The sequence below is a fragment of the Bacillus sp. FJAT-42376 genome (assembly GCF_003816055.1).
Lineage (GTDB): Bacteria > Bacillota > Bacilli > Bacillales > Bacillaceae > Metabacillus_B.
Genome location: NZ_CP033906.1, coordinates 2,864,832 through 2,922,502 on the forward strand (window position 1 = coordinate 2,864,832; position 57,671 = coordinate 2,922,502).

The following is a 57,671-nucleotide window of genomic DNA, read 5'->3' on the forward strand; positions in this document are numbered from 1 at the left end:
TCCCTTTCCGGCCGATCTCACCTCGAATCCGCCCGTTCCGAACCCTTTTCCAGCCAACCCTCTTTTTCCTGCCGATTCCACGTCTTTTCCGGCCGTTCCTCATCTCTTTCCGGCCAATCTTACCTGAATTCCGGCCGTCCCAAGCCTCTTTCCAGCCAACCTTCCTCTTCCGCCCTCTTTTCAACTCGCTTTCGAATCATCCATGTACGGCCCGCCACAGCAGACAATTGTTTCACGCGCTCCGCTGCAATATCGCCGCCTAAGAGTGAAAAAACAAAAAACCCGTACCAACAGGTACAGGTTCCCCATCTTTTCATTCAGCCTGCAGGGCGATCCATTCTCTCCGCAGAATTCCCATAACGATCCGGTCAAATGCTTTTCCATCCCTGAGGACGGTTTCTCTCAGACGGCCTTCTTCTTTGAAGCCCGCTTTGCGGTAAGCACGAATGGCCGGCTCATTGTAGGAAATGACATCAAGTCCAACACGGTTCAGATTCAATTCATAAAACGCGTACTGAAGAAGCAGCTGAAGGGCTTCTGCTCCATAGCCTTTTCCGCGGTGTGCTTCCTCTCCGATTCCAATGGCAAGAAGGGCGCATTGATTATTCCACTCAATGCTGTGAAGGGCGGCAAACCCAAGCAGCTGATCCCCTTCATTCGTTCTGATCCTGAATTCAAGTGCTTTTGCAGGAGAATCCGGAGCCTTTGGGAAGGCAAAATCCGTATCCACCATCCTAAGATAATGGCTGTTTTGCCAGCTGTTCATGTCCTCTATGTCTGCGATTCTCGGTGCGGCAAGACGGATTGTTCTTCCAGTAAATAAATCGATCAATTGTTTCGTGCCCCCTTAATTTTAGGGGCTCAGACGGTGCCGGCCCCGCTATTTTTAATATTGGTTTTCTGCACGGCAATCATTGGCGCATCTCCTCTTACTAAGATATGTGAATTATATGATAATTCGGCGTGTAAATCAATTGTTTATGGAATATAATGGTATAAAAGAGTGATGGAGGTGCCACCATGAGAGCTTTGGCCAGACAGGCTGCCGTTTATGTCATATTCCTGCTTCTAGCTGTATGGCTGTTGTATAGCGGGGCGCACTTTGGAATTCAGCTTCAAAAAGAAGGAGAAGAAATTTATGATATGAGAACATTCCGGGCTTTCCAGGCTCTTTTTCCTATTGCCGCCGGGATGCTGTTTGCGGTTCCAGAGCTGATATTGGGCTTCTGGAGAGAAGGACGCTGGAGCATCAATTGGCTTAAGCTGCTGATTTTTGGTCTGCCTCTCGCATACATAACAGGAGGAAGCCTGCAATTTCTCACCGGAGCCAATCTCCTGCCGTTTTATGATTTTTTCACAGGAGGATCCGGGACCTTACAAGGGATTATGATCAGTTCCATTTGCGCAGCTGCTTTTGGGTATGTTCTCCTTTCATGTGTAAGAAAGCAGCCTTGTTAAGGGCTGCTTTCTTCGCATTTATTTACCTGCCCAGACATCCTTTGAAAAGCGTCCCTGCTGCTGAAGATCAGCAAGCCAGCTGGCTGCTTCTCCTGCTGATACAGCTTTCTCGGTCTGATAGATTTCGGTTAACACGTTCTCTACAGCGGGTGCCATTTTGCTTCCGTCCCCGCAAATGTAAAGATGGCCTTTTTTCTCCAGCAGGGACAGGAGATGGGAGGCGTTTTCTTTTATAAGATGCTGGACGTATGTTTTTTCTTTCCCTTCTTCACGGGAAAAAGCAGTGTGAAGGGTTACAAGACCATCCTGTTCTGCCTCGATAAGCTCTTGTTCATAAAGATAATCGTGTTTGCGGGCTCTGCAGCCAAAGTAAAGGTGCGCTTCCCCCAGTTTGTATCCCTGCTCCTTTAATGCGCGCCTTCCCTGAAGGAATCCTCTGAATGGGGAAATCCCCGTTCCCGGGCCGACCATAATGAGCGGTGTTTCAGGGTTCGCAGGCCGTTCAAAGCCGCTTTGAGGCTCCTTCACAAAGCAGGTAACCCTGTCTCCCGGAAGCAGCCGGGAAAGGTAGCCGGATGCGACTCCGTTGTATTCACCCGCTCCGCTCCACGCTGCTGTCTTTAGTACACCCACAGTGAGACTGACTCTCCCTGCAGATGTTTCAGGTGAGCTGGAAATGGAATAATAGCGCGGTTTGAGTGCTGGAAGCATACCTACAAACTGCTCAAAGGACAGCTCGCAGGCCATGTATTTTTCCAAAAGCTCAAGCATCGTTACGCGTTTCGCCAAAATTTCTTCCTGATACCGCTCCAGCATGGCTTCCAATTCCATACGGTGCGGAGGACAAACATTGACGGCCGCAAGAATTTTCAGCTGAGATCTCGTTACAGGCTCTTGAAATTCCACGAAGTTTGTAAACAGTTCGCGAACACCAACCGGGCGCCCTTTCGGCAAATGGGAGGTGCCGGCTCCTTCTCCACTTAAAACCAGCTGCTCATGACCGTTTAATTGAAATCGTCTAAGAACCCGGTTCACCAGTTCCGGACTGTTTTTCGGGAAAATCCCGATATGTCCGCCTTCTTTATAGCCGATTCCATCCGGAAGCAAAAATTCAATATGGCGGGTGCTCCTGCCGCTTTCTTCAGACTGCAGCTCTTTTACAGCGGCAACCTCAGCGGTTATCGCTCCATAGCCGCTGGCGATAGGAGGGGCCATTTCCCCGGAGACAAATTCAACTGAAAGAGCTGGGCCATCAGACGTATTCTCTATAGGAAGATCGATTCCAAATCGAGCTGCGATGGAAGCCCAAAGCTGGTTCTCCCATGCTTCATAATCTCCTTCAAAATCCGCATCTGCATCGCCTTCTCCGCGCTCAGCCACCCGAACCGCGCCTTTCGCCTCCATTGCCGCATCAATCAGATGGGGAATGCGCTGATACGTGCTTGCCCAGTTGCGGTCTCCGCATCCAAAAACGGTGTAGTGCACTCCCTCCAGCTCGTCTGGATCTGCCCCTTCAAGCCAGTCCGTAAATTTCACCGCATTGTCAGGCGGATTTCCATTATAGGAAGCAGAAAGAACGACAACCGCACCTTCTTTTGGCAGTTTCCCTGCATATGCATCAAGAGGCGCTGCTTCCGCTTTAAATCCGTACCGGATCCCTTTTTCCGCAAGCTCCTTTGCCAAACCTTCCGAAGTCCCCATGTTGGACCCGTAGAGAACAAGCATCGGAGTTTGATGGGCATCCTCTGCCGGCTGAAGAAAAGCAACCGTTGTTTCTTTTTTCGGCGGCTCTTCCGCCTGTACCCCAAACCCGGTAAACGGTTTGCGGGATTTCACCTTCATCGTGAAATGATCCGGCTTTAACGTAAGGGTTTCTTTCACTTCAAGCTCATAGTTTGTATGATCCGTAAAATCAAAGTGCTTTAAAAGCATGCCCATGACAAGGGCTGCTTCATGAAGAGCGAACTGCTGGCCGATACAGGCCCGCTGTCCATTTCCGAACGGCTTAAAAGCATGCTGCGGAATCCGGCTCATATCGTCAAACCGTTCAGGCTTAAACTGATCCGCATCTCCGCCCCATACGGAAGGATCGCGGTGCAGCTGAGGGAGAAGAATGGTTACTTCTTCTCCTTTTGAAATCGCATATTCTCCGCCTATCACGTCATCTTCTTTGGCATAAAGAGAAAAAGCGGGAGCTGTCGGCCACAGCCGCAGTGTTTCGTTCAAGATCATTTGCACATATTTCAGCTTTTTGACTTCCTTAAAGGCGGGAACAGAGCTGGTGAGGACCCGGTCAGCTTCCTCCTGTGCTTTTTTTAGAGCACCGGGATTTTTCAGCAAATAGTAAAAAGCAAAAGATAGCAAACCGCTTGTCGTTTCATGACCGGCAATCAGAAACGTGATAATTTGAAAGCGGATGTTTTCATCATCAAGGCCTTCCCCTGATTCCGGATCTATGCTCCTCAGCATGTGGGAAAGCAAATCGTCCGGCCATTCTTCCTTCCCGAGCTGTTTGCGCTCTGCAATCAGCTGATCTACGAGACTGAACATTGATTGTATATTTTTCTGAAAAGCTTTTTCCTTTTCTTTTAAATAAGTTTCATCCGTTTCCGTTCTCTGCAGTTTGCTCATCGCTTCGCCCAGAGCTCCCGTCATGCTGTCTATAAACGGATGAAAGTCCTGCCGATAGTAGCTGTTGAACCGGTAATTAAATCCGCAAAGACCGATTGTATCAAGAGTCAGCCTCGTCATATCATCGGCGACGTCAATCGAATCACCCGCATTCAGCCGCTCCCATTTTTGGACAAGCTGAATGGCAATGTCGGCCATCATGCTGTGGTACCCTTTCATTGCTCTTTGACTAAAGCTTGGCAAAAGGATATTGTGGGCTTTTTTCCAATTTGGTTCCTTCGTCCAGCTAGTAAACAAGCCATCCCCTGAGAAAGCCCGGACGTTTTGAAGCGCCTGACTCACACTTTTATCAAACCTTGATTCATCTGATACCTCTGCAGCCAGCGTGTGTCCTGACACATAAACCGCAGATCGGGATAGTTTTTCAAACCGGAATACCGGACCCATTTTTTCAGCAATCTTCATAAGCGATTGTACAGGTTTTGCCGGATTCAGAAGCGGGAGATGCCCATAGGCTCCCTGTAGCTCCGGCATTGGAATTTGACTCCTCATTGTCACGTTGCATTCCTTCTTTCTGCTATTCATTCATGAATTCTGACAGCATCCCAGCAGCTTTCTTCAATCCCTTTTAAAAGTTCGGGAGTTTCTTCAAGGTGGCCGGCCCGTATAAGACGGTGCAGCTCCAAAAACGCTCCGAACAAAATGGCGATTAAGCCGTTTGCCGGCAAATCGCGGATGAGCTTTTTTGACTTTCCTTCTTCAAAAAAATCGTGGAGAAGGGAAAGCGCCTGAATGAATTGACCGGTGCTTTTCTCGTTTAAAAACATCGCATGAGCATGAGTTCGAATAAAACAGAGAGCATGCTCATTCTCATTGGTAAAGGTGACCATTCCGTAAAAAAAATGCTGAAACTGCTTTCTCGGGTCTTCTGATTCCTTTGGATACCCTTTTAAAAGCGTTTCTTCAAATTTGCTCAGGCATTGCTGAAACAGCACATTGCCCAAATTCTCTTTATTCTCGAAATAGCGGTAGATCGTACCCGCTCCCACCCCGGCTTTTTTGGCAATCGCCGGAACGGCCGTGGCGTCGAATCCGCGTTCCGCGAATAAAACAAGTCCTGCGTGCAAGATTTGCGTTTCTTTTCCTGCTGCAGCTGCGGTCATACCCAGTCCCCCCCGATGAGCGGAATGAACGTTCATTCCGTCTTTTTCCAGTGTAACGCCGGCGGTGCAGAATCGTGAATAGAGCGTAAGAATGAAAATAAATTGAGTGAAAGAACCCAGTTTGTTCGTACATTCTGACTTTTCATACAAAATATAGAAAGATATAGAGCAAGTTTTTTAATATGGATGTATTTCTGTGCTGAAAGAGCACAGAGAAGAACATGGCCATGTCTTAGATCATATTGACCAATGAAATAGACCGCATGAAATTCGATTACGATACGTAAACTCTCATGCCTGATTATTGATAAAGAAAAACCAAAGGACTATGTATTAGCTGCTAGCTGCCGGCAAATACGAAAATAATCGTGAATATGAGTTCATCTTATAACCGGAAAATCACTTCAGGTCATTGGAATTATATGTTAACGGAATGGAAGAATGGTAAAATAATTCTTACAAACTTAGAGGGGGAAAAGATTTTGGTTTGGAGAAGATTTATTGTATTTGCCCTGGTGATTGGTTTTTTGGCTGGAATCTTTTCAGTAAAGTCTGATCATATCCCTTATTTGGGTGAAGGGGCAGACATTTCTGCTTTTGAAATCATTATGTCGTATTTAGCGGTAATGATTAACTCATTGCCAATGTGGTTTATCGCTGCCATGACCGCTGGTTATTGGTTTGGAAGGAATGTCCGGGAAGGGATCTTGCTGGGGGCGGTTTATACGGTTATGGCCATTACATTTTATTTTGTAATTGGGAGCTTATATGGCCATTCATTGATACAGCTCTCATTTAAAGAACAAATAGGAGTATATGCCTTATGGTATGGGGCTTCCCTGGCCGGAGGCTGTATTGGCGGTGCTGCAGGCTACTTATTTAAGAAAACACCTTATGTATTATTCATTCTATTATTTGGTTTACTCGTCCAATTGGTTATAAACGGGGCAGGAAGCTGGAATAACATCGTTGGGGCTGCGCAGAATATTACCTTCTGTCTAATGAGTGTTTATATCGTATATTTTTTGCTTGCCGCGTCAAAGAAAAAAGCAGCAGGCTAAAACACATGTTTATCCGTATAATCCGGACCGATACGAAACCCGTTTGCCGAATAGAAGGCGCTATCGAATGTTCGATAGCGCCTAAAAAAGTTCCAGTCCACTATGCATGAGCCGTTCCTGAATTGGCCTGGCTTTAGGAGTCATATATGGTGATTTTTACTTTTTATTAAATGCATTCCCTGCAATCTTCTCAACCAGCCCCGGGACGATTTGATACATTGTGCTTCCCGCGTTCATCCATCTCGGCAGATTAATTTCCCGCTTGTATTTCAATATGGATCCAGTGACCTTTTCCGCCACATAGTCAGGCGTGAGCATCCACCTCTCCACGTTTTTTGTATATTCGCCGCTTTCATCCGCCGTTTCAAAGAAATCGGTTTTAATCGGGCCTGGATTAACCGTGGTTACTTTTATATTCGTACCGGTGCATTCCATACGCAGACTGTTCGAAAACCCAAGCACTGCATGCTTAGTGGCGGCATACAGACTGGATTTCGGCGTGGCAATTTTCCCTGCCTGGGAAGCAATGTTGATAATATGGCCGCTGCCTTGCTCCTTCATAATAGGAAGCACCGCCTTCGTACAGGCAATCAAACCAAACACATTTACTTTAAACATCCCTTCCATCTCTTCCAGGGTGGATTCATCCACTGTTTTAAACACTCCAAAACCGGCGTTATTGACTAATACATCGATTCGTCCTGTCTTTGCCATCAGCTGCCTGAAAACAGATTGAACAGAGGCCGTATCCGAGACATCCAGTTTCGCATACAGAGCTTCTGTTCCGTATGCTTTTTTAAGCTCCTCTGCAAGCGTTTGAAGCCGGTCTTCTCTCCTCGCAAGCAGCACGGGGACTGCTCCGGCAGCCGCGGTTTTTCTGGCCATTGCTTCTCCAATTCCGCCAGAGGCTCCCGTAATAAAAACAACTTTATTTTTCAGTTCCATGTTCCACCATCCTAAGCAAAATACATTCGGTTTTCGTTTGAGCCGTCCGATGCTATCTTACCTAGTTTTTCTAGATAATCCAACTGCGCAACGGTTTCAGACATGGTAAGCATCAGCTCTTTATGAAAAACAGTCGGAAATAATTCTGTACATACCTGAAAAGCAGTCATCTGTTTTTCAGCAAGCATTTTGCGGACTTCCTCAGCCCGGTCCGCCTGCCGTTTTCTTCTGTAATGAATCAATTCATGTGCATTTTCGATTACTTCCCCATGGCCTGAGTATACCTTTGAAATCGGCAGATGGAGCAGCTTTTCAAACGTGTCATTGAATTGCAGCTGCGGTTTTGGCCTCTCCGTTCCTTCCATTGGAGGTTCGAGAAGCGGATTGGCGGAAATTTTCTTCAATAGGACGTCACCTCCAAAAAGGACCCCGTCTGCCTCCCTGTACAGAGCAATATGCGTCTGGGCATGGCCAGGCGTTTCGATGACGCGAAACCCGTCCATTCCAGGGACATGGTCTCCGCCTTTAACGGTCTGATCGAGCGAAACGGTACAGGAAAAAGCGAGAGAGCGTTCCAGATTCTTAATGTATTTGAGGAAAACCGGATCCACTCCAAACTCCATCAGCAGCCCGTGGAAAAATGCTTTTTGAGTTTCTATGAATTCCCTGTCTCTGGAAAGCCACGGCTCATTATAGGGATGTCCGACAAACCGGGCCCCTTTTAATTCATCGAGCAGACCGACGTGGTCCGGGTGATGGTGGGTTACAATCACCTGTTCAATATCCTCAAGCCGGTATCCGGCCTTTTCCACTTGAGTCTTTAAAGAGACCAGCGCTTCCTCCGTCTTCGGCCCTGCATCAATTAGTGTCAGGGATTCTCCTTTATACAGATAGGCATTGATGTCTCCTACCGGAAACGGAGTTGGGATTGGCAGCATGATGATGGATTCCTGATTTCGTTCTGTCTTCATTTTTTATCGCCCCTATTATTATTTTTCTATAGAAAATACCGTGATGAAAGAGAGGACATTCTATATTCAGTCCCCCATGGCCGGGTCATTTAGAGTCTTTTTCACTGCGGCCTGCTATGTATAATCTAAGTTTACCGTGCCAGCGCCGCCTTGTCATTATATTCAAATAATTCGGATAAATAATTTTTCCAAGCCTATTGACATTGGCTTGTCCTCCCTTGCATAATGGAGTACAAATATAAACGAGATATCGGAATAAGCGATGATCAGGACCAGTACATCCAGTAATGGCGAAAGAGAGCGCAGTTCACCGGCTGAAAGACTGCGCAGCCCGCTTGCGGATCGAACCTACCCTGCCAGCTGTTAGGAAAACCTAAACGCGGCCCGCGTTACAGGCACTTGAGCTGGGTGCTGAATTGCGCCAACTAAGGTGGTACCGCGGAACCTTTCCGTCCTTTTTTAAAGGACGGAAAGGTTTTTTTATTTTTAGCTAAAAAAGGAGGATGGATTATGATGAGAATAGGAATACTTGGCGCCGGATCCATGGCAGAAGCAATGATTTCAGGGTTAATAAGCGGGAATGTCGTCCGCCCTGATCAAATATCTGTCATCAACCGGAGCGACCGGAGCAAGCTGTTATATATCCAGGATCAATATGGAGTAAATGTTTCAGAGAATAAAGAAGAGCTGCTGGCCTGTTCAGACGTCATCATCCTGGCCATGAAACCAAAGGATGCGCAAGAGGCCATTCTTTCCATCCGTCCATATGTGAAAAAGCAGCTCTTTCTTTCCGTACTGGCCGGTATTACGATCCAGACCATCCAGAAGCTGCTCGGAAAAAAAGCACCGGTCATCCGTGCGATGCCGAATACATCCGCTGCCATTCAGATGTCCGCAACGGCCATTTCTCCGAGTGAAGAAGTAACCATGCATCAGTTAAAAATAGCGAAACATCTTTTTGAAACGATCGGCATGGTCGCTGTCGTTGAAGAACACAGACTTGATGCGGTTACAGCACTTTCCGGAAGCGGTCCTGCCTATGTCTATTATTTTATTGAAGCTATGGAACATGCGGCCAGCGAAGTCGGCCTTGACAAGGATATTGCCAAAAGCCTGATTCTCCAGACGCTTGCGGGTGCATCTGAAATGCTGATGCAATCCGATAAACAGGCTGCTCAATTGCGGAGGGAGGTAACCAGTCCCGGAGGAACAACAGAGGCGGGAATTGAAAAACTGAAGGACTGCCGGTTTCATGAGGCAATCGTTGCTTGCGTGAAAAAAGCTGCTGAGCGTTCTGTTGAATTGCAGGCACTGGTTTCGAAGGAGGAAAAGAAAATCAGAAAAGCATGAACACCTTTCGGTTCAGACTGCTTGCGCGGGGCAAAAAACTCCTATTGAAGCACCCCGATGCAGGATTTTTACGAAAGTAAAAAGCAGCCCAGAGGACTGCCCGCAAAACCGGTTTCTTTTACCTTACTTCCAATAAAACCTTCCCGGTACTCATCCGGCTTTCAATTAAATCGTGAGCCGCCCCTGCCTGTTCAAGAGGGAATCGGTCGCCGATTTCGATATTCAGCACCCCTTCTTCATAGAGCGAAAATACCTTTTCAGCCGTATTCTGCAATAGATGAGGACGTTTTTTGCGCGTTGTCCCAAAGCTAAAGCCTAAAACGGACCGGCAGCTGGAATGAAGATCGGATGTTTTAAATTGGCCGGCTTCTCCGCCTGCATTTCCAAAATGAACAAGGCGGCCATAAGGAGCGAGACATGTCAGGCTTTTCTCTGAAATCTCGCCTGAAACGGAGTCCAAAATAACATCAGCGCCAGCGCCGTCCGTGTATTCGTTTACAACCGGTGCAAAGTCTTCACTTTCCAGACAAATCACATGATCAGCTCCGGCTTGATAGGCTGCTTTGATTTTCTCTGCCCTGCCCACCGTTCCGATGACTTGGGACGCACCTAACCGTTTAGCCAGTTTGATTGCCGTCGTGCCAATCCCTCCTGCAGCCGCATGAATCAGAACGGTTTCACCCGGCTGAAGCCTGCCGACGTCCGCCAGCAGCTGATAGGAAGTAAAGGAGACAACCGGAAACGCAGCCGCTGTGCTCCAATCCATCGTTTCAGGTATGGCAAAGGTAAGCTGTTCATCTGCCACAGCAAACTCTGCATAGGAGCCGCCGGAAGGGAACGCAATTACACGCTGTCCAGGCTGGAACCTTGTTACACCTTCGCCGGTTCCCACTACTGTTCCCGCTAAATCAAGTCCGGGTATGTAAGGAAGTTTCGCTCCTTTCTTGCCGTATCTTCCTTTAATATCGGCGAAATTGACACTCGTTTTTTCGACTTGTATGAGCACCTGATGAGCTGCCGGTTCCGGAGTTTCCCATTCAGCGTATTTCATGTTCTCTGTGCTTCCGAATTCTTCTACAATGATTGCTTTCAAATGTGCAGCCCCCTTGTTTATGTATCTTCTTTTATTTTATTCCGTTTTCCTTTTTAAGTAAATATTTAGAAACTCATTTGGTGCCTCCGCGATTCAATTTTCAGCAAGTACAGCCGGAATCATTAGAGAATCTGACAGCTGGTCAGCCGGTATGTTTAGTTCTTCCTGCACGTATATCGGGCCCATTCTCCTCTCATTCTCAGCAAGGGGATAAAAAGGAGCTGCAGCCCGGGCGGCTCAGCTCCTTCTCTCATTTCTTCTTCCAATTGAAAAATTCCTCAATACTCTTTTCCAAAATTCCGGGAAGCTGCCCGAATGAATATGGCAAATAGAGGCGTTCTGTCCATTGGTGCGCATCCCGGCCAACCGGACCGATATTAATAACCGGCATGTTCAGTTCCTTGATTTCCCGAACCGGCAGGATGTAATCTTTCCCATAAACCGGGAGACTTCCAGTGAGCTTCGCTAATGAGTCATCGGTTTCATTCAGCTGCAGGAAGCTTAAATCAGATAATCCCGGGAAATACACTTGCCTTTTTAGCGATATTCCATACTGTTTCGCCAAATTGGATGCATAATCAGCCATATGGCGGATCATTCGGTCATCATTGGAGGAAACAGCCGGATAAAAAGGCGGGCCGTAGAAAAGAACAATCATCGGGGAAAGCTCTTTGCACAGTCCTGCCAGCTCGGCCGTAATGCGGATTGAGGCATGGCGTCCATCTGATTCTCCGGCGGATTCTGTTTCAAGGTTTGCCATTCTCCGTTCGACTTCCTGCTTTCCTGCCTTGTCCACCGCGTAAATATAAAGCTCTTCATAGCTCATAACTCTGACCGAAAATGGGTCGGGCTTGTACGGAACTTTTTCGGAATAAGCTTTTGCTCTCTTTATGTAGTGTGCTTCAATCTCTTTGGCCGCAGCTTTTGCGGAATCCAAAAGCATGGAATGAAGCTCTTCAAGCGGCCGTTTCATTGTCAGGACATTAAAAAGAGATACAGCAATATGGGGAATCTGCACAGAATACTCCTCTTTCAAATCCTTTTGAAGAAGGCTTGTCGGCGGAGGCGTCACCTCTCCTTCCACCGTTTCGCAGTATTCATCATTCAATTCGAGCTGCTCGCTGATTTTGGAGGCCATCAAATTGGCGTTTAAACCGGAAAACGGTTCACCGACATGGGTCTCCTTCCCATAGCAAAGGAATCCGGGTAAAACTTTCCCAATCGATCCGGTATATAAATAGTAATCAGGATCATTCGGATATTTTGTAAACATTGGTTCTGAATTGATGCACGCTGCGTACTCAAGGTGATGCTTTTCTTTAAGTTCGTTCAAGGCATGAACGGCAGCAAGCATTCCTTCAGAGTTCACTTCTTCATCCGGTACGGTCAGGAGCAGCAGGTTCCCGTCAAACGGATTGTGCATGGCCTTCTCAAGCACACCCATTTGAACCGCAAGCCCTGCTTTCATATCCATCGTGCCCCTTCCAAAAAGCCAGTCTCCGCTCTCGAGCTCTTTTTGGACTTGTTCAGGCAGCCATTCCTTTTTCTCTTCTAGCATATGAGTCAGCTCGTTCGGGCGGAACGCAAGATGCCGGAGTTCTCCGTAATCAATGACTTCGACCGTATCAAAATGACTTAATAAAACGAGCGTTTTATTTGTTTTTCCTTTTACGAGGGCTGTCAAAAACCGCCTTCCGTCTTTAAGAGGGTGAAGTGTCAGCAAATCCGGATTTTGGCTAAAATAATTTTTCTGGTTCAGCAAATACTGAACATATTCAGGAAAAGAGGCTTCTCCGGGAGTGCCGGTGACACTGTCATATTCAACCAGTTTTGATAAAAGTTCGGTTAGTTGGGCCTTCGACTGCCATAATGATTTCATCTTATTCCCTCCATTCCTCATTTGAATTCATTGTATAGAATAATCGAATAATTTCAACAGCCTGGAGCAGAAAAACTTTCTATACCCTTTCTTCCGGGCAGATAAAGTGACTTGAAGAAATAACGCTGGTATACTTTTTTTGAATTTATTTCATGGAGGCGAAAATCTTGAATCGAAAGTTATTTGAACCATATAAAATAAAAGATGTAGAACTGAAAAACCGGATTGTTATGTCTCCGATGTGCATGTATTCATCCATGAACGAGGACGGAAAGCTCGAAAGCTTCCACCGCACCCATTATGTGAGCCGTGCAGCAGGCCAGACCGGTCTGATTATGCTTGAAGCGACTGCGGTGACACCACAGGGACGAATTTCTCCGAACGATCTTGGCATTTGGAGTGATGAGCATACAGAGGGATTTGCAAGCCTTGTAAAAGAAATCAAAAGCTACGGAGCCAAAACCGCTATCCAGCTTGCTCATGCGGGACGAAAAGCTGTATTAGAAGAAGAAATTGCCGCTCCGACTGCTATCCCTTTTAATGAAAACTCCAAAAGGCCAGTAGCGATGACGAAAGAAGCAATCGGGGAAACCATCCTTGCCTTCCGTGAGGGAGCCCGCCGAGCAAAAGAAGCCGGATTTGATATCATTGAACTTCATGGTGCGCACGGCTATCTAATCAATCAATTTTTATCCCCCTTATCCAATCATCGAGACGATGAATACGGTGGTTCAGCAGAGAACCGCTACCGCTTCCTTAAAGAAGTAATTGACGCAGTTAAAGAAGTATGGACCGGTCCGATCTTCGTCCGTGTATCTGCAACGGATTATCATCCAGAAGGACTGACACCGGATGATCATGTGGTATTTGCGAAATGGATGAAAGAACAGGGCATCGACTTGATCGATGTCAGCTCTGGGGCTCTTGTGCCGGCAGATATTCCAGTTTACCCCGGCTATCAAGTTCCATTTGCAGAAAAAATCCGCCGCGAAGCTCAAATAGCAACGGGAGCAGTCGGTATGATCACACACGGACTTCAAGCAGAGGAAATTTTGCGAAGCGAACGTGCAGACTTGGTTTTCTTGGCACGCGAACTTCTGCGTGACCCTTACTGGCCGAGAACTGCTGCTGAACAGCTTGGGATTTCCATTGAATCTCCTGTTCAATATGAGCGCGGCTGGAAGTAATAAATGATATCAATTTCAAAAGCTTTTCCTCATTCAAGGGGGAAAGCTTTTTTTTATTCCCGCCTCTTTCTATCCTTCCTAGTAAAAGACCAAGCACTTTGGTAATAGCTGCATACAATATGGTGTATTTTTACTATTAAAGGAGAGATACGAAACATCTATTACACCCCTATAAGAAAAGAAGGAGGTATGTAGGATTGGGGATATTATCAACTGGTCCCATTGAAAACAATCCGGTTAATGGAGTAAGGCCGAGTCAGCTCGTAACAGTGAAAGTAGACAATAGAGACTCTGCAAACAGTTCCGTCGTTTTAATTCGTTTTAATAGAAGGATTTATATTGGATGGAACCAGAACTGAATATGTCACGAATCTTTTCTCTTTAGGCCCGAACCAAGTTGTAACCAAGACATTTTTTGCGGATGTCGATGGTTTTGAGTTTGTTTTTACTACTAGCGGTCTTGGGGAACAGCAGACGGAGATATCTGTCTGGGGGAAAAATAGCGCAGGAGAATTAGTTACCGCCCACCGATTGGTATCAGATGAATTACTCGGCAGTGAGTCAGGAGCGACTGGGGCGACTGGAGCAGTCGGTTCCACTGGCGCTACGGGGCTTACTGGGGCTACGGGGCCTACTGGGGCTGGGGCAACAGGGGCGACCGGAGCAGTCGGTTCCACTGGCGCTACGGGGCCTACTGGGGCTGGGGCAACAGGGGCGACCGGAGCAGTCGGTTCCACTGGCGCTACGGGGCCTACTGGGGCTGGGGCAACAGGGGCGACCGGAGCAGTCGGTTCCACTGGCGCTACGGGGCCTACTGGGGCTGGGGCAACAGGGGCGACCGGTGCGACTGGAACCACTGGCGTTACGGGCGCTACAGGACCTACTGGAACTGGTGCTACAGGTGCAACCGGCGTTACCGGCGCGACTGGAGCCACCGGGGTTACAGGCGTTACCGGACCTACTGGCGCTGGAGCCACTGGCGCGACTGGGGAAACCGGCGCTACAGGGGCCACCGGGGTTACGGGCGTTACCGGACCTACTGGCGCTGGAGCCACTGGCGCGACTGGGGAAACCGGGGTTACGGGCGTTACCGGACCTACTGGCGCTGGAATCACTGGCGCGACTGGGGAAACCGGCGCGACTGGGGCCACCGGGGTTACGGGAGTTACAGGACCTACTGGCGCTGGAACGACGGGCGAAACCGGCGCGACGGGGGCAACTGGTCCTACAGGGGTTACAGGGCCTACTGGCGCTGGAGTCACAGGAGCTACAGGAGGAGTCGCAAGCCAATTCGGGTTTATTTACAATACGACGAACCAGCTTGTTCAGCCGGCAGCGTCAGTGTCATTCAATACAAACGGCGCCATTAAAGGTACCATTGGCCATGCAGTCGGTGAATCATCCATTGCCCTTGCAGCGACGGGTGATTATGAAGTAACCTTTTCCGTATCAGGAGCAGAGGCCAACCAATTTGGAATCTTCTTAAATGGTGTTCAAGTTGGCGGCGGAAACTACGGATCAGGAAGTACGAACCAGCAAAATAACGGGCAGGCCATCGTTACCGTTACTGCTCCCTCCACGCTGACGATTAATAACATTACCGCATCACCAATTGCTCTTCAAACCATCCCGGGGACCACGGAGGATAGCATCACTGCATCTGTTTATATCGAATTATTAAACCTGCGTACTTCTGTATCCGTTTCAACCGCTGCTGCTCTTGCTGCCGCATTGAATGACTCAACGATTGATATAATCAGCCTTTCACCGGGACTCTATGATATCTCCGGTTTTCCAGCAGCGGTCCGGACAACTGCCGTCACTCTGCAAAGCAGCGCCCCTGGAGCTCAGATTCAATTTAATACCACACAAAGCTTCGAATTTATTACCCTTGGCGCAAATGTCACGCTTGTGACGAATACCATTTTTAATGACACACAGCAGCAGTTTTATCCTGACATCGCTGCCGCTATTGCGGGAGCAAATCCGGGAGACCTGATTATTGTCTATCCCGGTACCTACAATCAGCCGGCACCTCTTATTATCAATAAATCTCTTACGTTGAAAGGAATCGCGAAAAATACAGCTTTTATCGTTTTTTCGGATGCTTCCGATATACAAAGTGTGACCATTTCCGCAAATTCTGTCACGATCGATGCGTTAAACTTTTCCGCTCCGACACCGTCATCAGGGAGTAATAATACGTTAATCAATATTCCGTTCAACACTCCATTCTTCTCTGACATCACAATTAGCAGCAGTGTCCTGAATGGCGGGAGAAGAAACATGTTTATTAATGCCAATAATCTGTCATTGCTCGATAACACCATTATCCAGCCGGGAAGCACATTGGCAGGGTCACGTGAATCCCTGTTGATTCAGGCAGTGAGCGGCCAGACTCTGATTGCAGGAAATACGTTCCAGGGAGGAACGTTTGCAAGAGGAAACCAGCGCTTTGAAGGTACCCCGACATCAAGCGGAAACATTATTATCAGAAATAACATCTCCACCGGTTTCTCTCAATTTGCATTATTTAATACGAACTTTACAAATGCTTCTATACTGATTGACTCGAATACTGTAGTTAACCCATTAAAAGATCCTGCTATTGCTTCAAGCTCGATCGTTTTTCTTCCAATCGATTTTACTCAAGTAGATTTAATTAAAATTCAGAATAACGACATCACCAATCAATCTCCTAATCATTTTGCTGTTTACCTGGATTACACGTTCGGCGGAACAAATATCCCCCGGTTTGAACAAATTAAGCTGTTTAACAATTTGCTCAGAGTCGTCCTCCCATGGGGGAACGGAACCGACACAGCAGACCCTAACTACCCGGTCGGTTTCAGTACCGGCGCACCTGGCGGGTTAACATTGGATGTTTTTGAATTGCTGTTAAATACAGTCTTTTTATGATGATGGATTCCCGTTTTCACTTGAAGTTCTAAACCTTGTGCATACGATCCTATATGGCAAACCTCCAGATACGCATGGCGTCGGAGGTTTGCCTCTTTTTAATCTTTCATATGCCGGTAAAGAGAGATAAGCCCGAGCACAAAAAAAAACACTAGTATGAGAACCAGTGTTCCTTGGCGGAGCTCTTATTCAGCCGGACGCTCAATTTGCAAATAAAACATTCCACGTTTTAACTCCCACTACTCCATCTGCCGATAGCCCTTTTATCTGCTGGAATGTCCGGACGGTCCTTTCTGTTTTCATTCCGAAAATCCCATCTTCTGCTAATTTGAAATTCAGTTTATTCAGCTGTTTTTGGATGTCGAGAACAGGCATGCCTTTGGATCCCTTTTTTATGAGTTCTCCCGGGTATGGTTTGGTCACACTGGCAGGCGGTGGAGATGACATCGTGTCATACTTGGCCAGTCCGTTTCTTTCGATAATTCCTATGAGCTTACTGGCATAATTCGGATCGCTCGCATATCCCGCCTGCTGAAGGGCCAGGCATGCCTTTTTGTAGTCCATTTCACCAAATAAAGGAGCGTATCTCGTCCCTCTTTTATAAAACTCTACAAGGTCTTTAAAGGATTCATACCAGGATGGATATCGTTTAAATGCAGAGGAAACGACTCTTTCCTCCCCCTGGACATATTCAATCGTTCGCACTGTAATGGATTGTCCTTTATAAGAGCCCTTAATTCCAAACAGATTCAAAGCATTCTTTGCAAGAAAGCTCTCTCCCCATCCGGTTTCCAGTATTGATTGTGCAATAAGCAAGGATGCCGCAATATGCTCTTCCTTTTGAAGCTTAATGACATAAGGTACGACTAAATCTATAAAGTTTTCCACAAATGGCTCTCCCTCCATAAATATTTTAAAAGATACTACATCATAAGCACATTTGCGGAAATGGTATGGATACTTGTACGGGAAAATAAAAAAGAGGCCATGCCCTTATAAAGGCAGGCCTCTTAACGTTTATTTCGTTTCCCGGTGAAGGGTTATACGCTTCAGTCTCGGACAGTATTTTTTTACTTCAATCCGGTCAGGGTTGTTCCGCTTATTTTTTGTTGTGATGTAATTGCGGTCGCCCGTTTCCGTGCATGCTAGTGTGATATTGACACGCATTATGTATTCCTCCTTCTTTAAGTTTTAAATCGTCATTATTACGATTTAAATTTATGTTATGCGATTGTCCCGTTTTAGTCAACCCGCTTTCCTGATTACGTCATTTCCACTCTCAATAAATCCTCAGCAATGGCGGTATTAGCAAAAATTTTTCTTGCCTCGTTTAACAGCATTTGAACCTGCTCGCCCTGATACCTTGCACTGATATGGGTAAGGACGAGCTGCTTCACGGCATAATTTTGAGCAAGAGCAGCGGCTTGAATGGTGGTAGAGTGAAAATATTCATGTGCAAGTTTCTCATCCGCTTCGGCGAATGTAGCTTCATGGACGAGAAGGTCCGCATTTTCCGCAAGCCTTCCAAGCTGTGGACAGCTTCGCGTATCCCCTGCTATGGCAATGATTTTCCCGCGTTTAGGCGGACCGAGATAATCGCGGCCATTCAGGACAGTTCCGTCCTCCATCACCGCGGTTCCGCCTTCTTTTAACTGCTGATAGACGGGACCCGGCTTAATGCCGGCTGCCATCAGTTTGTCTGCCATCAGGGTACCCGGTTTGTCCTTTTCCGTTATCCGGTAGCCATAGCTCGGAATACCGTGCTCCAGGAGGATTGCTTCGACGATGAACTGATCATCTTCAAATACAATGCCTCCTTCCCCTTCGATCACTTCAATCGGATATCTGAGATGTGTCTGGCTATGGGCCAGGGCTGCGCCGACAAATTGCTTAATTCCTTTTGGCCCGTAAATCATTAACGGGTCTTCTGCTCCCTGAAATGATCTGCTCCCGAGCAGGCCGGGAAGTCCGAATATATGATCTCCGTGCATGTGTGTAATAAAAATCTTTTCAATTTTGCGCGGTTTTAAAGATGTGTGGAGAATTTGGTGCTGCGTTCCTTCTCCACAGTCAAAAAGCCAGACCGCTCCCCGTTCTTCAAGCAGTTCAAGTGCCAGAGAAGAAACATTCCGCTGTTTGGAAGGCACACCTGCACCTGTCCCTAAAAATAATACGTTCAATGCTGATCCTCCTAAGAACAATTCTTCTATATAGAATACATGAAAACAGGAATGATGGACAGCTCACATTGCATGTTTTTCCAGTTACTGACTAAGGCAGCCTGTGAGCAATCCTACCTATCAGATTGCCCGTCGGCTGGCAGTCATAATATGAAGGATGGACTTCAAGGAGACGGTGGTGCGGGAATGACGGAACCTCTGATGACCTGCAGTTACGGTGCATTCCCTGATTTACATGGTGTACACCTATGATAAAAAGAAACATGACTCCCGTTTAATCAAAAATCCCCTTATTTTATTTCCTTTTTTTCCTTTTTCCGAAATTTCACCGCCTATTTAATGGGAAGGTAAATGTTTTTTGATTCGTCGTCTATACTAATGAAAGAAACTTAGTTCAAATGTTTGCTTTAACCTGAATGAAGCTTTAAAATTAAGAACCTGTACGGGACCTTTTTTAAAAAGCATTCATTTGCTTATTCGGAATCGTGACGAAGCCAAAGAACTGGCACTTGACTATAAGAAAAGTGAGGTCTTTATAGTGAATACAGAACAAAATCCAAAAGCCGTAATTGTTATTTTCGGTGCTACCGGAGATTTAGCTAAACGCAAACTTTACCCATCCATTTATCGTCTTCTTCAAAATAACCGGATTGGCAAAGACTTTGCAGTGGTGGGAGTTGGACGCAGACCCTGGTCGAATGAAGAGTTCCGCCAGAACGTTAACACTTCCATCGAGAACAGCGTACCGGAACATGAAGAAATGGACGATTTCCTTTCTCATTTCTACTATCATCCTTTTGATGTAACGAATCCAGGATCCTATAAGGAACTCAAAGGATTGATGGAAGAACTTGATCATACATACGATATTCCCGGCAACAGGATGTTTTACATGGCCATGGCGCCGGAATTCTTCGGAACGATTGCCATGAATCTTAAAAATGAAGGGCTTACCTCTTCTGAAGGCTGGAGCCGTTTGGTCATAGAAAAACCATTTGGGACCGATCTTCCAAGCGCTCAAAAGCTGAACGATGAAATTCGCGCCGCGTTCTCAGAAGATCAAATTTACCGGATTGACCATTACCTCGGTAAAGCAATGGTGCAGAATATTGAAGTCATCCGCTTCGCCAATGCCATTTTTGAACCGCTCTGGAATAACCGGTATATCGCGAATATCCAAATCACATCCAGTGAATCTCTTGGAGTGGAAGACCGGGGACGCTATTATGAATCTTCCGGTGCCCTTAAAGATATGGTTCAAAACCATATCCTTCAAGTGGTAGCCCTTCTTGCGATGGAGCCTCCAATCAAACTGACAGATGAAGAAATCCGCAGCGAGAAAGTAAAAGTGCTCCGTGCCCTTCGCCCGCTGAAGGAAAATGAAGTATCTGATTATTTTGTCCGCGGCCAATACGGAAAAGGAAGCATACAAAATAACGATGTTCCAGGCTATCGTGAAGAAAGCAATGTTGATCCAAATTCCAATACGGAAACATTCGTAGCCGGAAAACTGACCATCGACAACTTCCGATGGGCCGGAACTCCTATTTATATTCGTACCGGGAAACGCATGCCTGCCAAGTCAACGAAAATTGTAGTCCAGTTTAAAGATATTCCAATGAACCTTTACTATAACAATGGTGACAGCATGCATCCGAATCTTCTTGTAATTAATATCCAGCCGGATGAGGGAATTACCCTTCATTTAAATGCAAAGAAAACGGGCGACGGTTCTTACGCTAGACCAATTAAGCTTGACTATTGCAATAACTGCATAGATGGCATTAATACACCTGAAGCATATGAAAAGTTAATTGATGATTGCCTGCACGGAGATGCGACTAACTTTACCCACTGGGATGAAGTGGCTCTAACCTGGAGTTACGTTGATACCATTGCGAAGGCCTGGTCAAGCGTCGCTGGTGATTTCCCTAATTATCAGTCCGGCACAATGGGCCCGGATGCATCAGATGAGCTTCTTGCAAAAGACGGCTACCACTGGTGGCCGGTAACGGACACAGAATAAATAAGCCCTAGAGCTGTACGGTTACTTTCAGTGAAATTAAATTTAAACGCCCTGCTTTTGCTGCAGGGCGTTTAGCCAATTCGTAAAAGGAGGACTTCCTATGAAAATGTTTGATGTATCTGCTCCAATCTTTGAAGGCATGCCCGTTTATAAAAACAAAGAAGAAAAACAGCCTGTTCTGAACACAGCAACCAATGGCTACGTAACCGAGACACGTATTGCCATGGACCTGCATACAGGAACACATGTTGACTCCCCTCTTCATATGATCGTCGAAGGCGATACGATGGAATCCATCTCTTTGGATGACCTAGTCGGACAAGCGAAAGTATTTGATTTGACTGGGGTTGAAGACCGGATCCGCAAGGAAGATATCGAACATTTTGATATTCAAAAAGGCGACTTTGTCCTTTTTAAAACCAAAAATTCTCTTGAGGATTCGTTTAACTTTGAATTTATCTTCGTTGCTGAATGCGCTGCGAAGCACTTAAGTGAAATCGGCATCAGAGGAGTCGGGATTGATGCGCTTGGCGTTGAAAGAAGCCAAGAGGGACACCCTACTCACAAAACCCTTTTTGAGCATGGAGTCATCATTATTGAAGGTCTGCGTCTAAAAGAAGTGAGCGAAGGAAGCTACTTTATGGTTGCGGCACCGCTAAAGATTTTAGGCAAGGATGCCGCACCTGCAAGAATTCTTTTATTTGAAGGATTGAAAGCAGAATAAAACGATTCAGGCTGCCGGAATTCTCCGGCAGCCATTCTTATTCTTCCCGCCATTTCCCCGCATTCTGATGCGGTCAAGGAACATTATTTCAAGTCAAACGATCCCATCATAAATCTCAGTCCTGAAAAAACACGCCCTCTGCGGGCGTGTTTTTTGTCAGCCTTTTCCGGCCTGGAAACTTGGATAATTCGTCATTCCTCCATCAATGTAAAGCGTCGTTCCGGTCACATAGCTGGCTTCCTTAGAAGCCAGCCAAACGGCCGCGGCTGCCACTTCCTCAGGCTCTCCGATTTTATTAAACGGGATCATTTTCAGTACTTCTTCTTTCGCGACCGGATCGCTGAATTTTTCTTTGTTTATCGGTGTGTTGATCGCTCCTGGAGCAAGGCAGTTCACTCGAATGCCGTGCGGCGCAAATTCAAGGGCCAGTGTCTCGCTCAGCATCTTGATCCCCCCCTTTGATGCAGCGTAATGAGCGAAATGAGGCCAGGGAATAATTTGATGCACAGAAGACATATTAATTACGCTTCCTTTAATGTCGTGTTTCAGCATATAGGCTATAGCTTCCCGGCTGCCAACGAAAATTCCTGTCAGGTTAGTTGAAATCACTTTATTCCAGTCCTCAAGAGACAATTCCTCTGAAGGAACCTCATTTTGAATTCCGGCATTATTGACCATGACGTCAAGAGTGCCATATGTATCAATAGCAAACTGGATGATTTTTTTCACATCTTCTTCCTTCGATACATCACCTTGAACCTTTACAGCTTCTCCGCCGGCTTCTTTGATTTCACCAATCAGTTCATCTGATTTGCCTTCATTTTTATAATAATTGATGACAACCTTTGCTTTTTCTTCTCCAAAACGCTTGGCGATTGCACGCCCAAGTCCTGAGCTTGCTCCTGTAACAACGACTACTTTTCCTTCCAAATCCTTAAACATACGAACAGCTCCTTTTTCTTATCGTTTTGTATATCCAAGAAGGACGCCGCCTGCGATAATGAGCAAGCATCCTATAACAACCATAATGATTTGCTTTTTTGCCGATTTTTCTTTCAGCAGGAAAAGCCCTCCCAGTGTAGAAATAACAATTCCCGTTTGAGATAAAGAAAAGCTTGTCGCTACGCCAATCAGCGGAAGACTGAGCAGGAGCCCGAGATTTCCCGCTGACCACCAAATCCCCGTTAACACATTCCGCAAAGCGTATTTATTGAACGGTTTACTCTTAAACGTAAGCACGATTGCTCCTGCAGCCATTCCTATTCCTTGGGGAAGAATCGCTGACCATCCATCGATATCAAATTGACGGATGATGACGACATATCCTATATAACCCAGCGAGGAAACGAGCAAAATAAGCAAACCTTTTTTTAAATGCTTTTTATCCTCTTCATTTTCTGCTTTTTGTCCGACAGAGGTTAAAATGACCCCGATGATAATGGAAGCTACTGCAATTGAACCGAGAATAATCGCCGTTTTCGTATCCCATTCTTTAAAGAGCAAGACCCCAAAAAGAGTGGTGCCGATCAGCTGCAAGCCGGTTGAAATCGGAACCGTTTTGGCTACTCCAATATATTTCACGCTGGATAGCTGACCAAATTGTCCAATAGCCCATAATACACCTGAGACAATCCCGATCCCCCAGGCAATTCCGGTAATTTCCGGAAAGGTGAAGAAATATGTAACAACAGCAAACAGGAGCGCTCCTGCCGTGATTCCAAGTGTTTGGCTTTTGGCGTCTCCTCCAAGCTTTACACTGATTAAAACTAAGCTTCCCCATGTTACAGCCGGGATAAGTGCTAACAAAATTCCTATCATGCTGATCGACTCCTAATATGACTAGACTGTATTGACAGTGAATGTTCTCTTATAGTTCCTCAATTTGTGACCCTTCAAACATGTAAGTTGATGAATTTTTTTCTTAACCGTTTTCATCTATACAAAATAGGTAGAGCACGGTTCAAAAAAAGGGTCCAGCTCGATGTTCGAGCTGGACCCTTTTCCATTTCACTATTATTTACTCATCCACTCTGTATGGAAGATTCCTTCTTTGTCTGTACGCTGATACGTATGAGCACCGAAATAATCACGCTGGGCTTGAATCAGATTTGCAGGAAGAACGGCTGTACGGTAGCTGTCAAAATATGCAAGAGCAGCAGAGAAGCCTGGTACAGCGACTCCGTTTTCAATGGCAACCGAGAGCGTTTTCCGCAGTGAAACCTGATATTTTTCCACAATTTCTTTAAAATAAGGATCCAAAAGAAGGTTCGATAGATTCGCATCACGGTCGAAAGCTTCTTTAATTTGCTGGAGGAAGGCAGCACGAATGATGCATCCGCCTCTGAAAATCATGGCAATTTCACCATATTTTAAATTCCAGTTATATTCCTCTGATGCAGCTTTCATCTGAGCGAAGCCTTGCGCGTAGGAACAGATTTTACTCATAAACAGAGCCTGGCGCACTGCTTCAATTAATTCCTTTTTATCCCCTGTATACGAGCCTGCTTCAGGACCGGACAAAACTTTGCTCGCTTTTACACGCTCATCTTTCATAGCGGAGATGAACCGGGAGAAGACAGATTCTGTGATGATCGGAAGAGGGACACCAAGATCCAGTGCATTGCTGCTGGTCCATTTGCCTGTTCCTTTTTGGCCGGCCGTATCCAATATAACATCTACAAGAGGCTTGCCTGTGTCATCATCTGTTTTGGTGAAGATATCCGCTGTGATTTCAATCAGATAGCTGTCAAGCTCTCCCTTATTCCATTCTGCAAACACTTCGTGAAATTCTTCAGCAGAAAGACCGAGAACATTTTTGAGCAGGAAATAGGCTTCTGAAATAAGCTGCATATCTCCGTATTCAATTCCATTGTGCACCATTTTCACATAGTGGCCGGCACCATCCGGTCCGATATACGTTGTGCACGCTTCACCATCCACTTTTGCAGAAATGGCTTCAAGAATCGGCTTAACCAGTTCATGAGCTTCCTTCTGCCCGCCCGGCATGATGGAAGGACCTTTTAACGCACCTTCTTCACCGCCGGAAACACCGGTACCGATAAAGTGAATGCCGCTCTCAGCAAGCTCAGCATTTCTCCGCTGCGTATCTTTAAAGAATGTATTCCCCCCATCAATGAGAATATCCCCTTTATCTAAATACGGAAGCAGGGTTTCAATCGTTGCATCTGTTGCCGGACCGGCTTTAACCATCAGCAAAATTTTTCTCGGAGTTTCAAGGGATTGAACAAACTCCTCGATGCTGTATGTACCTTTAACATTTTTCCCTTCAGATTCTGCAAGAAAATCCTCTGTCTTATCTGTAGAACGGTTGTAAACGGAAACCGAATACCCGCGGCTCTCAATATTTAAAGCTAAGTTCTTGCCCATTACGGCAAGACCGATTACACCAATTTGCTGTTTTGACATGCCAAAACGTCCTTTCCTGTACGTTTGTTTCGCTACATTGTTGAAAATAGCACACTTGATAAGATGGTTTCAAGCAAAGCGACCTAGGCTGCATTAAAAGGTCTCCCCATGCTTTTTTGCATCCTGGAGAAAATCTTTATTAAAACTTGTCCCGCTCGTATTCTCTTCATCAGTACTGCCGGTTATTCCCCTTTTAATGGTATTCTTCCCGAACTTCCCATTGATTTGATCAAGAACATTCCATAGAGGCTCATTTTTTGCATCTTCCTGATAGGAAAACAAATCCAGCTGCTTGACAGCCTCTTCCTTTTCAAGTAAATCAGTACCGGTTATTCCGATTAGGCGAATCGGTTCTCCCGTCCAGTGCTTATAAAAGATCTGCTTCGCTTTTTCTTCAATTTCCGAAGCAGCGGCAGCAGGGTTATCCATCTTTGCTGTTCTAGTAAAGGTCTGCCGGTTACCATATCTGATCATAATGGAAAGCCTTGAAGCCAGAACATTTTTTCGATTCATTCTCCTGCTTACGGATTCAGAGAGCTTCGCAATTAGTTTATCCAGCTCCCTTGGATTTGATGAATCTTTTGGCAGGGTAGAAGAATTTCCGATGCTTTTAAAATCGTAGATCGATTCCGGATCCACAGGCCGGCCGTCTATTCCTGAGGCCCGTTTTTTCAGACGTTCTCCGTTAATTCCAAGCAGTTCTTTCAGCTTTCCGCCATCTGCAAGAACAAGATCCTGAATGGTATGAATGCCAATCCCTTTCAGTTTTTCTCCTGTTTTCTCCCCAACTCCGTGCATTTCCTCTACGGGCAGCGGCCAGAGCAGCTTGTTCAGCTCCCGCTTGCGGAGCACCGTAATCCCCAGGGGCTTTTTCATGTTAGAGGCCATTTTCGCCAAAAATTTGTTAGGTGCAATTCCTATACTGGAAGGAAGCATCAATTCATTCATGAGCCGTTTTTGAAGAGATTCTGCGATATGGATGGGATTTTCTCCGTTTGTATAATCCGTTATATCCATGTACCCTTCATCAATGCTTACCGGCTCAACTAAAGGAGTATACTCTCTCAGCACATCGAACATTGCTTTTGACGATTGGCGATACCGTTCAAAATTTGGTTTCCTCACTATGAGGCCGGGGCAGAGTCTCCTCGCCTGCCAAAGCTGCATCGTAGTTTTTACTCCGAATTTCCTTGCTTCATACGAACAGGTCACTATGATCCCCTTCCGTTCCTCCACATTCCCGGCAATCGCGACAGGTTTGCCTTTTAATTCCGGATCATAGGCCATCTCTACCGAAGCATAAAAGCTGTTCATATCAATGTGAAAAATGATTCTTCCTTTTTTCCCTTCTTCCTGCATTCCGTTCACTTCCCTGTTCAGGTCCTCTATCCATTTTATCATAAACGACCATTTTCTCTTCATTTCAAGTCTTGATAGATGCATAAAAAGGAAAGAGAGTGGTAATAATAAAATAATGGACTAAAGCAGTTAATACGGAGGTATTCCTATATGAAACAGCTCATATCCTTTCTTGCACTCATTATAATTTCCTTAACCGGATGTTCCATGCCTCCGAAGCCGGTCTCATATGGTGAAGAAGCATCAACCTTTGCCCTTGAGCTGTCTTCCTCCGCTGAGGATCTATCCACGCTCTTCTACGACGCTGCAGAGAGTGAAACGGCGAGGTCGGAACTCAAGTCGATGCTGATCAGTATGAAAGATCGAATTACAGCATTTAATAAGATTCAGGCTCCAGAGCAGATGAATGACCTGCATCTCGATTTGCTGAAACAGAATCGGCATGCGCTTCAGAATATTGAAGAATATTTAAGCGCTATTGAAAATAATACCTATACAGAGGATTTAAAAAGCAACACAGGATTAACACGCCAGCTTGAAGCGATTCAAAGCAAGGCTCAGGAAATCAGAATTTATGAGCGAAATTAATCCTCTTCGCTCCTGAACCTTCTCCAGAAAGGCGGTTTAAAATTGCCGCGCGCTTAAAGATTTTATATAATCTGTTCACTTCTTAACCACTCTTCGAATTTCTGCGCTCCAACATCGTAATCCAGGTCCGATTCTTTAACGGAAAAAATTCTGATCCCAACATGCTGTAAGGCAAAATTGCGATTCCCATAAGGAATCTTCAGATTATAAAACTTAAAATCAAAAAACACGTCCCATATATCTTCCAATTCCCTTTTATATGCAACAGCTTCAAAATCCAGACCTTTTTCATAGTAGCCTATATGCAAATGATATCTGCTGTCGTAAAGCATGAATGAACATCACCCTTTCAAATCATATTCGGAAGGCCAAAATATAAATTAAAAAGCATCCTGTCAGATGGATGCTTTTTCTGTGCTTTCTTTTTGAAGGTCTATGATTTCAGCTCTTATTTGTTCGATGCCTTCAAGTGTACGAATGAAAGAGGCAGAGTCAACGACCGTAATAAGCCGGCCTTCTTTCATGGCAATCGATGAGAACCAATCAGCAGAGGCTGCTGCCCCAAGAGGAAGAGGCTTTAAATCACTTTCCTGAAGCTCCAGAATCTCCTTTGCGTCATTTACGAGCAAACCTGCATTCATCTCATTTGAATGAATGGTTATAACCTTTGAATCATCCAGTGCGCTATTTGCCTTATTTGAAAACAGCAAGGCAAGATCAATAATTGGAACGAGATCTTTTCTAATCGGCATGACTCCTTTTACATAGTCAGGCAGGCTGGGAATCGGTTTTAAATCCAATACTTTCTCAATGGATACTACATGTTCTATCGGGATTCCAAAATCCTCTTCCTGGATTTGAAAAATGACGGCTTTCATAATCAATCAGGCTCCTTCCAACTTTCATCCTAATCTATCATACTATGGATCTGTTTTTTGGAAAAGCTTTCCGGAAAAATTCGTCCCTTTCGCCTTTCCCTTTCTCTTTTATAGTAGAATAAGGAAAACTTGATCAGGAGGATGTAAATGGACAAAATAGAACCTTTCACTGCAGCAGCGGCTTTTGTAAAAGCATTTCATCCGGATTGTGATGCGGCAATTCTTGCAGGAAGTGCGGGAAGAGGGGAAGAAAAATCTTCCTCTGACCTCGACATCATCATCTTTACCCAATCAGTTACACAGTCTTACCGGGAATCGTTGTATTTTCACGAGTGGCCGGTGGAACTTTTCGTACATAGTCTTACATCCTACAAGAAGATATACGATTCCGATCGAGCGAGGGCAAACCCCTGCATGCAGCGGATGGTTTGGGAGGGACGTGTAATAAAAGATAGCGGAATAGCTGCGCGATTGAAAAAAGAGGCGGAAGAAGAATGGCGTAAAGGTCCTGAAAGCTGGACAAAATCGGAGATTGAAAGGCACAGGTACTTTATTTCTGATGCCGCTGCGGATTTGGTGGACAGCTTAACAAGGGAAGAGCAGATTTTCACTGTTCAAGCCCTTTCCGATCTGATTTATGAATTTTATATGAGAATAAATGGACAATGGATCGGATCCGGAAAATGGAAGTACCGGTCACTGGCGGCATTTAATGCCCCACTTGCAAATGACTTCCTGAATGCATTAGATGATTTTTACAGAAGGAATCAACTTACAAGCCTGAATCAACTGATTGATCGCGTCCTGCTCCCTTATGGAGGAAGATTGTTTGATGGATTTTCAATTGGAAAATAATAGAAAATAGCCTGGGACATAACTAAAATTGTTGTCCTTAAAGCCGAATATTTCTTTCGAAAAAGCACTGTTAAACTTGGCTGTTGATTTCCGCTTCAGGCGTTCGCTTTCCGCGGGGCGGGCGGTGAGCCTCCTCCTGGCTTCGCCACTGCGGGGTCTCACCTGTCCCGCTGCTCCCGCAGGAGTCTCACGCCTTCCGCTCCAATCAACAGGTGTTAAACATCAACAACATGCTTTAACATAGCCTTTGAAAAAAGCATGAAAAACAGTAAAACCGAACGATTACGAAGCTCTATATCAGAGTTTCAAATAATCGTTCGGTTTTTTTATTAGACGGAAACCTTTTGTCCCCGCCTCTTTTTTATTTCGCTGCTTCTTCAATCACTGCAACAACCATTTCAGCTGTTTTCACCAGTTCTTCAATTGGCATTTTCTCATTTGTTGTATGAATGTCTTCGTATCCTACAGCAAGGTTTACAGTAGGAATCCCGTTTCCTGCAATAACGTTTGCATCGCTTCCGCCTCCGCTTGTAAGCAGACGGCTTTCGCGTCCGATCGCTGCTGCTGCACGCTTCGCGATCTCTACGACATGATCCCCTTCGCCGAATTTGAAGCCGGGATACATAACCTGAATATCGACTTCGGCCTGGCCGCCAAGTTCCTGTGCTGCTTCTTCAAACGCAGCTTTCATTTTTTCAACTTGCGCTTCCATTTTTTCCGGCACAAGAGATCTAGCCTCTGCGAGGATATCCACATGATCACATACGATATTCGTTTGGGTTCCTCCCTCAAATCGGCCGATGTTTGCGGTTGTTTCCTCATCGAGACGGCCAAGCGGCATTTTTGAGATGGCTTTCGCTGCAATGGTAATCGCAGAAACACCCTTCTCAGGAGCTACTCCGGCGTGAGCTGTTTTCCCTTTAATGACTGCTCTGACTTTAGCCTGGGTCGGAGCCGCGACGATGATATCGCCCACTTTTCCATCGCTGTCAAGCGCATACCCGAATTTTGCTGTCATGAGCTTCGGATCCAATGCTTTCGCGCCGACTAGACCTGACTCTTCTCCGGCCGTAATGACAAATTCAATTTTGCCGTGCGGAATGTTTTCTTCTTTTAGTACACGGATCGCTTCAAACATTGCAGCTAGGCCTGCTTTATCATCTGCTCCAAGAATCGTCGTGCCGTCTGTCACAATATATCCGTCTTTAATGGATGGTTTGATTCCTTTTCCCGGAACAACGGTATCCATATGGGATGTGAAGTAAATCGGATCAATTCCCTCTTTCGTCGCTTCGAGCGTGCAGACAAGATTGCCTGCACCGTGTCCAGTTACACCTGTTGTATCGTCTTCGGTCACATGAAGACCAAGGGCAGTGAATTTCTCTTTCAGCACTTTTGCAATTTCGGTTTCGAATTTTGTTTCTGAGTCAATTTTTACAAGTTCTAAAAATTCTTCGACAATTCTGTCTTGGTTTACCATATCTGTCCCTCCAATTTCATTTGTTAAAGCGGGATGTTTCCGTGCTTTTTAAACGGCCGCTGCTCTTTTTTTCCGGATAGCATATCCAGTGCCTGAACCAGCTTGATCCGGGTTTCGCGAGGGTCAATCACATCATCCACCATGCCCTGGCTTGCGGCTACATACGGATTCGCAAATTTTTCACGGTATTCATCGATTTTTTTTGCTCTTTCTGCCTCAGGATCTTCGCTGTTTTGAATGTCCCGCGCAAAAATAATGTTCGCTGCACCTTGGGGACCCATAACCGCGATTTCCGCATTCGGCCATGCATAGACCAAATCTGCTCCGATTGATTTGCTGTTAAGGGCTACGTAGGCACCGCCATAAGCCTTTCGAAGGATGACGGTGATTTTCGGAACAACCGCTTCAGAATAGGCATATAAAATTTTCGCTCCGTGCCGGATAATCCCTCCATGCTCCTGTTTAACCCCCGGGAAAAATCCGGTTACATCCTCAAACGTAATAATCGGGATGTTAAAAGAATCACAAAAACGGATAAAACGAGCGGCTTTATCTGAAGAATCGATGTCCAGCCCTCCAGCCATATATTTAGGCTGATTGCAAACGAGCCCCACTGTCTTCCCCTTTAGCCTTGCAAACCCGACCACCATATTTTTCGCAAACCCCTCATGAACTTCCATAAAGGTTTCAGGATCCATGATGTTTTGAATGACCGTTCTGACATCATAGGGCCGGATGGCATCAAAAGGGATAAGGTCTGTAAGATCAGGACGGTAATCGCTTCCTTCAGGCTCTTGCGTTTTTGGTGGCTTCTCTTCATTATTTTGGGGAAGATAGCTCAAAAGATGCCGGACCTTCTCCAGAACTTCCTGTTCGGAACTGCCTGAAAAATGGGCATTCCCGCTCACTGTATTATGTACATTTGCTCCGCCAAGATCCTCAGAGCTGATTTTCTCACCAGTTACGGTTTCAATCACTTTAGGTCCTGTGATAAACATTTGGCTTGTTTTTTCAACCATAAAGACAAAGTCTGTAATTGCAGGTGAATAAACCGCACCGCCTGCGCATGGTCCGAGTATGACGGAAATTTGGGGGATCACACCTGAATAGATGCTGTTCCTGTAAAAGATGTGTCCGTAGCCATCTAATGATACCACACCCTCTTGAATCCTCGCACCTCCGGAGTCATTCAAGCCGATGAATGGGGTGCCGTTCTGCGCAGCCAGATCCATCACTGCTGCTATTTTTTTTGCATGCATTTCGCCAAGGGCCCCTCCGAATACAGTAAAATCCTGCGAGAATAAATAGATTGGCCGCCCATTTACCTTTGCATATCCGGTTACTACCCCGTCTCCTGGCCCCTTCCTCCCCTGGAGGCCGAAATCGCTGCTCCGGTGTTCAACGAATGCGTTCAGTTCGACAAACGTTCCTTCATCTACAAGCAGATCAATGCGTTCTCTTGCTGTCAGCTTCCCTTTTTCGTGCTGCTTCTCTATTTTATCATCGCCTCCGCCCAGCTCGATTTCACGCCGGCGGTCATATAATTCGTTGATTTTATCGTAAATATCCATACTCATATCCCATCAATCCCCTTTTTTTCGCAAAGCTCTGTCAATGTTCCCCCTGTAGACTTAGGGTGAAGGAATGCAATAGATGCCCCGCCCGCTCCTATTCTTGGCTTGCTGTCAATCATAGCAACCCCCTGTTTCATCAGCTCTTCAATCCGCTCTTCAATGTTTTCCACTTTATAAGCGATATGGTGGATCCCTTCGCCTCTTTTTTCAATGAATCGGGCAACGGGGCTTTCGCTTGAGGTTGGTTCAAGCAGTTCGATTTTCTGATTGCCCGCGTCCAGAAAGGCTACCTTAACAAGCTGCGAAGGCACCTCTTCTTCTCCGATCAGCTTCATCCCCAGTGTTTTCTCATACAGCGGCAGCGAATTCCGGATGGATTTGACCGCTATCCCTAAATGATCTACTTTGTTTATCATGTTTAATCTCCCCCATGCTGTAAACGGATACATACATACATTCTCCAAAATCCGCCGTGAATCCTTCTTATTCGAGCAAGATCTCCATTAAGAATTAGGCTTGTCCCGTTCAGCAATTCAAGTTAAAATAAAACTATTGATTTTTGGGAGTGATTAACATGTCCAATAAAAAAGTCCAAAAAATTGTTGTCATGGTTATGCTAGGCATCATGCTTCTCACAACGCTTCTTGCCGGGCTATCAACTTTTATCGGTTTTTAAATAGCAGAATAAAAAAGAGCCGGTGCGAGGTCAGCACGACGGCTCTTTTATCTTTCCGTGTCAGATTCAGCGGGGGGCAATAAGCCCACGTCTGATTACATTGGCTGAAACAGGCTTCCTTCCCGTCTCTCTGGCCCAGACTGAAAGCTGGCCGATATGATGGATTTCGTGAGCAATAACATGACGCATCACTTCTCCCCAAGTGAAGTTCTCCACGCTTCCATCCGGCCATTCATTTGCCAGCACTTTGTTATTCATCGTCCGTTCATCCCATGCTTCCACAAACTTCTTAACTTCCGGCTTAAACGCTTCGTCCAGCCTTTTTACTTTCTCAAGACTCCGGTACCCTTCAAAATTTTCCTGAAAATCAGGTTTCCCCTCCAAACCGCGTATCCAGCTCCATTCTACATCTGCTATGTGGAAGAGAGTGTGCAAGATCCCCCCCACACCCCCGGTCCGGACTTGCAGCAATTCTTTTTCCGGTATTTCTTCGCACCACTTGTACCACTCTTCCCTGACCATCCAGTTATACGCAAACAGTGTCTGCATGCTTCCCACTCCCTCTATTCGTTTTCCCTTCCCTATCTATTCCTCCTTAAAAGACAAACTCCTCCCATAAAAATAAACGAAGAAAAAACCCGCCGGCTGCAGCGGGTTTTTCTCCTCTATTCATGTTCCCGTATGGCTCCTTTTTCTTTCGCCAATGCTTCAAATGATTGGTTCGTTTTTAAAATCCATACTTTCGTCCCAATTGGAACTTTAGAGAAGAGCTGCTTCACTTCTTCATTATGCATTCGTACACAGCCTTGGGTGACAAAGCTTCCAATTGAAGATTCAAGATTCGTCCCGTGAATGCCGTAAGTCCGTCCATCTGTTCCTTCTGCATCAAATCCGATCCAGCGGGGACCTAAAGGATTTTTCGGATCTCCTCCGGGGATATCTTTTTTCCGGTAATACGGATCGATTGCTTTCACAACGATCGAAAATTCCCCCTCAGGTGTCATACCCGATTCCTTCCCGCTTGCAACCGAGTAAATGTTTTGAATGGATCCATCGTCAATAAAAGCCATTCTATTTGTTTGCTTATTAATGATGAGGTATGGATCTCCTTGTACAGGATTATGTCCAAGAGGCCAGATAGGGGAAGCCATCAAAATCGAAATAAGGATTACCCACTTCAATTGCGGCACCTTCTTTTTCCTTTAGTATGAGGAATAAGAAGATGATTCATGCTTATTTCAAGCCTTTGAAATAACTTTTCATGACTAAATATTGTTCCAGTTCACGAACAAGGTGAAGCAGGGATGCGCGGGTTTCGAATTCTTCCCTCGTTTGAGGAAGAGGCATCTCCTGAAAAGAGACTTTCATGTCATCCAATCTTCTTAAAAATAAATGAGCCGTGTTTCCCGGATGAATATGCTCGCGCAAATCTTTGATAAAGTCAGCAATCATCTCACCTTGCTCTACCGTAACTGACAAATTGGAGATAAGAGGAAGGAGACGTTCAATCAATTCAAATTGTTTTTCTCTCATTCGAAAATAATGGTAGTATAGATTTTCGTTGCGGAGAAAATGATTTTCCACGTCCCGGAGAGCAAGGGACTTCGCTTCGTGTATCAGATGAGCTGTTTCAGTAATTTCCTTTCCATCCCACTGATTGTCCCCTTCAAGCAAAAACAGCTCCATTTGTCGGAAAATCAGAGCAAAATTGGCTTCAATTTTTTGCTGATAGGACACGAGGATGCGATTAACGCTTGGCATATATAGATTCATAATGAGAGCTACCCCAATTCCTGTCGCAATCAATGCAAGTTCATTTAAAATAAGCGATAGGGTTATATGATTGGATGCATATAAATGAAGGATAATGACGGAACTGGTAACGATTCCTTCTTTTGCTTTGGCCATTACGGCTACCGGAATAAACAGGAGCAGCATAACGCCAATCACAATGGGTGAATAGCCGAAAAGCTCAAAAAACACAAATGAAAACAAAATGGCAATGGAGCAGGCTAAAAATCTCGCCCATGAGCTTTGCAAAGATTTCTTTTGTGTGACTTGAATGCAGAGAATCGCAATGATTCCGGCAGATGGAAAGTTTTGAAGCCCGAAAAGCTGTGCAAGGCTGATTGCTGCAGCGGTTCCGAGGGCAGTTTTTATTGTTCTGTAGCCAATTCGAAATTTCATGTAAAAACTCCTATATCTTTTGTTCCTTTATTTTAACCTAAAAAAAGAGCTGTTCCAAATGGAAATGCCAGCCCCTGTCATTTCAGACAGGAGCAAAGACACCATTTGGCCAGCTCAAAAGTCCTTCATTCGTTTATAATATCTTACTCAAAAAGTCTTGTGCCCTTTGTGATTTCGGCTGAGCGAAGAATTCCGCCGGAGGGGCATCCTCTACAAGCGAGCCTCCATCCAGAAACAGGACACGGTCTGCCACTTCTCTTGCAAATCCCATCTCATGGGTCACGATAATCATGGTCATCCCAGTATGCGCCAAATCCTTCATTACATCCAGAACTTCCTTGACCATCTCCGGATCCAGGGCGGAAGTAGGCTCATCAAAAAGCATGACGTCCGGATTCATCGCTAAAGCTCTGGCAATTGCCACCCTTTGTTTTTGGCCTCCTGATAAACGGCTCGGATATTCATTTGCTTTTTCAGCGAGACCGACTTTTACGAGAAGGGCTTTTGCCCTCTCTTCAGCTTCTGCTTTGGAGAGCCCTTTCACCGTAGTCGGCGCATAAGTAAGATTTTGCAGAACGGTTTTGTGCGGGAAGAGATAAAAGTGCTGAAACACCATTCCGAGATTTTGGCGGATTGAATTAATTTTCACTTTCGGGTCTGTTACTTTTTGCCCTCCGACTTCAATCTCTCCGCTTGTTGGAACTTCAAGCAGATTTAAACATCGCAGGAATGTGGATTTTCCTGAACCGGAAGGGCCAATCACTGCCACAACTTCCCCTTTATTGATGGATACAGAAATATTGTGAAGCACTTCGTTTTTTCCGAAGGATTTATGAAGCTTGTCCACTTTAATCACTTTGTCTCAGCCTCCTTTCAACAAGCTTGCCGATCATCGTCAGGATCATGACTAGAATATAATAGATCAGCCCTGCTATAATAAGAGGTTCAAAAAATTTATATGTATTTCCCCCTACCTGCTGGGCCCTTCTCATAACATCCCCTAAACCAATGACGGTAACAATGGCCGATTCCTTTGTAAGCGTGATAAATTCATTCACCAGGGCCGGAAGGATATTTTTAATTGCCTGTGGGAGGATAATATCCTTCATCGTCCGGTTATATGGCACTCCAAGCGCCATTGCGGCTTCGCTTTGTCCTTTGTCCACCGCCAGAATTCCCGCGCGGATTACTTCCGAGATGTAAGCACCCGAGTTCAGGGTAAACGCTGCCACCGCTGCCCAATATTGATCGATGGGCCCGATAAATTGCGGAAGGCCGAAATAAATAATGACAAGCTGGAGAACGAGCGGCGTCCCCCGAAATATTGATGTATAAAAATCTGCTATCCAGTTAAGCGGCTTAATCCGGCTTATTTTTAAGAGTGCCAGAATAATAGCCCATGTGAAGCCAAAAAGGGCTGATAGAGCTACCAATTTAAATGTAATGGCGAGCCCTCCGATTATAAAAGGGATCGAGTCTGAAATTGCTCCAAAATCTATAACCATATCGCAGCTCCTTTCTCAAATTTCATAAGAAACGTTCAACCAGATCAAGTTGAACGTTTCCTGATGATTCTATTTTTGATCCTTGCTGAACCATTTAACAATAAGCTTTTCAAGCTCTCCGTTTTCTTTCATCTTTTGCAACGCTTTATTAAACTCTTCTGTATACTTGCTTCCCTTTTGGAATGCAATGGCAGAACCTGCTTCTTCTTCGCTTGAATCGAGGGTGAAGCCTTCCAGTTCTTTATCCTTGTCAAAGTATCCTTTTGCTACTGTATCCTCGATGATAGCAGCATCAAAGCGCCCGGCTTTCATTTCCTGAACAAGCTCAGGGATTTTGTTGCGGTTTTCAACTTTTACCTTTGTTTTCTCTGCAATTTTCTTTGCTTCGCCTTCCTGAATGGAGCCAAGCTGAACGCCCAGTGTTTTGCCTTCCAAATCTTCAACCGTTTTTATGCCGCTCCCTTTAGGAGAAACAATCATATGTTTCGCTTTATAATAAATATCGGTGAAATCAACATTTTTCTTGCGCTCTTCCGTAGGTGTCATACCGGCAAGCACCAAGTCAACTTGCTTCGCCTGCAGCCCGGCTACTAAACCATTAAAATCCATATCCTGAATTTCCACTTTATAACCGAGATCATCCGCAAGAGCATTTACTAAATCAACGTCAAATCCAATAATGTCATCACCCTTCGCTGTATCCTTATACTCAAACGGAGGATAGTCAGCAGAAGTTGCCATTTTAAGAACCTTCTTTTCTTTTCCCCCATCCCCTGACGTTTCTTCTGATGCTCCGCATGCTGCGAGCATAGAAGCAATAACGAGGCCGATTGCCAGAAATAACCATTTTTTCATTGTTTGTTTCCCCCTATAATTTTAAAGTTAAAAATATTCTAAATTTAATAAAATTATGTCCTATATCCCAGAACTTTTCAAGAAATTTTTAACCTTATATTTATGCGATATTTTGTATTTTAACACGATTTCATATTTATGCAATAACTCTTTTAAAAATAAATTTTATTTTATATTTTACTATTCTTATAAAATACTGTGTTTCCAGTGATTTTTCGCAGTTTTAATGAGTTAAAGCATAAAAAAAAGACCTTTTAACAAAGGTCTTTTTTAAATAATTATGCACATGTATGATTAGATTTCTTTGCAGTGCTTTTCAAAGGCATCCTGCAGTTTAGCGACAACAGCCATCGGCTCATGTCCTTCTATTTCATGGCGTTCAACCATTGTTATCAGCTTCCCGTCCTTCAAAAGAGCAAAAGATGGAGAGGATGGCGGATAGCCAGTGAAGTAATCCCGGGCTCTCGCTGTTGCCTCCTTATCCTGGCCGGCAAAGACCGTTACGAGGCGATCCGGTCGCTTGTCATAATGAACGGAATGAGCAGCCGCAGGTCTTGCGATTCCTCCTGCACACCCGCATACAGAATTAACCATCACAAGCGTGGTTCCTTCCTGTTTAAATGTATCCTCTACCTCTTCAGGTGTTTTCAGTTCTGTGTAGCCTGCTGCCGTTATTTCCTGGCGTGCCTGTCTGACCACATCATTCATGAACAAATTGAAATCTATATTCATGTGATCCTCTCCTTTGTTTAAAAAATCGATCTCTCATTTTTCATAGAAACTGTTCCGTTGAGTTTCCTGCTTTTATTTTACCAAGAGCAGGATGTTTTCCGCAAACGGTGTGATTAAGTATTCTTTACAACAATGATTGCATCATCTTCTGTTCACCGGACTTGTTCATTTCGGGAGAGATTTGAAGAAATTCCCTACCAGATCTTTAACAGTGGATGATACTGCGGCCTTTTCTTCAACAATAGCCTGTTCCGCAGAAAAAAGCCGTTCTTTTACCGACGGATTGCGGTAAAAGGCATACAGAAGTTCGTTCTTAATGCTTTCATGAAACCATTCTTTCTGCTGCAGCCGCCTCCTCTCCGCAAACAGACCGGACTGACATGTAGCAGATTGAAAAGCCTGAATCCGGCTCCAGATTTCCCTAATCCCTTTTTCCTCCAGAGCACTTGCCGGAAGTGCCTCTGTCGTCCAGCCTTCCGTATACGGTTTTAAAAAGTGCAGCATCGTACTGTATTCCTTGACTGCTTTATTCGCAAGAGGAAGGTTATCTCCATCCGCTTTATTGACCACAACCAGGTCAGGAAGCTCCATAATGCCCTTCTTCATGGTCTGCAGCTCATCTCCGGCACCCGTCAAAACAAGCAGGAGAAAGAAATCGACCATTCCCCGTACGAGGTATTCACCTTGTCCGACACCCATTGTTTCAATCAAAATAATATCATAGCCTGCTGCTTCACAAAGAAACATCGTTTCTCTCGTTTTCCGGCTGACGCCTCCAAGCGTTCCGCTTGATGGGGACGGTCTGATAAAGGCATCAGGGTTAACAGATAGCCTTTCCATTCTCGTTTTATCCCCGAGAATGCTCCCCCTTGATACATGGCTTGTCGGATCTACGGCAAGTACGGCTACTTTATGGCCCAGACTGCATAAATACGTCCCGAATGCATCAATAAAGGTGCTTTTTCCCGCACCCGGAACACCGGTTATACCGATCCGGATTGAATTGATTCTTTTATCCATTACTTGTTCGAGCAGCTTTTGGGCGGCTTCAAAATGCCGCTCGGCTCCGCTCTCAACGAGGGTAATCGATTGGGCAAGGACGCTTCTGTCACCCTGAAGAATCCCCTGCACGAGAACCTGCGGGTCAATATTGCTCTCATTCCGCTTTCTCTTCATCGTTCTTCCTTAATTTCCTCGTAGCCAAGAACATCATATAGTTTGTCCAGCACCTTCATAGCCGCTGAGGGAATAACCGTCCCCGGCCCGAAAATTTCAGCCGCTCCATTCTCTTTTAAGAAATCATAATCTTTGAACGGAATTACACCCCCGATTATGACGAGAATATCATCCCGGCCCAGCTTTTTCAGTTCAGCTTTCAGCTTTGGAAGCAGCGTTTTATGTCCAGCTGCAAGAGAGCTCATTCCGACAACATGCACATCGTTCTCCACCGCCTGGGCAGCAGTTTCCGCCGGAGTCTGGAAAAGAGGACCCATATCCACATCAAAACCCAAATCGGCAAATGCGGTTGCAATGACCTTTGCTCCGCGGTCATGGCCATCCTGCCCCATCTTGGCAATGAGAATTCTTGGTCTTCTTCCTTCAAGCTCCTGAAATTCGTCTGCTGCCTTCCGGACTTTATTTATTTCCTCTTCATTTGAATACTCGGAACTGTACACTCCGCTCACGGATCGGATCACCGCCTGATGTCTTTTGGATACCCGTTCGATGGCAAAAGAAATTTCCCCAAGCGTGGCGCGGTTTTTTGCCGCCTCCACAGCCAATTCAAGCAAATTCCCTTCCCCGGTTTCTGCTGATTGAGTGATCGCCTGAAGCGACTGAACGACTCTTTGTTCGTTCCTTTCGCGCTTCAGCTTCTCCAGACGCTGAATTTGTTTATTTCGGACTTCTGTATTGTCAATGTTCAGCACATCCAGATCGTCTTCTTTTTCCAGTCTGAACCGGTTTACCCCTACAATTGTTTCTTGTCCAGAATCAATCCTTGCCTGTCTTCTGGCTGCAGCTTCCTCTATTCTCATTTTTGGAAGGCCGGTTTCAATGGCTTTTGCCATGCCGCCTAAATCTTCGACTTCTTTAATAAGCGTCCAGGCCCGCTCCTTTAATTCATTTGTAAGTGATTCAACATAATAAGAACCCCCCCAGGGATCGATTACCTGGCAAATACCCGTTTCCTCCTGAAGATACAGCTGGGTGTTCCTTGCAATCCTCGCACTGAAATCCGTAGGCAGTGCAATCGCTTCATCAAGTGCATTTGTATGAAGTGATTGTGTGTGGCCCATTGCAGCAGCATGAGCTTCAATTGCCGTCCGAACCACATTATTGAATGGGTCCTGTTCAGTCAGGCTCCACCCGGAAGTTTGCGAATGCGTCCTGAGAGCAGAAGATTTCGGATTCTTCGGCTGGAAGGGCTTCATTAATTCCGACCATATCTGCCTTGCTGCTCTCATTTTCGCCACTTCCATGAAATAGTTCATTCCCACTGCCCAGAAAAAAGAGAGTCTTGGAGCAAAGGCATCAATATCAAGACCGGCCTTTAATCCGGTTCGGACATACTCAAGCCCGTCAGCCAGTGTGTAGGCAAGTTCAATATCATTCGGCGCACCGGCTTCCTGCATATGATAGCCGGAAATGCTGATGCTGTTGAACTTAGGCATATGTTCCGATGTGTATTTAAAAATATCCCCTATAATTCTCATCGACATCTCAGGCTGATAAATATACGTGTTTCGAACCATATATTCTTTTAAAATATCATTCTGAATCGTTCCTGTAAGCTGATTCAACGAAACTCCCTGCTCCTGCGCAGACACAATGTAAAAAGCCATGATCGGGAGGACGGCTCCATTCATCGTCATCGACACACTCATCTCATCAAGAGGAATTCCATCAAATAAAATATTCATGTCGAGAATGGAATCGATGGCGACTCCGGCCTTTCCGACATCTCCCTCTACTCTCGGATGATCGGAATCATAGCCTCGATGCGTTGCTAAATCGAACGCCACAGACAAGCCTTTCTGACCCATTGCAAGGTTTCGCCTGTAAAAAGCATTGCTCTCTTCAGCCGTTGAAAAACCTGCATACTGCCGGATCGTCCAAGGCCGATTGACATACATGGCTGCATAGGGGCCTCGTGTAAAGGGAGCGATGCCCGGAAACGTATCGTCCACATGCGATGCATCTTCAAGTGTATACCACTGCTTCAGTTTGATTTTTTCATTGGTTTCAAACACTGGCTGTGCCGTCTGTGTTGCGGTCCCGGAAGTCATTTTTAACTGTTCTGCAGTCAGCTTGATTCTTTTCATTTGTTTGCAACCCCCAATGCTACATGAAGATTCTGCAGGAATACAAGACGGTTCATCCCCATTGTCATTTCTTTATCAGGGCTAAACCTTCCATCCCACTCTTCAGGCTGTCTGCCGGTAATAAATACGTCTGCTGAAGCTTCATTTACCACGTGCTGAATGTCCTTCTCACATTCGATATAAGCCGCATTCTGTCCGCATAAAAATAAAGGCTTGCTAAGGTCAGCGTCGGAAATGGATGTGACAGTTGGTATCATTCCTCCTGAAGCAAGCAGGCCGGTCAAAAAATCCAGCCGTGGCTTGTATTCTTTTAAACTGCCGAAAACCGCAACCTGAACAGATGGAAGTTCCCCGTTTCTTCGGGCATAATTCTGTGCATGCATACGCAGCTTTTCATAAGGTTCCGCCAGCCGGACTGGTTTTATTTTTTCTATGCGCCCCTGTGCAGGCTGAGTCCATACATCCTCTCCTTTTTCGTACTTCTTCTGAATACTGCTGAAAGATTCTTCAGGCCAATGGAAAAGCCGGCTTTCTTCTCTGCTTTCATGAATTTGGTCTTCCTGATTTGCATAATCATTCACACCGATCATCTTTACCTGCTGTGTAAACAGTCCATCAGACTGTTTTTGAGACGTGTTGTCCACATCAAATTGAAGAGAGCCGCTTCTCAGCGCTTCGAGAAATCCGCCTTTCTCCTCAATTTGAATCATTTTCTCCCAGGCTGCTTCAGCCAGTTCTTTCGTCAGGGATTCTATATAAAACGAGCCGCCTGAAGGATCATTGACTTTGCCAAGCAGGCTTTCTTCACTGAGTAAATAATGGATATTTCCTGCGATGCGCTCAGATAAAACTGAACCGCCATCTGCTTCATCAAACGGGAGTACGGTGATGGCATCCGCATTTCCAAGTACAGCCGAAAAAGCTTCTGTGGATGTACGAAGAAGATTGACATGAACATCCAATTTGGATTTATTATAGGAAGACGTTTTGACATGTACATAAAGTTTTTGAGCTTCCGGGTCCCCTCCGAATGCGGAAACAATTGAGCTCCAGATTATTCTTGCCGCTCTGAGTTTCGCAATCTCCATAAAGAACTGGGAACCAGCTGAAAAACTGAATGCCGTTTTCTTGGCGGCAAGATCACACGTTTTCCCGCTCTGCCTGTACCAATTCATATAATCGACTGCTTTCGCAAATGTATAGGCCAGCTCCTGAACAGCATCTGCACCGCAGTTATGCACATAATCCCCTTTGAACAGAAGTGTTTTCTGATTCAGCCGATCGGCTGATGCTTCTGTAAAATCTGCCGTCCATTGGAGCGCATGAAGCATGTCTTCGTCCCTTAGCTGGCCAAGCATAAGTGCTTCGTATGGGTCAGTGCCGATAATCCCCCCGCCAAATTCACGGAGTGATCCTGCAAAGAAGGCCATTAAATGCGGGGCTTCCCCGCAATCCACCATATAATGCAAATTGCTTTCCTTCATACTATTTGCAAGCAGACTGGCATCCTTCTCGGATACCAGCTTGCTTACAGATGAGAAATAAAATGAATTCATTCCTTTTTCGCACGCAGAGCTCAGCGCCGCACACAAATCATGGATTGAAGTGTACTGGTTCACCGACTGAGCGGTTTTCCACATTTCTTTTACTGGCTGCGTGCCTCTTGTATATGGAATTGAGCCAGGTTCTGGCATATGTAACGCATCTTTCTTTGAATAAAGCGGTTTCAATATAATGTTTTCCTTTGTTACTGTTTTTAACGTGTCCGCTGGTTTCCCCTTTAAAGCCCTGCTTACCGCTTGGATCCACTCCTGCTCCAAGCCGCTTTGGTGCTCTTCCTGTACTCGCTGATGCTTGCTCATCCCGCGCTTCCAAATGGAAGCCCACCCCCTAAGAATGCGTTCTCATTTTTGAACAGCGATAATTCCCTGCTTATTCTTTATTGTATTATAACTAGTGGCATCCATCAATTGCCTCTCATGGTTTCTGCAGACTCCCCGGGTGGTATACTATCCTTAACTATTCTGTGAGAAAAGGAAGAATCATATATGAAAAAAACCATGCTGATCATAAACGGCAATGCCGGACAAAAAAATGTAGAAAAAAACCTGCAAATCATCGTTCCGATTTTGACAAAAGCCAGTCCGCATCTCCTGATTCTTCAAACACAGCGTGCATTGGACGCCAAAAGATACTGTGAGCTGTACGGAGAAGAAATGGATCTTGTTTATATTCTAGGCGGAGACGGGACTGTCCATGAATGTTTAAACGGACTTGCCTCACTCAAGAATAGACCTGCTGTCGGTATACTTCCGGGCGGGACGTGCAATGATTTTGCCAGAACACTGGGCATTCCCCTCAATTTGAAGGAAGCAGTACAGGTTCTGACGGAAGGAAAAACGAAAAGCATTGATGTGATTAAAGCAAATGAACTCTACTTACTGAACTTTTGGGGGATCGGTTTGATAACTGAAACCTCCAATAATATTATCGGTAGCGAAAAAGCGATGCTCGGCAAAATCAGCTACTTTTTAAGTGCTTTCCGGACTGTTCAAAAAATGGATCCATTTCCAGTCAGGTTGAAAACGGAAAGCCATGATTATGAAGGAGAAGCCGTAATGGTGATTGTAGCCAATGGAAAATTCATCGGGACCAATGCTCTTCCTTATCCAGGTATTGAACCTGATGATGGAATGGCAGACGTGTTTATTCTGAAAAACACCAATTTAACAACCATTAAAGAACTTCTTACAATGAAAGATGCATCCCAATGGGATAACAAAGATTCTGACCTTCTTCATTTCACAGGCGTAAACATTGAAATCAACACCGAGACTCCGATGAAAGCAGATACAGATGGAGAAGTATACTCCGGAACCCCTGAAACCTTGAAGGTATTGAAGCAGCATATGGAGTTCTTAGTGCCGCAGGATGAGAATCGATGAAATAAGGAGAAAAAAAGAGCCTGAGACAAGAGGTTTCCGGCTAATAAAAAAACCGAACGATTATTTGAATCTCTGGTATAGAGGTTCATAATCGTTCGGTTTTATTGTTTTCATGCTTTCTTCAAAAGAAATATTCGGATTAAGGACAACAATTTTAGTTATGTCCCAGCCTCTTTTTTCTTAATAAACGGAAGTATTTTCCTTCGAAATATGTTCTAAAATTTCTTTTACTCTGGCAAGGAAACGTCCGCAGACGAGGCCGTCGAGCACACGGTGATCCAGCGACAGACAGAGATTAACCATATCCCGGACCGCAATCATGCCATTATTCATGACCACAGGACGCTTAACAATTGATTCTACCTGAAGAATCGCAGCCTGAGGATGGTTGATAATGCCCATCGATTGTACAGACCCGAACGAACCGGTATTGTTCACCGTAAACGTACCGCCTTTCATATCATCCGATCCGAGCTTTCCGTTTCTGACCTTGCCGGCAAGCTCTGTAATTTCACGGGCGATGCCTTTGATGGTCTTCTCATCAGCCTGCTTGATCACCGGAACAAACAACGCATCATCCGTTGCCACAGCTATGGAAATGTTGATCTCTTTTTTCTGAATGATCTTGTCCCCTGCCCACATGGAATTCATTTGAGGAAATTCCTTAAGAGCTTGAGCCACGGCTTTTACAAAGAATGCAAAGAAGGTGATGTTGAAGCCTTCTTTTTTCTTAAAATCATCTTTTATAGATCCGCGGTATTCAACAAGGTTTGTAGCATCCACCTCGACCATCATCCATGCGTGAGGGGCTTCATGTTTGCTTTTCAGCATATTGGCTGCTATTGCCTTACGCACTCCATTGACCGGAATTTCGATATCTTCCGGAGCAGCTTGTGCAGAAGAGGCCGCTGGCTGAGCTTTTTGCTGAGTTTGTGTTTCTGGTTTAGCTTCGATCTTCATTTCAGCTGCTTGAGGCTGATTAGTTGGAGCTGCCGCCTGCTTTTTAGCGCCAGCTTGAGGAGCTGTACCGCTGTCGATCAGCTGCTGCAGGTCTTTACGGGTAATTCTTCCTCCGGCGCCGCTTCCGCTGACCTGCTCAAGATCAATTCCGTTGTCCTGTGCTAAACGCAGAACAGCAGGAGAGTACCTTCTTTTATTGGATTGATCAGCATTTGATGCAGAAGGTTCAGAGGTTTCCTCAGCAGATGCTTCAGCTGCAGGAGCTTCCTCAGCAGTGCCGCCTGCTACCTCCACCTTGCAGATCACCTGTCCAACTTCCAGTGTATCTCCTTCTTCTGCGACGAGCTCTTTAATGATGCCTGTAAAAGACGAAGGAACCTCTGCATTCACCTTATCCGTCATCACTTCAGCAATGGGGTCGTACTTATTTACCTGATCTCCGACCGATACAAGCCATTTGCTGATGGTCCCTTCTGTGACACTCTCCCCAAGCTGGGGCATGGTCATTTGTTCCATTCCCATTGATTGGCACTCCCTTTATAAAAGATTAAAATTCAGCGAGTTTTCTCATCGCTTCTTCGACTTTATCCGGATTGACCATAAAGTATTTTTCCATCGTTGGCGCATAAGGCATAGCCGGAACATCAGGTCCTGCCAGACGCATAATCGGCGCATCCAGATCAAATAAGCAGTTTTCAGCAATTATCGCTGATACCTCACTCATGATGCTTCCTTCTTTGTTATCTTCTGTTAGCAGCAGCACTTTGCCTGTTTTTGATGCTGCTTCCATAATCGCTTCTTTGTCGAGAGGATAAACGGTTCTTAAATCCAGGATATGGACAGAGATTCCGTCCTGGGCAAGTCTTTCTGCAGCCTGAAGAGCAAAATGGACACACAATCCGTATGTAATAACCGTGATATCCTCTCCCTCTCTTTTCACATCTGCTTTCCCGATCGGCAGAACGTAATCATCAGCTGGAACTTCCCCTTTAATAAGGCGGTAAGCACGTTTATGCTCAAAGAATAGAACCGGATCTTCATCACGGATCGCCGCTTTTAACAGACCTTTCACATCATAGGGAGTAGAAGGCATCACAATTTTTAATCCAGGAGTGTTGGCGAAAAGCGCCTCGACAGACTGGGAATGATAAAGAGCGCCATGGACTCCCCCTCCGTAAGGAGCGCGGATTACCATCGGACAGCTCCAGTCGTTATTGGAACGGTAGCGGATTTTTGCCGCCTCCGAAACAATCTGGTTGACTGCAGGCATGATAAAATCGGCAAACTGCATTTCCGCGATTGGACGCATTCCGTACATCGCGGCGCCGATTCCGACACCTGCGATCGCTGATTCAGCGAGCGGTGTATCAATGACACGTTCCTCGCCAAACTGTTCATATAATCCAAAAGTGGCTTTAAATACGCCGCCCTTCTTCCCTACGTCTTCCCCTAAAACAAATACTTTTTCATCGCGCTCCATCTCTTCCCGGATCGCCATTGTCACTGCATCAATATAAGATATTACTGCCATTTCGTCTCCTCCTTACTCCGCGTAGACATGCTTCATTGCTGATTCCGGGTCTGCATAGGAAGCATTTTCTGCATAATCCGTTGCCTCGTTTACAGTCTTCATCACGTCATCAAGAATCGATTTTTCCATCTCATCGGTCAGAATGCCGGTTTCTCTTAAATAAGCGGCGAATGTAGCATTCGGGTCGTTCCTTTTTGCTTCTGCCACTTCTTCCTGCTCACGGTAGCTTCTGTCATCATCATCACTGGAGTGGGGAGTCAGCCTGTAGGAAATGGTTTCAATAAGAGTTGGACCTTCTCCCCGCCTGCCGCGGTCTGCTGCTTCTTTCACCGCCTTATATACTTCAAGCGGATCATTCCCATCAATGGTGAAGCCAGGCATTCCATAGCCGATTGCCCGGTCAGACACGTATTTGGCCGCTACTTGTTTTTCATACGGAACAGAGATGGCATATTTATTGTTTTCACACATGAAAATAACCGGCAGCTTATGTACTCCCGCGAAGTTGGCTCCTTCATGGAAATCTCCCTGATTGGACGAACCCTCTCCAAACGTTACGAATGTCACAATATCTTTCTTTTCCATTTTTCCTGCCAGCGCAATTCCGACTGCATGGGGAACCTGAGTCGTTACAGGAGATGAACCTGTCACAATACGGTTTGATTTTTGTCCGAAGTGGCCTGGCATTTGTCTTCCGCCTGAATTCGGATCTTCTGCTTTTGCAAAGCCTGACAGCATTAAGTCTTTTGCCGTCATGCCGAAAGCAAGGACCACACCCATATCGCGGTAGTACGGGAGAACATAGTCTTTTTCACGGTCCAGTGCAAATGCTGCGCCTACCTGTGCTGCTTCCTGTCCTTGACAGGAAATAACGAATGGAATCTTCCCTGAGCGGTTCAGCAGCCACATCCGCTCGTCAATTTTTCTGGCCATTACCATTGTTTTATACATTTCAAGCACTTGGTCGTCCGTTAGCCCAAGTGCTGCATGACGATTCTCAGCCATGGCAATCCCTCCTAATTATTCATAAAATCAGCCGTGTATCGCTTTTCCATCCACAGCAAGTGCTGCTTCGCCAATCGCCTCTGAAAGAGTGGGGTGAGGATGAATGGTATGCCCGATTTCCCACGGGGTTGCATCCAGCACACGGGCTAAGCCTGCTTCCGAAATCATATCGGTTACATGAGGTCCAATCATATGAACACCGAGAATATCATCTGTATCCCGATCAGCGACTATTTTTACAAAGCCATCCGATTCACCGTACACAAGAGCCTTCCCAATCGCCCTGAATGAGAATTTCCCCGTTTTGACATTGCGGCCCATTCCTTTTGCTTCTTCCTCCGTATAGCCGACACTTGCAGCTTCCGGGGATGAATATATGCATTTTGATACGAGCGAATAGTCAATCGGCTGAGGATTCTGATTGGCTAAATGTTCAACAGCCAATATTCCTTCATGTGAAGCGACATGGGCAAGCTGAAGGCCTCCATTCACATCGCCAATAGCGTAAATATGAGATTCTTTCGTCTGCATATAAGGATTCACTTTGATAAAGCCTTTTTCAACAGCGATATCGGTATTTTCAAGCCCTATTCCCTCAACATTTGCCTGTCTGCCGACAGATACAAGCATTTTTGCAGCCTCAAATGTCTGATTTGAGCCGTTAATTTCCGCTTCTATAAAAACACCCTTCTCTTTTCGGAGCGTTTCCGGCAATACTTTGGCGCCTGTTACAACTGTAATTCCTTTTTTCTTTAGGAGCCGCTGCATTTCTTTTGAAATTTCTGCGTCCTCAAGCGGAAGAATCCGGTCTGCATACTCAATGACGGTAATTTGAACGCCGAAGTCTGAAAGCATTGATGCCCATTCAATTCCAATAACTCCTCCGCCGACAATTATCATCGACTCCGGAAGACTCTCAAGCTTGAGTGCTTCGTCTGAGGTCAGAACCAGCTCTCCGTCAGCTTCAAGACCGGGCAGTGAACGGGGCCGCGAGCCAGTTGCGATAATGACGTTTTTCGGGATGAGCATCTCATTTTCCGTCCCATCATTCATTTCAACCGAAATGGTTCCAGGCATAGGCGAAAAAATAGATGGGCCCAAAATCCGGCCGAGTCCTTCGTAAACGTCAATTTTCCCTTGCTTCATAAGGTGCTGGACCCCTTTATGCAGCTGATCAACAATCCCCTGTTTACGTTCCTGTACACGCGGGAAGTTTAATTCTACACCTGAAACTGATACTCCAAATTCAGCGGATTTTTTTGTCTGGGCAAACACTTCCGCACTGCGGAGAAGCGCTTTGCTTGGGATGCAGCCTGCATGGAGACATGTGCCTCCAAGCTTGCCTTTTTCCACAATTGCTGTTTTCAGACCAAGCTGGGATGCACGGATTGCCGCCACGTATCCGCCTGTTCCTCCCCCGACAATAACGAGATCATATTCTGTCGCCACTTGTAAAACTCCCTTTCATCAGCCGAATATCCTTACCGGTTTTTTATTGCCGGGGTATTCTTTAGCCGGTTCTTCTTTTTTAAGGACGCGAAGCGCCCCTTCTGCAAGGGCCTGCAATTCATTTTCCCCCGGAAGAATCATCACATCGGCAATCCAGTCCACGTAGCTTGAAATAAGTGAAGTGAACCGCTTGCCATAAGCGAGTCCGCCCGTCAGCACGATCGCATCGACTTTGCCGCTTAAAGCTGCGCTCGCCGCTCCAATTTCTTTGCCGATTTGGTATGCCATCGCATCCATGACGAGCTTGGCTTTCGGATCTCCATCCTCCACCATTTTTTCTGCCTTAATCGCATCATTCGTTCCTAAATAGCCCACCATACCGCCTTGTCCGACAAGTTTCTTCATGACTTCTTCCCGGTAGAAGTCTCCTGAAAAACACATCGAAATCAAATCGCCAGCCGGTACGGTTCCAGCCCGCTCCGGACTGAATGGACCGTCTCCGTGAAGGCCGTTGTTTACATCCGCAACTTTCCCTTTTTTATGAACACCTACTGTAATGCCCCCGCCCATATGGGTAACAATCAAGTTCAAATCCTCATACCTTTTCCCATAGCGGGAAGCAGCTTTTCTGGCCATTGCTTTTTGATTGAGTGCATGAAAGATGCTTTTGCGTTCAATTGCAGGCATACCGGATATTTTAGCAATCGGCTCCATTTCGTCCACCACAACCGGATCGACGATAAAAGCAGGAATATTTAATCCTGAAGCGATCTCATGGGCAATAATGCCTCCGAGGTTGGATGCGTGCTGGCCGGCAAAGCCCTTCTCAAGGTCTTCAAGCATCCGGCTATTCACTCTGTATGTGCCGCCTTCAATAGGGCGAAGGAGACCGCCTCTGCCGCATACCGCAGAAAGCTTTGAAATATTCATTCCTTCTTCATCCATTGCCTCCAGTATGGCTGCTTTTCGGAAATGGTACTGGCTGATGACAGATGGAAATCCGTTTAATTCCTCGGTACTGTGTCTGATTGTTTTTTCCAAGATGGGACGGTCAGAATCAAATACGCCAATTTTTGTAGATGTGGAACCCGGGTTGATCACCAATATCCGATATTCTGTTTCCTGCAAAAGTGGATCCTCCATTTCTAAGCTAATACGCATGATGCAGATTCCGCCTGCTTACCGGCGGTTTAAGATGTGCTGGCCGTTCTGAAGGAATTGGCTTCTTGAATTTCTCATCCGCTCAATTCTTTCTTCCGCAAGACGGTCTGCTGCTTTATAGGTCGGAATACTGTCGCGTTTTGCAATTTCAAGGACGCTTTCAATGTTGCTGTAGATTCCTTCCACCTTTTTAAGGGCGCGGTCGCGATTATAGCCGTATAGTTCGTCCGCTACGTTGATTACACCTCCGGCATTTATTACATAATCCGGTGCATAAACAATCCCCATTTCATGGATCGTATCGCCGTGACGAGTTTCCTTCAGCTGGTTGTTTGCAGCACCCGCTATAACACGTGCTTTCAGCTGGGGAATGGTATCATCGTTAATCGTCGCTCCAAGTGCACACGGTGCGTATATATCACAGTCCACACTGTAAATTTCGTCAGGGTCAACAGCCTTTGCTCCAAACTCTTCTACCGCACGCTGAACAGCTTCTTTGTTAATATCTGTGACAATCAGCTGTGCCCCTTCTTCATGAAGGTAGCGGCACAGATTAAAGGCAACATTCCCCACCCCTTGTACAGCAATAACTTTTCCTTCAAGGGAATCCGTTCCAAACGCTTCTTTTGCTGCTGCTTTCATTCCTCTGTATACACCGAAAGCTGTAACCGGAGAAGGATTTCCTGAAGAACCGAATGCAGGTGAAATACCCGTAACATATTTGGTTTCCTCGTGTATGATATCCATATCCTCAACGGTCGTTCCTACATCTTCTGCTGTTATGTATCTTCCATTCAAGCCCTGAATATAGCGGCCGAATGCCCGGAACATTTCTTCATTTTTATCTTTTCTCGGATCTCCGATAATGACCGTTTTCCCTCCGCCAAGATTTAAACCGGCGGCTGCATTTTTATACGTCATTCCGCGGGAAAGCCTTAGTGCATCCTCAACAGCCGCTGCTTCTGATTCGTATGTCCACATGCGTGTTCCGCCCAAAGCAGGTCCAAGCGTTGTATCATGAATGGCAATAATCGCTTTTAAACCGGATTGCTTGTCCTGACAAAATAATACCTGCTCATAATCATATTGCTCCATATATTTAAAAAGTTCCATTTTCGTTTCCTCCTTGTTTTCACGTTCAGAATATCATCAATTCTTTTTTACCTGACTGCTGATTTCTTTAATCAGCTTTGAACTTAAGCATTGCAAATAGCAAGAGCAAGGGAATACAGTTTGCTTTCAGAAGAATCGGACCGGCTCGTTACGACAATGGGAGCTTTGGCACCGGTTATAAGACCGCCTACTTTCCCATGGGCGAAATAAACCAGCGATTTATAGAAAATATTTCCTGCCTCCATATTTGGCATAAGCAGAATATCCGCTTTCCCGGCCACTTCCCCGGCTACTCCTTTATGCTCTGCTGCTTTTTCTGATACAGCGACATCCAAAGCCATCGGTCCGTCAATCAGACAATTGCCGATTTGGCCTCTTTGATTCATTTGTGTTAAGACGGCCGCATCCAGAGTTGCCTGCATGGATGGATTGACCATTTCGACCGCCGCAATCGGCGCGACTTTCGGCAGGGACAAACCGAGACGTCCCGCAGTCTTCACTGCATTTTCAGTAATCTGAATTTTTTGCTGAAGATCTGGCTGAATGTTCATTGCGACATCTGTAATGAATACAAGTCTGTTAAAGGACGGGACATCAAAAACAGCAACGTGCGATAAAATGTTACCGGTTCGCAGGCCATATTCCTTATTCAGCACTTCTTTCATAAGAATAGCTGTAGGCAGCCCGCCTTTCATCAGCACATCGGCATCTTTTCTGCGGACAGCTTTTACTGCCATCTCAGCCGCTTCCTTCTGAGAAGAAGCATGGACAATCTCAAGTGATTTTTGATTCGCCCTCTTTTCATCAAGCAAAGCAGAAATTTTTGCTTCGTCTCCATAAAGAATGAATTCTGCCAGATTATACTCCTGAGCCTTTAAGATCATTTCAATCACTTCATGATCTTCTCCGCAGGCTATGGCCGTCCTCTTTCCTTGGATACCGGACGCTTTTTCAAGAACTGTTTGCAGGTTCATGCTTGAATCACCCTCTTCAAAATAAGTGCACCCATATTGTATAGTAGCAAAAAGCGTGCCAGCATAGAGATTCTGTAAAGACGGTCTAAACCTAAGGTACGACCTGCAAATTATTGCATGATATGCACATTATTGCGTGCTATGATTTGCAATATTGTATTTTTCCATTTTGTAATACAAGCTGCGAAGGGAAATACCCAGAAATTTTGCCGTCTGCGTCCGATTATACCCGAATTTTAGAAGCGCGGCTTTAATGAAGTCTTTTTCTGTCCGTTCCACCGCTTCCGAAAGAGTGAATTCCGGAAGATCCTGAACGTTCTCAGGCTGTTTAACGGATGGGTTTCCGCCCACAAAATCAGGAAGATGCGAGGATTTTATGCATCTTTCGGAAGGATGCATAAAAATCATGGCTCTTCCCAAAATATTTTCTAGCTCCCTTACATTCCCCGGCCAGTCATGTTCATATAAAATCCGGGCAGCATCCGAGGAAATTTCTTCTATATTCTTTCCATAATCCTGATTAATCTTTCGAATCAAATGTTTGCACAGCGGAACAATGTCCCCTTTTCTCTGTCTTAATGGAGGGATGGAAATCGGGTAGCGGTTGAGCCTGTAATAAAGATCCTCCCGGAACCCCCCTTCTGTCATCGCCCTCTCAATTTTGAGATTGGTCGCGGCAATCACCCTGACGTTTACAGGAACAGGTTTTGTCCCCCCGACCCTCACTATTTCTTTTTCTTGGAGGACCCGGAGCAGCTTTGCCTGCATTTGAGGCGAAAGTTCGCCGATTTCATCCAGAAAAATACTGCCATTGTTTGCTTCTTCAAAAAATCCTTTTTTTCCGCCTCTTTTTGCTCCTGAAAATGCCCCTTCTTCATAGCCGAATAATTCACTTTCCAGAAGATTTTCTGCAATGGCGGCACAATTCACTCTGATAAACTTGTTGAATTTCCTGTCACTCTCATTATGTATGGCATGCGCAAACAACTCTTTTCCCGTACCCGATTCGCCTCTAAGCAGAACAGTGGCCGGTGTTTTGGCGCCAAGCTTTGCTTGTTCGATGGCAAGCTTCATTTCTTCACTCTCGCCGATAATATCTAAGAAAGTATATTTCGCCTCAAGGGTCCGGATAATCTGCCTCGCTCGATTTAATTCAGCGGTTAATGTCTTAATTTCTGAGACATCATGAATTACGCCCACACTGCCTTTCAGTTTTCCATCTACAATCACTGGGGCTACATTGACGAGGACATCCTTGCTGCTATTCCCCACCTTCATCCGCACACCCCGAACAGCCCTTCTCGTCTGGAGAACTTTGAGATGCATGCTTTCTCCTTCTGTAATATCAGCAGTGGCAGGAAATCCGATAATCTCTTCTTCCTTTAACCCTGTCATTCTCGTATAGGCAGGATTAACAAGAATTCCCCTCCCTTTTTCATCTACTACTGAAATGGCTTCATCCGAGGACTGAATGATTGCGGTCAGCATCGTTTCAATTTCCCTGAGGTTCGTAAGCTCTTCCGCAAGCTGAACAGCTTCGGTTATATCTTTAAATAAAGATAGAGCTCCCCTCAGTGTTCCATTTTCGTTCATGATCGGGATGCGGTTGGCAATGATTTTCAGGCCGTTATCCAGCACTTGCTCCTGGTTATACTCAGCTTCCTGACTGTAAAGAACCTCCGGGAGCCTCGTCGTCGGGATAACCTCTCTTATTTTCCGGCCTAGCACATTATTTCTCATGTGTCCTGTCATATTTTCTGCCATTCTATTGAATAAAATAATTTCTTCGTTTGAATCAATGACAATCATTCCGTCGTTCGTTGCATCAAAAATCGTTGTATACTTTCCTGTCTGTTCTCTCAGCTTCGTAATTAACTGCTCTTTCTCTGTAATAAGCGTGGAGATAATGTGGGCAACAGATGACGGAACAACAATTGTCTTGCTGTTTTTTGTGCTCAGCAGTTCATTTAATACATCCGATTTCCCCGTTGCTTCCATAACGACATCAATTTCTTCTGTGAGCAGGTTTCTCCAATCTGTGTCAGTCGGGATCCCCTTCGTTTTAGCAAAAATCATCCCTTGGGCCTGATCGTTTATATCCGCAACTGCGGCAGCCTTCATCATTTTTGTTTCAATTAACATTTTTAATAAAGCCGTTCCGCCTTTACCCGCACCGATGAGCAACACTTTTTGCATAAAGTTCCCCTTTAAACATGAAAAATTTTTCAATACGCCTTTTTTATTTTGCAAATTATTGCATAACTCCATCATATCATACAATCTAGCCTTGACAAATCTTTTTTGAGAGCGAAAATAGAGCTATAGAATGCAATTGGAAAGGGTTACAGAGATGTCCAGAATCATTGCATTAACGATTATGCTAATTCCCGGTATCATGGCTGCGTATGGAATAAAATTAATGAGGGATTTATTTTTCGGCATTCTTCAGCCTCCCATTCCATCCCTGCTGCTCCAGTTTTTCATCGGCGTCCTTTTATTTATTGGCGGTCTTAGCTTTGTGGCTGGCTTTATTTTTTATCGGGACCGGAAACACAATAAGGTCCAGAAACGGTTTAGCAGAAGATGAAAAAACAGGCCAGTGCAGATGGCCTGTTTTTTTATTTGCTCTGATAGACAGGACTGCCTGTTGCAGCCAGCCGTTCACTTACTCTCACCGTTTTGCCTCACATTTCCCTAAGAACTTGAGCTTGTGCCTGCCGCTCAAGTGAACAGGATGAGTTTAGCAATAACGTGCTTCAACACTTTTTATTTTAGCGAATTTCTAATTTCAGCTGCTTTCTCCGGGTAGTCTGTAAAAAAACCGTCACTCCCCCATTCAAACAGCATCCTCATATCCTGTTCTTCGTTTACTGTAAATGGCCTTACGGAAATACTGTTTTCTCTGGAAAGAGCAATCAGCTCATTTCTGACCGTCCTTAACAGCGGGTGAATAGCCCTTGCCCCCGCTTTTCTGGCATAGTCATACGGCTTGTAGATCCCATCTGTATAAAGCAGCGCCGTTTCGATACCCGGTTCAATTTTGATCGCCTGGACCATGCTTGCATGATTAAACGAGGACAGAATGACCCGGTCTGCCAGGCCGTATTTCTTTATAAGGTGAATAACGGATTCTTCTAACCCCGGGTAATCGATAATGTTGTTCTTTAATTCTATATTCAGGATAAAAGGATCCCTGCTTCCAGAGGCCCACTCCAGCACCTCTTCTAACAATGGAATTTTCGCCTGATGTTGATACGCATTAAATTTCCAGCTTGCATCCATCAAAACCAACTCTTCAGCCAGATACTCATTGACAAGGCCAGTGCCGCTGGCTGTCCGGTCCACCGTTTCATCATGGATAACAACGGGAATTTGATCCTTGCTTAAATGAACATCCAGTTCAATTCCGTCTGCACCGGACTGAATCGCTTTTTCAAAAGAGATCATTGTGTTTTCAGGCATCGTACCGGCTGCGCCCCTATGTCCAAAAATCAACGTCATCATTCCACCTGCTTTCCTGCCTTTATGTATCTATACCACCAGCAGTAAGTATTAAAAACACCGGACTTTTGCATGGATAAGTCCGGTGTTTTTTGATTAGTTCTTAGAATATGACATGTTTGTTTTATCGTGCATAATAGCGTATCCGCCGCCCATTAGCAGTTTATTGCTCTCTGTTCCGTACACACGGTACTGCTGGCCTTTTTTCAGGAAAATGGTTCTGCTGCCTTCCTTGATCAGAGGCACATTCGTTTTGAGTGTAACCATTCCTTCAAAGTATAGGGCATCCGCTGACTTCTTCACATAATAGCCGCCGCCGACGTCATATTTCGCGGCATCCTGGCCATAAACCTTGATTGCCTCTCCCCTCTTGAGTGTGCGGTATACAACCCCGTTGGAGGAGTATAGCTTCATGTCTTTCTTAATCAGTACACGTCCAGTGTATTCAGCTGTTTGAGAACTTTTCTTCACAAAGTACATGCCGCCTACATTGTACCAGCTGTCATTGCTGCCATAAACACGGATCGTCTCATTTTTCATGACAGTGCGGTATTTTTCCAGCGTTCCATCTTCTTTTAGCTTCATGATATCAACCGGCTGTCTGACAATCAGTCTTCCGGTTGGAATCGACCCAACCGTCATTTCACCAACTTCGTTCTTTGGCTCCTCCTCTGTATCCTTCATTTTAGAAAGATCCAGCTGATAGCTTGCGAATCCGTCTTTGCCTTCTCCTTTGTACGCAACCGCCCCGCTGCTCGGAATGAAATCTTTTGCATTTGGAGATGAATCAAACGTTACTTTTCCTTTTGCATCTGCTTTTGCAAAGGACCAGTTTTCATCTGCACTAGGATCGAGTATGTCCTTGGATTGAATGTATTGAAGCAGTGCCTGTCTGTTCTCATCTGGTGCTTTAAAGACAATCTTATCAGGTGTGACACCAGGGAAGTTTCCTCCGCCCGAAGCCCGATAGTTATTTGTGGCTACTAAAAATTCCTGATCCATGTCAATTGGTTTTCCATTATACTTCAAATTCTTAATTCTGCTCGCATCCGCATTTTTAACTTTTCCATCAGCCGCGTATTTTGCAGGCTTCGTCACGTCAATCTGATACGTTACTCCGTCAATGACATCGTAATTAAATGAAGCGAACTCTGGATTAAGGATAGCCTGATCTTCTGTTTTAGATGGATCAATCTGATTAAAGGCTCCTGCAGACATTTCAAGCCATTCTTTTACATCTGAACCCTTCAATTTAACGACCTGAAGCGTATTATCGTAGAGATATAAATCTCCGATATTTTTAATCGCCAGTTTCCCTTTAGGGATATTGGTGAAATAACCCGAGCCGTTTCTTCCCCCTGCTTTAAAAGGAGCAGCTGCGGACAGAAGAGGCAGCTTTTCGTTCTCTGTGCCTTTCAGCTTCGCTGAAGCATACCAGCGCTGTGCATCATTGACAATCTGAATAGAAGGATCATCTTTTACAAGGGCAAAAAAGCTGTTGATCGGAGCAGACGTCTGTCCGACTTCTTTACGGACATACTCAAGAGTGCCTTCATGTTCTTCTTTTACAGCATCCACAATTTCTTTTTTAGGTGCAGCCAATGATTTTTTGGCTGCTGAATCATAGATCGGAGAAGCGGTTGATTGGGAATCCGTTACTTCCCATTTGCCGTTCACTTTGGAAATGGTCATATCGATCAGACCTAAATGTGAACCCCAGTTTTTAGGCATCACAACAGGAACTCCATTCACCGTTCCTTTTTTATTATCGATCTTGTCCACATTGCTGTAGCGGGCATCTCCAGGGAACATATTATGCTGATGTCCTGAAACAATTGCATCGATATCCGGCACTTTTGTTGCCAGGTCAAATACAGCATTTTCCGCTCCATCTCCCTGTGCAGCAAGGTCCAGTCCGGAGTGGGATAGGACTACAATAAGATCGGCGCCTTTTTGCTTCATTTCAGGAATAAACTTTTGAGCGGATTTAACGATGTCCTTAGTAAT

The 57,671-nt window shown here is 45.4% G+C and carries 53 protein-coding genes (2 of these 53 cut by a window edge); 13 read left to right on the forward strand and 40 right to left on the reverse strand.

Features of this window, described 5'->3' with window-relative positions; all coding sequences use genetic code 11:
* Positions 1 to 184, reverse strand: the 5' end (the start) of a protein-coding gene (locus CEF21_RS14410) for a hypothetical protein (RefSeq protein ID WP_123917506.1). Its footprint begins 797 nt before the window's first position; only the first 184 of its 981 coding nucleotides appear in the window; it begins with the start codon at positions 182 to 184; its stop codon lies off the left edge, out of view.
* A 129-nt stretch (positions 185 to 313) separates the two neighbouring features.
* Complete coding sequence (locus CEF21_RS14415) at positions 314 to 832, reverse strand: GNAT family N-acetyltransferase (protein ID WP_241156681.1); 519 nt, start codon at positions 830 to 832, stop codon at positions 314 to 316.
* A gap of 188 nt (positions 833 to 1,020) precedes the next feature.
* Here CEF21_RS14415 and CEF21_RS14420 point away from each other — a divergent pair, with 188 nt between their 5' ends.
* A complete protein-coding gene (locus tag CEF21_RS14420; RefSeq protein ID WP_123917508.1) occupies positions 1,021 to 1,458 on the forward strand; it encodes a hypothetical protein in 438 nt (145 codons plus the stop codon).
* Positions 1,459 to 1,476: 18 nt separating this feature from the next.
* Here CEF21_RS14420 and CEF21_RS14425 read toward each other — a convergent pair whose 3' ends face one another.
* Positions 1,477 to 4,647 (reverse strand): bifunctional cytochrome P450/NADPH--P450 reductase, encoded by a 3,171-nt coding sequence (locus CEF21_RS14425; protein WP_123917510.1) that lies wholly within the window; start codon positions 4,645 to 4,647, stop codon positions 1,477 to 1,479.
* 23 nt (positions 4,648 to 4,670) lie between these two features.
* Positions 4,671 to 5,252 carry a TetR/AcrR family transcriptional regulator gene (locus tag CEF21_RS14430; protein WP_206427778.1) on the reverse strand — a complete coding sequence of 194 codons (582 nt, stop codon included), beginning with the start codon at positions 5,250 to 5,252 and terminating at the stop codon, positions 4,671 to 4,673.
* 482 nt (positions 5,253 to 5,734) lie between these two features.
* Here CEF21_RS14430 and CEF21_RS14435 point away from each other — a divergent pair, with 482 nt between their 5' ends.
* Entirely contained in the window at positions 5,735 to 6,313 is a 579-nt protein-coding gene (locus CEF21_RS14435; protein ID WP_241156682.1) for a hypothetical protein, read from the forward strand.
* A gap of 156 nt (positions 6,314 to 6,469) precedes the next feature.
* On the opposite strand, the gene CEF21_RS14440 is transcribed toward CEF21_RS14435, so the two are convergent.
* Together CEF21_RS14440 and CEF21_RS14445 are read right to left on the reverse strand one after the other, a co-directional pair.
* Positions 6,470 to 7,258 carry an SDR family NAD(P)-dependent oxidoreductase gene (locus CEF21_RS14440; protein ID WP_123917512.1) on the reverse strand — a complete coding sequence of 263 codons (789 nt, stop codon included), beginning with the start codon at positions 7,256 to 7,258 and terminating at the stop codon, positions 6,470 to 6,472.
* Between the two features lie 11 nt (positions 7,259 to 7,269).
* Complete coding sequence (locus tag CEF21_RS14445; RefSeq protein WP_123917514.1) at positions 7,270 to 8,229, reverse strand: MBL fold metallo-hydrolase; 960 nt, start codon at positions 8,227 to 8,229, stop codon at positions 7,270 to 7,272.
* A gap of 510 nt (positions 8,230 to 8,739) precedes the next feature.
* On the opposite strand from CEF21_RS14445, the gene proC reads away from it, so the two are divergent.
* Complete coding sequence (gene proC, locus CEF21_RS14450; RefSeq protein WP_123917516.1) at positions 8,740 to 9,579, forward strand: pyrroline-5-carboxylate reductase; 840 nt, start codon at positions 8,740 to 8,742, stop codon at positions 9,577 to 9,579.
* Between the two features lie 118 nt (positions 9,580 to 9,697).
* Here proC and CEF21_RS14455 read toward each other — a convergent pair whose 3' ends face one another.
* A complete protein-coding gene (locus tag CEF21_RS14455; RefSeq protein WP_123917518.1) occupies positions 9,698 to 10,672 on the reverse strand; it encodes a quinone oxidoreductase family protein in 975 nt (324 codons plus the stop codon).
* A gap of 250 nt (positions 10,673 to 10,922) precedes the next feature.
* Positions 10,923 to 12,551: a M20/M25/M40 family metallo-hydrolase gene (locus CEF21_RS14460; RefSeq protein WP_123917520.1), complete on the reverse strand. Its 1,629-nt coding sequence runs from the start codon at positions 12,549 to 12,551 to the stop codon at positions 10,923 to 10,925.
* Between the two features lie 152 nt (positions 12,552 to 12,703).
* Between CEF21_RS14460 and namA the strand changes: the two genes are divergently transcribed.
* The 3 genes from namA (at position 12,704) to CEF21_RS21620 (ending at position 16,657) form a co-directional block, all read left to right on the forward strand.
* Positions 12,704 to 13,738 carry an NADPH dehydrogenase NamA gene (gene namA / locus CEF21_RS14465; protein ID WP_481747590.1) on the forward strand — a complete coding sequence of 345 codons (1,035 nt, stop codon included), beginning with the start codon at positions 12,704 to 12,706 and terminating at the stop codon, positions 13,736 to 13,738.
* Between the two features lie 197 nt (positions 13,739 to 13,935).
* Positions 13,936 to 14,097, forward strand: a complete 162-nt coding sequence (locus tag CEF21_RS21615) for a hypothetical protein (protein ID WP_241156683.1) — start codon at positions 13,936 to 13,938, stop codon at positions 14,095 to 14,097.
* Positions 14,078 to 16,657, forward strand: a complete 2,580-nt coding sequence (locus CEF21_RS21620; RefSeq protein WP_241156684.1) for a hypothetical protein — start codon at positions 14,078 to 14,080, stop codon at positions 16,655 to 16,657. The genes CEF21_RS21615 and CEF21_RS21620 overlap by 20 nt, the downstream gene beginning before the upstream one ends.
* Before the next feature lie 201 nt (positions 16,658 to 16,858).
* Here CEF21_RS21620 and CEF21_RS14475 read toward each other — a convergent pair whose 3' ends face one another.
* The 3 genes from CEF21_RS14475 to rnz all read right to left on the reverse strand — a co-directional run bounded on the left by CEF21_RS14475 (position 16,859) and on the right by rnz (position 18,837).
* Entirely contained in the window at positions 16,859 to 17,545 is a 687-nt protein-coding gene (locus CEF21_RS14475; RefSeq protein ID WP_164462198.1) for a glucosaminidase domain-containing protein, read from the reverse strand.
* A 129-nt stretch (positions 17,546 to 17,674) separates the two neighbouring features.
* Positions 17,675 to 17,824 carry a 50S ribosomal protein L33 gene (gene rpmG, locus CEF21_RS14480; protein WP_123917526.1) on the reverse strand — a complete coding sequence of 50 codons (150 nt, stop codon included), beginning with the start codon at positions 17,822 to 17,824 and terminating at the stop codon, positions 17,675 to 17,677.
* Between the two features lie 95 nt (positions 17,825 to 17,919).
* Positions 17,920 to 18,837 (reverse strand): ribonuclease Z, encoded by a 918-nt coding sequence (rnz, locus tag CEF21_RS14485; protein ID WP_123917528.1) that lies wholly within the window; start codon positions 18,835 to 18,837, stop codon positions 17,920 to 17,922.
* A 538-nt stretch (positions 18,838 to 19,375) separates the two neighbouring features.
* Here rnz and zwf point away from each other — a divergent pair.
* Together zwf and CEF21_RS14495 are read left to right on the forward strand one after the other, a co-directional pair.
* Positions 19,376 to 20,863, forward strand: coding sequence for a glucose-6-phosphate dehydrogenase (gene zwf, locus CEF21_RS14490; protein WP_123917530.1), 1,488 nt, complete (start codon positions 19,376 to 19,378; stop codon positions 20,861 to 20,863).
* Between the two features lie 100 nt (positions 20,864 to 20,963).
* Positions 20,964 to 21,587: a cyclase family protein gene (locus CEF21_RS14495; RefSeq protein ID WP_123917532.1), complete on the forward strand. Its 624-nt coding sequence runs from the start codon at positions 20,964 to 20,966 to the stop codon at positions 21,585 to 21,587.
* 156 nt (positions 21,588 to 21,743) lie between these two features.
* On the opposite strand, the gene CEF21_RS14500 is transcribed toward CEF21_RS14495, so the two are convergent.
* The 4 genes from CEF21_RS14500 to CEF21_RS14515 all read right to left on the reverse strand — a co-directional run bounded on the left by CEF21_RS14500 (position 21,744) and on the right by CEF21_RS14515 (position 26,372).
* Positions 21,744 to 22,529 (reverse strand): glucose-1-dehydrogenase, encoded by a 786-nt coding sequence (locus tag CEF21_RS14500; RefSeq protein WP_123917534.1) that lies wholly within the window; start codon positions 22,527 to 22,529, stop codon positions 21,744 to 21,746.
* A gap of 18 nt (positions 22,530 to 22,547) precedes the next feature.
* On the reverse strand, positions 22,548 to 23,402 hold the full coding sequence (locus CEF21_RS14505; protein WP_123920271.1) for a GRP family sugar transporter: 855 nt from the start codon (positions 23,400 to 23,402) through the stop codon (positions 22,548 to 22,550).
* Between the two features lie 198 nt (positions 23,403 to 23,600).
* Entirely contained in the window at positions 23,601 to 25,013 is a 1,413-nt protein-coding gene (gndA, locus tag CEF21_RS14510) for an NADP-dependent phosphogluconate dehydrogenase (RefSeq protein WP_123917536.1), read from the reverse strand.
* A gap of 93 nt (positions 25,014 to 25,106) precedes the next feature.
* Positions 25,107 to 26,372 carry a DNA polymerase IV gene (locus CEF21_RS14515; protein WP_123920273.1) on the reverse strand — a complete coding sequence of 422 codons (1,266 nt, stop codon included), beginning with the start codon at positions 26,370 to 26,372 and terminating at the stop codon, positions 25,107 to 25,109.
* Between the two features lie 150 nt (positions 26,373 to 26,522).
* Here CEF21_RS14515 and CEF21_RS14520 point away from each other — a divergent pair, with 150 nt between their 5' ends.
* Entirely contained in the window at positions 26,523 to 26,960 is a 438-nt protein-coding gene (locus CEF21_RS14520) for a DUF6376 family protein (RefSeq protein ID WP_123917538.1), read from the forward strand.
* A 62-nt stretch (positions 26,961 to 27,022) separates the two neighbouring features.
* Here CEF21_RS14520 and CEF21_RS14525 read toward each other — a convergent pair whose 3' ends face one another.
* Together CEF21_RS14525 and CEF21_RS14530 are read right to left on the reverse strand one after the other, a co-directional pair.
* Entirely contained in the window at positions 27,023 to 27,292 is a 270-nt protein-coding gene (locus CEF21_RS14525) for a DUF3986 family protein (RefSeq protein ID WP_123917540.1), read from the reverse strand.
* Between the two features lie 63 nt (positions 27,293 to 27,355).
* A complete protein-coding gene (locus tag CEF21_RS14530; protein WP_123917542.1) occupies positions 27,356 to 27,838 on the reverse strand; it encodes a chemotaxis protein CheW in 483 nt (160 codons plus the stop codon).
* A gap of 147 nt (positions 27,839 to 27,985) precedes the next feature.
* Here CEF21_RS14530 and CEF21_RS14535 point away from each other — a divergent pair, with 147 nt between their 5' ends.
* The gene (locus tag CEF21_RS14535; RefSeq protein WP_123917544.1) at positions 27,986 to 28,693 is read left to right on the forward strand and encodes a nucleotidyltransferase domain-containing protein; all 708 of its coding nucleotides are present in this window, start codon (positions 27,986 to 27,988) and stop codon (positions 28,691 to 28,693) included.
* 361 nt (positions 28,694 to 29,054) lie between these two features.
* Here CEF21_RS14535 and CEF21_RS14540 read toward each other — a convergent pair whose 3' ends face one another.
* The 3 genes from CEF21_RS14540 to mce are packed head-to-tail and all read right to left on the reverse strand — an operon-like array spanning position 29,055 to position 32,163.
* Positions 29,055 to 30,173 (reverse strand): tripeptidase T, encoded by a 1,119-nt coding sequence (locus tag CEF21_RS14540; RefSeq protein ID WP_123917546.1) that lies wholly within the window; start codon positions 30,171 to 30,173, stop codon positions 29,055 to 29,057.
* A gap of 23 nt (positions 30,174 to 30,196) precedes the next feature.
* Entirely contained in the window at positions 30,197 to 31,744 is a 1,548-nt protein-coding gene (locus tag CEF21_RS14545; RefSeq protein WP_123920275.1) for an acyl-CoA carboxylase subunit beta, read from the reverse strand.
* 2 nt (positions 31,745 to 31,746) lie between these two features.
* A complete protein-coding gene (mce, locus tag CEF21_RS14550) occupies positions 31,747 to 32,163 on the reverse strand; it encodes a methylmalonyl-CoA epimerase (protein ID WP_123917548.1) in 417 nt (138 codons plus the stop codon).
* 158 nt (positions 32,164 to 32,321) lie between these two features.
* On the opposite strand from mce, the gene prli42 reads away from it, so the two are divergent.
* On the forward strand, positions 32,322 to 32,423 hold the full coding sequence (gene prli42, locus CEF21_RS21350; RefSeq protein WP_164462199.1) for a stressosome-associated protein Prli42: 102 nt from the start codon (positions 32,322 to 32,324) through the stop codon (positions 32,421 to 32,423).
* A gap of 66 nt (positions 32,424 to 32,489) precedes the next feature.
* On the opposite strand, the gene CEF21_RS14555 is transcribed toward prli42, so the two are convergent.
* The 10 genes from CEF21_RS14555 to CEF21_RS14600 form a co-directional block, all read right to left on the reverse strand.
* Entirely contained in the window at positions 32,490 to 32,972 is a 483-nt protein-coding gene (locus CEF21_RS14555; RefSeq protein ID WP_123917550.1) for a DinB family protein, read from the reverse strand.
* A 116-nt stretch (positions 32,973 to 33,088) separates the two neighbouring features.
* Complete coding sequence (locus CEF21_RS14560; RefSeq protein ID WP_481747591.1) at positions 33,089 to 33,613, reverse strand: L,D-transpeptidase; 525 nt, start codon at positions 33,611 to 33,613, stop codon at positions 33,089 to 33,091.
* A 43-nt stretch (positions 33,614 to 33,656) separates the two neighbouring features.
* Entirely contained in the window at positions 33,657 to 34,610 is a 954-nt protein-coding gene (locus CEF21_RS14565; protein WP_123917552.1) for an aromatic acid exporter family protein, read from the reverse strand.
* A gap of 133 nt (positions 34,611 to 34,743) precedes the next feature.
* Positions 34,744 to 35,466, reverse strand: a complete 723-nt coding sequence (locus CEF21_RS14570; protein ID WP_123917554.1) for an amino acid ABC transporter ATP-binding protein — start codon at positions 35,464 to 35,466, stop codon at positions 34,744 to 34,746.
* Positions 35,459 to 36,115, reverse strand: a complete 657-nt coding sequence (locus CEF21_RS14575; protein WP_123917556.1) for an amino acid ABC transporter permease — start codon at positions 36,113 to 36,115, stop codon at positions 35,459 to 35,461. The genes CEF21_RS14570 and CEF21_RS14575 overlap by 8 nt, the downstream gene beginning before the upstream one ends.
* Positions 36,116 to 36,184: 69 nt before the next feature.
* Positions 36,185 to 36,970: a transporter substrate-binding domain-containing protein gene (locus CEF21_RS14580; RefSeq protein WP_123917558.1), complete on the reverse strand. Its 786-nt coding sequence runs from the start codon at positions 36,968 to 36,970 to the stop codon at positions 36,185 to 36,187.
* 294 nt (positions 36,971 to 37,264) lie between these two features.
* Complete coding sequence (locus CEF21_RS14585) at positions 37,265 to 37,702, reverse strand: BrxA/BrxB family bacilliredoxin (RefSeq protein WP_123917560.1); 438 nt, start codon at positions 37,700 to 37,702, stop codon at positions 37,265 to 37,267.
* Between the two features lie 165 nt (positions 37,703 to 37,867).
* Positions 37,868 to 38,878: a methylmalonyl Co-A mutase-associated GTPase MeaB gene (gene meaB, locus CEF21_RS14590; protein ID WP_123917562.1), complete on the reverse strand. Its 1,011-nt coding sequence runs from the start codon at positions 38,876 to 38,878 to the stop codon at positions 37,868 to 37,870.
* Positions 38,875 to 41,025 carry a methylmalonyl-CoA mutase gene (gene scpA / locus CEF21_RS14595; protein ID WP_123917564.1) on the reverse strand — a complete coding sequence of 717 codons (2,151 nt, stop codon included), beginning with the start codon at positions 41,023 to 41,025 and terminating at the stop codon, positions 38,875 to 38,877. The genes meaB and scpA overlap by 4 nt, the downstream gene beginning before the upstream one ends.
* Positions 41,022 to 42,887, reverse strand: a complete 1,866-nt coding sequence (locus CEF21_RS14600) for a methylmalonyl-CoA mutase family protein (RefSeq protein WP_123917566.1) — start codon at positions 42,885 to 42,887, stop codon at positions 41,022 to 41,024. Before CEF21_RS14600 ends, scpA begins: the two co-directional genes overlap by 4 nt.
* A 186-nt stretch (positions 42,888 to 43,073) precedes the next feature.
* Between CEF21_RS14600 and CEF21_RS14605 the strand changes: the two genes are divergently transcribed.
* Positions 43,074 to 43,970: a YegS/Rv2252/BmrU family lipid kinase gene (locus CEF21_RS14605; RefSeq protein ID WP_123917568.1), complete on the forward strand. Its 897-nt coding sequence runs from the start codon at positions 43,074 to 43,076 to the stop codon at positions 43,968 to 43,970.
* A 180-nt stretch (positions 43,971 to 44,150) separates the two neighbouring features.
* On the opposite strand, the gene CEF21_RS14610 is transcribed toward CEF21_RS14605, so the two are convergent.
* The 8 genes from CEF21_RS14610 to CEF21_RS14645 all read right to left on the reverse strand — a co-directional run bounded on the left by CEF21_RS14610 (position 44,151) and on the right by CEF21_RS14645 (position 54,359).
* A complete protein-coding gene (locus tag CEF21_RS14610; RefSeq protein ID WP_123917570.1) occupies positions 44,151 to 45,452 on the reverse strand; it encodes a dihydrolipoamide acetyltransferase family protein in 1,302 nt (433 codons plus the stop codon).
* 25 nt (positions 45,453 to 45,477) lie between these two features.
* Positions 45,478 to 46,461 carry an alpha-ketoacid dehydrogenase subunit beta gene (locus CEF21_RS14615; protein ID WP_123917572.1) on the reverse strand — a complete coding sequence of 328 codons (984 nt, stop codon included), beginning with the start codon at positions 46,459 to 46,461 and terminating at the stop codon, positions 45,478 to 45,480.
* Positions 46,462 to 46,473: 12 nt separating this feature from the next.
* Positions 46,474 to 47,466, reverse strand: coding sequence for a thiamine pyrophosphate-dependent dehydrogenase E1 component subunit alpha (locus CEF21_RS14620; protein WP_123917574.1), 993 nt, complete (start codon positions 47,464 to 47,466; stop codon positions 46,474 to 46,476).
* 27 nt (positions 47,467 to 47,493) lie between these two features.
* Positions 47,494 to 48,915, reverse strand: a complete 1,422-nt coding sequence (gene lpdA, locus CEF21_RS14625; protein ID WP_123917576.1) for a dihydrolipoyl dehydrogenase — start codon at positions 48,913 to 48,915, stop codon at positions 47,494 to 47,496.
* 18 nt (positions 48,916 to 48,933) lie between these two features.
* Positions 48,934 to 50,058, reverse strand: coding sequence for a butyrate kinase (gene buk, locus CEF21_RS14630; protein WP_481747676.1), 1,125 nt, complete (start codon positions 50,056 to 50,058; stop codon positions 48,934 to 48,936).
* Between the two features lie 36 nt (positions 50,059 to 50,094).
* Positions 50,095 to 51,189 carry a branched-chain amino acid dehydrogenase gene (gene bcd, locus CEF21_RS14635; protein WP_123917580.1) on the reverse strand — a complete coding sequence of 365 codons (1,095 nt, stop codon included), beginning with the start codon at positions 51,187 to 51,189 and terminating at the stop codon, positions 50,095 to 50,097.
* An 83-nt stretch (positions 51,190 to 51,272) separates the two neighbouring features.
* Positions 51,273 to 52,163: a phosphate butyryltransferase gene (gene yqiS, locus CEF21_RS14640; RefSeq protein ID WP_123917582.1), complete on the reverse strand. Its 891-nt coding sequence runs from the start codon at positions 52,161 to 52,163 to the stop codon at positions 51,273 to 51,275.
* Between the two features lie 129 nt (positions 52,164 to 52,292).
* Positions 52,293 to 54,359 carry a sigma 54-interacting transcriptional regulator gene (locus CEF21_RS14645; RefSeq protein ID WP_123917584.1) on the reverse strand — a complete coding sequence of 689 codons (2,067 nt, stop codon included), beginning with the start codon at positions 54,357 to 54,359 and terminating at the stop codon, positions 52,293 to 52,295.
* Between the two features lie 154 nt (positions 54,360 to 54,513).
* On the opposite strand from CEF21_RS14645, the gene CEF21_RS14650 reads away from it, so the two are divergent.
* Complete coding sequence (locus CEF21_RS14650) at positions 54,514 to 54,750, forward strand: DUF2627 domain-containing protein (RefSeq protein ID WP_123917586.1); 237 nt, start codon at positions 54,514 to 54,516, stop codon at positions 54,748 to 54,750.
* A gap of 179 nt (positions 54,751 to 54,929) precedes the next feature.
* Here CEF21_RS14650 and CEF21_RS14655 read toward each other — a convergent pair whose 3' ends face one another.
* Both CEF21_RS14655 and CEF21_RS14660 read right to left on the reverse strand, forming a co-directional pair.
* Positions 54,930 to 55,667: a glycerophosphodiester phosphodiesterase gene (locus CEF21_RS14655; protein ID WP_241156685.1), complete on the reverse strand. Its 738-nt coding sequence runs from the start codon at positions 55,665 to 55,667 to the stop codon at positions 54,930 to 54,932.
* A 93-nt stretch (positions 55,668 to 55,760) separates the two neighbouring features.
* Positions 55,761 to 57,671: the 3' portion of a bifunctional 2',3'-cyclic-nucleotide 2'-phosphodiesterase/3'-nucleotidase gene (locus CEF21_RS14660; RefSeq protein WP_123917588.1), read on the reverse strand. 663 nt of this gene lie beyond the right edge of the window; the window shows 1,911 of its 2,574 coding nt (coding positions 664-2,574); its start codon lies beyond the right edge, outside the window; it ends in the stop codon at positions 55,761 to 55,763.

Coding starts and splice junctions, on each gene's coding strand:
- prli42 (WP_164462199.1), top strand. CDS start 32,322: ATGTCCAATAAAAAAGTCCAAAAAATTGTTGTCATGGTTATGCTAGGC.
- CEF21_RS14565 (WP_123917552.1), bottom strand. CDS start 34,610: ATGAAATTTCGAATTGGCTACAGAACAATAAAAACTGCCCTCGGAACC.
- meaB (WP_123917562.1), bottom strand. CDS start 38,878: ATGAAGAGAAAGCGGAATGAGAGCAATATTGACCCGCAGGTTCTCGTG.
- CEF21_RS14520 (WP_123917538.1), top strand. CDS start 26,523: ATGAAACAGCTCATATCCTTTCTTGCACTCATTATAATTTCCTTAACC.
- proC (WP_123917516.1), top strand. CDS start 8,740: ATGATGAGAATAGGAATACTTGGCGCCGGATCCATGGCAGAAGCAATG.
- CEF21_RS14540 (WP_123917546.1), bottom strand. CDS start 30,173: ATGGTAAACCAAGACAGAATTGTCGAAGAATTTTTAGAACTTGTAAAA.
- CEF21_RS14420 (WP_123917508.1), top strand. CDS start 1,021: ATGAGAGCTTTGGCCAGACAGGCTGCCGTTTATGTCATATTCCTGCTT.
- CEF21_RS14600 (WP_123917566.1), bottom strand. CDS start 42,887: ATGAGCAAGCATCAGCGAGTACAGGAAGAGCACCAAAGCGGCTTGGAG.
- CEF21_RS14580 (WP_123917558.1), bottom strand. CDS start 36,970: ATGAAAAAATGGTTATTTCTGGCAATCGGCCTCGTTATTGCTTCTATG.
- CEF21_RS14555 (WP_123917550.1), bottom strand. CDS start 32,972: ATGCAGACACTGTTTGCGTATAACTGGATGGTCAGGGAAGAGTGGTAC.
- yqiS (WP_123917582.1), bottom strand. CDS start 52,163: ATGAACCTGCAAACAGTTCTTGAAAAAGCGTCCGGTATCCAAGGAAAG.
- buk (WP_481747676.1), bottom strand. CDS start 50,058: ATGGAGGATCCACTTTTGCAGGAAACAGAATATCGGATATTGGTGATC.
- CEF21_RS14445 (WP_123917514.1), bottom strand. CDS start 8,229: ATGAAGACAGAACGAAATCAGGAATCCATCATCATGCTGCCAATCCCA.
- CEF21_RS14440 (WP_123917512.1), bottom strand. CDS start 7,258: ATGGAACTGAAAAATAAAGTTGTTTTTATTACGGGAGCCTCTGGCGGA.
- CEF21_RS14500 (WP_123917534.1), bottom strand. CDS start 22,529: ATGTTTAAGGATTTGGAAGGAAAAGTAGTCGTTGTTACAGGAGCAAGC.
- CEF21_RS14515 (WP_123920273.1), bottom strand. CDS start 26,372: ATGCAGGAAGAAGGGAAAAAAGGAAGAATCATTTTTCACATTGATATG.
- namA (WP_481747590.1), top strand. CDS start 12,704: ATGGAGGCGAAAATCTTGAATCGAAAGTTATTTGAACCATATAAAATA.
- CEF21_RS14610 (WP_123917570.1), bottom strand. CDS start 45,452: ATGGGAATGGAACAAATGACCATGCCCCAGCTTGGGGAGAGTGTCACA.
- CEF21_RS14495 (WP_123917532.1), top strand. CDS start 20,964: ATGAAAATGTTTGATGTATCTGCTCCAATCTTTGAAGGCATGCCCGTT.
- bcd (WP_123917580.1), bottom strand. CDS start 51,189: ATGGAACTTTTTAAATATATGGAGCAATATGATTATGAGCAGGTATTA.
- CEF21_RS14605 (WP_123917568.1), top strand. CDS start 43,074: ATGAAAAAAACCATGCTGATCATAAACGGCAATGCCGGACAAAAAAAT.
- CEF21_RS14535 (WP_123917544.1), top strand. CDS start 27,986: ATGGACAAAATAGAACCTTTCACTGCAGCAGCGGCTTTTGTAAAAGCA.
- CEF21_RS14430 (WP_206427778.1), bottom strand. CDS start 5,252: ATGACCGCAGCTGCAGCAGGAAAAGAAACGCAAATCTTGCACGCAGGA.
- CEF21_RS14530 (WP_123917542.1), bottom strand. CDS start 27,838: ATGAAAGCCGTCATTTTTCAAATCCAGGAAGAGGATTTTGGAATCCCG.
- rpmG (WP_123917526.1), bottom strand. CDS start 17,824: ATGCGTGTCAATATCACACTAGCATGCACGGAAACGGGCGACCGCAAT.
- CEF21_RS14650 (WP_123917586.1), top strand. CDS start 54,514: ATGTCCAGAATCATTGCATTAACGATTATGCTAATTCCCGGTATCATG.
- CEF21_RS14525 (WP_123917540.1), bottom strand. CDS start 27,292: ATGCTTTACGACAGCAGATATCATTTGCATATAGGCTACTATGAAAAA.
- CEF21_RS14620 (WP_123917574.1), bottom strand. CDS start 47,466: ATGGCTGAGAATCGTCATGCAGCACTTGGGCTAACGGACGACCAAGTG.
- CEF21_RS14460 (WP_123917520.1), bottom strand. CDS start 12,551: ATGAAATCATTATGGCAGTCGAAGGCCCAACTAACCGAACTTTTATCA.
- CEF21_RS14615 (WP_123917572.1), bottom strand. CDS start 46,461: ATGGCAGTAATATCTTATATTGATGCAGTGACAATGGCGATCCGGGAA.
- gndA (WP_123917536.1), bottom strand. CDS start 25,013: ATGTCAAAACAGCAAATTGGTGTAATCGGTCTTGCCGTAATGGGCAAG.
- scpA (WP_123917564.1), bottom strand. CDS start 41,025: ATGAAAAGAATCAAGCTGACTGCAGAACAGTTAAAAATGACTTCCGGG.
- CEF21_RS14575 (WP_123917556.1), bottom strand. CDS start 36,115: ATGGTTATAGATTTTGGAGCAATTTCAGACTCGATCCCTTTTATAATC.
- CEF21_RS14585 (WP_123917560.1), bottom strand. CDS start 37,702: ATGAATATAGATTTCAATTTGTTCATGAATGATGTGGTCAGACAGGCA.
- mce (WP_123917548.1), bottom strand. CDS start 32,163: ATGATAAACAAAGTAGATCATTTAGGGATAGCGGTCAAATCCATCCGG.
- CEF21_RS14545 (WP_123920275.1), bottom strand. CDS start 31,744: ATGGATATTTACGATAAAATCAACGAATTATATGACCGCCGGCGTGAA.
- CEF21_RS14655 (WP_241156685.1), bottom strand. CDS start 55,667: ATGATGACGTTGATTTTTGGACATAGGGGCGCAGCCGGTACGATGCCT.
- CEF21_RS14645 (WP_123917584.1), bottom strand. CDS start 54,359: ATGCAAAAAGTGTTGCTCATCGGTGCGGGTAAAGGCGGAACGGCTTTA.